This is a genomic window from Lentibacillus kapialis, assembly GCF_014646635.1.
GTDB lineage: Bacteria > Bacillota > Bacilli > Bacillales > Amphibacillaceae > Lentibacillus > Lentibacillus kapialis.
The window spans coordinates 1-46,894 of sequence record NZ_BMNQ01000022.1; the positions used below are offsets into that span (position 1 = coordinate 1).

General features: G+C 41.9%; 42 protein-coding genes, 8 tRNA genes, 1 rRNA gene and 1 pseudogene. 43 read left to right on the top strand and 9 right to left on the bottom strand.

Annotation, left to right across the window (positions count from 1 at the left end; all coding sequences use genetic code 11):
* Positions 1–8: 8 nt before the first annotated feature.
* The 3 genes from rrf to IEW67_RS09145 all read left to right on the top strand — a co-directional run bounded on the left by rrf (position 9) and on the right by IEW67_RS09145 (position 320).
* A 5S ribosomal RNA gene (gene rrf, locus IEW67_RS09135) occupies positions 9–124 on the top strand.
* A gap of 42 nt (positions 125–166) precedes the next feature.
* Positions 167–241: transfer RNA gene (locus IEW67_RS09140), tRNA-Asn, on the top strand.
* Between the two features lie 6 nt (positions 242–247).
* Positions 248–320 (top strand) — tRNA-Thr (locus IEW67_RS09145).
* 297 nt (positions 321–617) lie between these two features.
* On the opposite strand, the gene IEW67_RS09150 is transcribed toward IEW67_RS09145, so the two are convergent.
* Positions 618–2,702 carry a catalase gene (locus IEW67_RS09150; protein ID WP_188632769.1) on the bottom strand — a complete coding sequence of 695 codons (2,085 nt, stop codon included), beginning with the start codon at positions 2,700–2,702 and terminating at the stop codon, positions 618–620.
* A 269-nt stretch (positions 2,703–2,971) separates the two neighbouring features.
* Here IEW67_RS09150 and IEW67_RS09155 point away from each other — a divergent pair, with 269 nt between their 5' ends.
* Complete coding sequence (locus IEW67_RS09155; protein WP_188632770.1) at positions 2,972–3,142, top strand: hypothetical protein; 171 nt, start codon at positions 2,972–2,974, stop codon at positions 3,140–3,142.
* 18 nt (positions 3,143–3,160) lie between these two features.
* On the opposite strand, the gene IEW67_RS09160 is transcribed toward IEW67_RS09155, so the two are convergent.
* Positions 3,161–3,880, bottom strand: coding sequence for a YwaF family protein (locus IEW67_RS09160; protein ID WP_188632771.1), 720 nt, complete (start codon positions 3,878–3,880; stop codon positions 3,161–3,163).
* 210 nt (positions 3,881–4,090) lie between these two features.
* Between IEW67_RS09160 and IEW67_RS09165 the strand changes: the two genes are divergently transcribed.
* From IEW67_RS09165 to rocF, 11 genes are all read left to right on the top strand, one after another.
* Positions 4,091–4,165: transfer RNA gene (locus IEW67_RS09165), tRNA-Glu, on the top strand.
* A gap of 2 nt (positions 4,166–4,167) precedes the next feature.
* Positions 4,168–4,243: transfer RNA gene (locus IEW67_RS09170), tRNA-Val, on the top strand.
* Between the two features lie 165 nt (positions 4,244–4,408).
* Positions 4,409–4,484, top strand: a tRNA-Thr gene (locus IEW67_RS09175).
* 47 nt (positions 4,485–4,531) lie between these two features.
* Positions 4,532–4,616: transfer RNA gene (locus IEW67_RS09180), tRNA-Tyr, on the top strand.
* Between the two features lie 10 nt (positions 4,617–4,626).
* Positions 4,627–4,698 (top strand) — tRNA-Gln (locus IEW67_RS09185).
* Positions 4,699–4,801: 103 nt separating this feature from the next.
* A tRNA-Lys gene (locus IEW67_RS09190) sits at positions 4,802–4,874 on the top strand.
* Positions 4,875–5,055: 181 nt separating this feature from the next.
* On the top strand, positions 5,056–6,345 hold the full coding sequence (locus IEW67_RS09195) for a hydroxymethylglutaryl-CoA reductase, degradative (protein ID WP_188632772.1): 1,290 nt from the start codon (positions 5,056–5,058) through the stop codon (positions 6,343–6,345).
* Positions 6,342–7,307: a mevalonate kinase gene (gene mvk / locus IEW67_RS09200; protein WP_188632773.1), complete on the top strand. Its 966-nt coding sequence runs from the start codon at positions 6,342–6,344 to the stop codon at positions 7,305–7,307. Before IEW67_RS09195 ends, mvk begins: the two co-directional genes overlap by 4 nt.
* A gap of 98 nt (positions 7,308–7,405) precedes the next feature.
* Positions 7,406–8,383, top strand: a complete 978-nt coding sequence (gene mvaD / locus IEW67_RS09205; protein WP_188632774.1) for a diphosphomevalonate decarboxylase — start codon at positions 7,406–7,408, stop codon at positions 8,381–8,383.
* Positions 8,384–8,394: 11 nt separating this feature from the next.
* A complete protein-coding gene (locus tag IEW67_RS09210) occupies positions 8,395–9,507 on the top strand; it encodes a phosphomevalonate kinase (RefSeq protein ID WP_229671727.1) in 1,113 nt (370 codons plus the stop codon).
* Positions 9,508–9,590: 83 nt separating this feature from the next.
* Positions 9,591–10,493: an arginase gene (gene rocF / locus IEW67_RS09215; RefSeq protein ID WP_188632775.1), complete on the top strand. Its 903-nt coding sequence runs from the start codon at positions 9,591–9,593 to the stop codon at positions 10,491–10,493.
* Positions 10,494–10,605: 112 nt separating this feature from the next.
* Here rocF and IEW67_RS09220 read toward each other — a convergent pair whose 3' ends face one another.
* Entirely contained in the window at positions 10,606–10,746 is a 141-nt protein-coding gene (locus IEW67_RS09220) for an aspartyl-phosphate phosphatase Spo0E family protein (protein ID WP_188632776.1), read from the bottom strand.
* A 144-nt stretch (positions 10,747–10,890) separates the two neighbouring features.
* On the opposite strand from IEW67_RS09220, the gene sigW reads away from it, so the two are divergent.
* The 6 genes from sigW to IEW67_RS09250 all read left to right on the top strand — a co-directional run bounded on the left by sigW (position 10,891) and on the right by IEW67_RS09250 (position 17,927).
* Entirely contained in the window at positions 10,891–11,454 is a 564-nt protein-coding gene (gene sigW, locus IEW67_RS09225; protein ID WP_188632777.1) for an RNA polymerase sigma factor SigW, read from the top strand.
* Between the two features lie 14 nt (positions 11,455–11,468).
* Complete coding sequence (locus IEW67_RS09230; protein WP_188632778.1) at positions 11,469–12,125, top strand: zf-HC2 domain-containing protein; 657 nt, start codon at positions 11,469–11,471, stop codon at positions 12,123–12,125.
* Between the two features lie 373 nt (positions 12,126–12,498).
* Positions 12,499–13,320 carry a diadenylate cyclase CdaA gene (gene cdaA / locus IEW67_RS09235; RefSeq protein ID WP_188632779.1) on the top strand — a complete coding sequence of 274 codons (822 nt, stop codon included), beginning with the start codon at positions 12,499–12,501 and terminating at the stop codon, positions 13,318–13,320.
* Positions 13,313–14,542, top strand: a complete 1,230-nt coding sequence (locus IEW67_RS09240) for a CdaR family protein (RefSeq protein WP_188632780.1) — start codon at positions 13,313–13,315, stop codon at positions 14,540–14,542. The genes cdaA and IEW67_RS09240 overlap by 8 nt, the downstream gene beginning before the upstream one ends.
* Positions 14,543–14,596: 54 nt before the next feature.
* Positions 14,597–15,943: a phosphoglucosamine mutase gene (glmM, locus tag IEW67_RS09245; protein WP_188632781.1), complete on the top strand. Its 1,347-nt coding sequence runs from the start codon at positions 14,597–14,599 to the stop codon at positions 15,941–15,943.
* 193 nt (positions 15,944–16,136) lie between these two features.
* The gene (locus IEW67_RS09250; protein ID WP_188632782.1) at positions 16,137–17,927 is read left to right on the top strand and encodes a S9 family peptidase; all 1,791 of its coding nucleotides are present in this window, start codon (positions 16,137–16,139) and stop codon (positions 17,925–17,927) included.
* Between the two features lie 133 nt (positions 17,928–18,060).
* On the opposite strand, the gene IEW67_RS09255 is transcribed toward IEW67_RS09250, so the two are convergent.
* Positions 18,061–18,621 (bottom strand): tetratricopeptide repeat protein, encoded by a 561-nt coding sequence (locus IEW67_RS09255; protein ID WP_188632783.1) that lies wholly within the window; start codon positions 18,619–18,621, stop codon positions 18,061–18,063.
* Between the two features lie 455 nt (positions 18,622–19,076).
* Between IEW67_RS09255 and glmS the strand changes: the two genes are divergently transcribed.
* Positions 19,077–20,879, top strand: a complete 1,803-nt coding sequence (glmS, locus tag IEW67_RS09260) for a glutamine--fructose-6-phosphate transaminase (isomerizing) (protein WP_188632784.1) — start codon at positions 19,077–19,079, stop codon at positions 20,877–20,879.
* Positions 20,880–21,499: 620 nt separating this feature from the next.
* Positions 21,500–22,807: a DUF2254 domain-containing protein gene (locus IEW67_RS09265; RefSeq protein ID WP_188632785.1), complete on the top strand. Its 1,308-nt coding sequence runs from the start codon at positions 21,500–21,502 to the stop codon at positions 22,805–22,807.
* A 98-nt stretch (positions 22,808–22,905) separates the two neighbouring features.
* On the opposite strand, the gene IEW67_RS09270 is transcribed toward IEW67_RS09265, so the two are convergent.
* Positions 22,906–23,274: a thiol-disulfide oxidoreductase DCC family protein gene (locus tag IEW67_RS09270; protein ID WP_188632786.1), complete on the bottom strand. Its 369-nt coding sequence runs from the start codon at positions 23,272–23,274 to the stop codon at positions 22,906–22,908.
* Positions 23,275–23,544: 270 nt separating this feature from the next.
* Here IEW67_RS09270 and ltaS point away from each other — a divergent pair, with 270 nt between their 5' ends.
* Positions 23,545–25,506: a lipoteichoic acid synthase gene (gene ltaS / locus IEW67_RS09275; RefSeq protein ID WP_373288510.1), complete on the top strand. Its 1,962-nt coding sequence runs from the start codon at positions 23,545–23,547 to the stop codon at positions 25,504–25,506.
* Between the two features lie 417 nt (positions 25,507–25,923).
* Here the strand turns inward: ltaS and IEW67_RS09280 are convergent, their stop codons facing one another.
* A complete protein-coding gene (locus tag IEW67_RS09280; protein ID WP_188632787.1) occupies positions 25,924–27,951 on the bottom strand; it encodes an ABC transporter permease subunit in 2,028 nt (675 codons plus the stop codon).
* A 174-nt stretch (positions 27,952–28,125) separates the two neighbouring features.
* Between IEW67_RS09280 and IEW67_RS09285 the strand changes: the two genes are divergently transcribed.
* A complete protein-coding gene (locus IEW67_RS09285) occupies positions 28,126–28,767 on the top strand; it encodes an endonuclease III domain-containing protein (RefSeq protein ID WP_188632788.1) in 642 nt (213 codons plus the stop codon).
* Positions 28,768–28,775: 8 nt separating this feature from the next.
* Here the strand turns inward: IEW67_RS09285 and IEW67_RS09290 are convergent, their stop codons facing one another.
* Positions 28,776–29,126 (bottom strand): DnaJ family domain-containing protein, encoded by a 351-nt coding sequence (locus tag IEW67_RS09290; RefSeq protein ID WP_188632789.1) that lies wholly within the window; start codon positions 29,124–29,126, stop codon positions 28,776–28,778.
* Positions 29,127–29,260: 134 nt separating this feature from the next.
* On the opposite strand from IEW67_RS09290, the gene IEW67_RS09295 reads away from it, so the two are divergent.
* From IEW67_RS09295 to IEW67_RS09360, 14 genes are all read left to right on the top strand, one after another.
* Entirely contained in the window at positions 29,261–29,584 is a 324-nt protein-coding gene (locus IEW67_RS09295) for a PadR family transcriptional regulator (RefSeq protein WP_188632790.1), read from the top strand.
* Entirely contained in the window at positions 29,581–30,444 is an 864-nt protein-coding gene (locus tag IEW67_RS09300; RefSeq protein ID WP_188632791.1) for a permease prefix domain 1-containing protein, read from the top strand. The genes IEW67_RS09295 and IEW67_RS09300 overlap by 4 nt, the downstream gene beginning before the upstream one ends.
* Before the next feature lie 13 nt (positions 30,445–30,457).
* Entirely contained in the window at positions 30,458–31,486 is a 1,029-nt protein-coding gene (locus tag IEW67_RS09305) for a TolB family protein (protein ID WP_188632792.1), read from the top strand.
* Positions 31,487–31,499: 13 nt separating this feature from the next.
* Positions 31,500–31,784 carry a hypothetical protein gene (locus IEW67_RS09310; RefSeq protein ID WP_188632793.1) on the top strand — a complete coding sequence of 95 codons (285 nt, stop codon included), beginning with the start codon at positions 31,500–31,502 and terminating at the stop codon, positions 31,782–31,784.
* Positions 31,785–31,977: 193 nt separating this feature from the next.
* Positions 31,978–32,544 (top strand): NADPH-dependent FMN reductase, encoded by a 567-nt coding sequence (locus IEW67_RS09315; protein ID WP_188632794.1) that lies wholly within the window; start codon positions 31,978–31,980, stop codon positions 32,542–32,544.
* A 442-nt stretch (positions 32,545–32,986) separates the two neighbouring features.
* Positions 32,987–33,676: an RluA family pseudouridine synthase gene (locus IEW67_RS09320; protein ID WP_188632795.1), complete on the top strand. Its 690-nt coding sequence runs from the start codon at positions 32,987–32,989 to the stop codon at positions 33,674–33,676.
* A gap of 5 nt (positions 33,677–33,681) precedes the next feature.
* Entirely contained in the window at positions 33,682–34,089 is a 408-nt protein-coding gene (locus IEW67_RS09325; RefSeq protein ID WP_188632796.1) for a secondary thiamine-phosphate synthase enzyme YjbQ, read from the top strand.
* A gap of 16 nt (positions 34,090–34,105) precedes the next feature.
* Positions 34,106–34,576, top strand: a complete 471-nt coding sequence (locus tag IEW67_RS09330) for a UPF0158 family protein (protein WP_188632797.1) — start codon at positions 34,106–34,108, stop codon at positions 34,574–34,576.
* 219 nt (positions 34,577–34,795) lie between these two features.
* Positions 34,796–35,143, top strand: coding sequence for a bacillithiol system redox-active protein YtxJ (gene ytxJ / locus IEW67_RS09335; RefSeq protein ID WP_188632798.1), 348 nt, complete (start codon positions 34,796–34,798; stop codon positions 35,141–35,143).
* A gap of 245 nt (positions 35,144–35,388) precedes the next feature.
* A complete protein-coding gene (locus IEW67_RS09340; protein ID WP_188632799.1) occupies positions 35,389–35,919 on the top strand; it encodes a DUF2512 family protein in 531 nt (176 codons plus the stop codon).
* Between the two features lie 165 nt (positions 35,920–36,084).
* The gene (locus tag IEW67_RS09345) at positions 36,085–38,940 is read left to right on the top strand and encodes a UPF0182 family membrane protein (RefSeq protein ID WP_188632800.1); all 2,856 of its coding nucleotides are present in this window, start codon (positions 36,085–36,087) and stop codon (positions 38,938–38,940) included.
* Positions 38,941–39,180: 240 nt separating this feature from the next.
* On the top strand, positions 39,181–39,804 hold the full coding sequence (locus IEW67_RS09350; RefSeq protein ID WP_188632801.1) for a TetR/AcrR family transcriptional regulator: 624 nt from the start codon (positions 39,181–39,183) through the stop codon (positions 39,802–39,804).
* A gap of 15 nt (positions 39,805–39,819) precedes the next feature.
* Positions 39,820–40,716 (top strand): ABC transporter ATP-binding protein, encoded by an 897-nt coding sequence (locus tag IEW67_RS09355; protein ID WP_188632802.1) that lies wholly within the window; start codon positions 39,820–39,822, stop codon positions 40,714–40,716.
* Positions 40,716–42,320, top strand: a complete 1,605-nt coding sequence (locus tag IEW67_RS09360) for an ABC transporter permease (protein ID WP_188632803.1) — start codon at positions 40,716–40,718, stop codon at positions 42,318–42,320. Before IEW67_RS09355 ends, IEW67_RS09360 begins: the two co-directional genes overlap by 1 nt.
* A 178-nt stretch (positions 42,321–42,498) precedes the next feature.
* Here the strand turns inward: IEW67_RS09360 and IEW67_RS09365 are convergent.
* Together IEW67_RS09365 and IEW67_RS09370 are read right to left on the bottom strand one after the other, a co-directional pair.
* Positions 42,499–42,637: pseudogene (locus tag IEW67_RS09365) on the bottom strand (catalase); the annotation flags it as partial.
* Positions 42,638–42,698: 61 nt separating this feature from the next.
* A complete protein-coding gene (locus IEW67_RS09370) occupies positions 42,699–42,872 on the bottom strand; it encodes a hypothetical protein (protein ID WP_188632804.1) in 174 nt (57 codons plus the stop codon).
* Between the two features lie 217 nt (positions 42,873–43,089).
* Between IEW67_RS09370 and IEW67_RS09375 the strand changes: the two genes are divergently transcribed.
* From IEW67_RS09375 to IEW67_RS09390, 4 genes are all read left to right on the top strand, one after another.
* Positions 43,090–43,788, top strand: coding sequence for a Crp/Fnr family transcriptional regulator (locus tag IEW67_RS09375; RefSeq protein ID WP_188632805.1), 699 nt, complete (start codon positions 43,090–43,092; stop codon positions 43,786–43,788).
* 112 nt (positions 43,789–43,900) lie between these two features.
* Positions 43,901–44,626: an EcsC family protein gene (locus tag IEW67_RS09380; RefSeq protein ID WP_188632806.1), complete on the top strand. Its 726-nt coding sequence runs from the start codon at positions 43,901–43,903 to the stop codon at positions 44,624–44,626.
* A 539-nt stretch (positions 44,627–45,165) separates the two neighbouring features.
* Positions 45,166–45,819, top strand: coding sequence for an HAD family hydrolase (locus IEW67_RS09385; RefSeq protein ID WP_188632807.1), 654 nt, complete (start codon positions 45,166–45,168; stop codon positions 45,817–45,819).
* Positions 45,809–46,426 carry an NUDIX hydrolase gene (locus tag IEW67_RS09390; RefSeq protein WP_188632808.1) on the top strand — a complete coding sequence of 206 codons (618 nt, stop codon included), beginning with the start codon at positions 45,809–45,811 and terminating at the stop codon, positions 46,424–46,426. The genes IEW67_RS09385 and IEW67_RS09390 overlap by 11 nt, the downstream gene beginning before the upstream one ends.
* Positions 46,427–46,894 lie beyond the last annotated feature (468 nt).

The following is a 46,894-nucleotide window of genomic DNA, read 5'->3' on the forward strand; positions in this document are numbered from 1 at the left end:
TGCACAGGTCTGGCAGCAACAGCGGAGAGGACACACCTGTTCCCATGCCGAACACAGAAGTTAAGCTCTCCAGCGCCGATGGTAGTTGGGGTTTAACCCCTGCAAGAGTAGGACGCCGCCAGGCATTTTCTTGTATTTTTTGTTTTGAATATACTGTTCAGATTATTCCACAGTAGCTCAGCGGTAGAGCAATCGGCTGTTAACCGATCGGTCGTAGGTTCGAACCCTACCTGTGGAGCCATTTCATGCTTCCATAGCTCAGTCGGCAGAGCGCTTCCATGGTAAGGAAGAGGTCGCCGGTTCGAGTCCGGCTGGAAGCTTTTATTTGAAACGCTTGTCCTCCAATGAGTACAGGTGTTTTTTCCATAGGATCCTAATCCTTCTATAACTGGAAACCTATCACCTCTACAATGCCTGTAGCACCAGGGGAGTAAAAATAATAAACTGTTTAGAAAAACTCGGCATTCGCCTCGTCTTATAGCGAATGCCGAAGTTTATAAGGTCATCCATCATTTATACTTTCTGACGTTAATAAAAAGCCGCTCATTTTATAATGAACGGCTTTTACCGGCCAACAAAACGGAAACGACTCGTTTGTTCCCCTTGCTTGGCTTTCTCTAAGTCCTATCCCAAAAACGCTGTTGAGCAATTGCTGATAAAAAATCTTTTCCGAAATTCGGGTTGTTAGCGGCAAAAACGACACCGGCCAGATTATTCTGGTGGGACGTTGGGATGAAAAACTGCGCGGTTGTTGCTACACCAATTGGTTTGTAGTGTTTATAGGTCATATTGATGAACTCCATAATATCTTGCGCGAATTTAGCCTCATTGTCAGCCTTTCCACCGACTACATAAATTGAGTCATACAAAACTGGATAAGTCGTTTTGAATGTTTCATTGATTTCAATGGTTGTGCCATCAGAACTGCTGACTGTTCCAAGTTTTTCACTGATAATTTCCATAAATACGCCGTAGTGCTTGAGAGTGTCCAACGCATTTCTTACCTCGTCACCATTGAATCCATTGCCAATCAGGACGCCAACCTTTTGTGTGTAGGCATAATGTGGTGTATTGGCCTGACTAATTGCCGGAGAGCTTTTGGCAATTTGAACATTGGATCCTTTTGGATGCTCAACACCAATATTATCGGCAATAATACAGGACATCTCTCTGTCAACGTTGGCCCAAAATTCGACGTTTTGCTGTCTGATCGACTTGCTTTTGACATATCCAAGGTGATAATTAAATGTGTCTGTAAGATCTTGTTTTTCAACGGTTGATAAGCTGTTCCAAAATAGCCGGGCCTGTGAAAAGTAATCATAGAAGGATTGGCTTGGCCGTTCCCTGGTGACATGTCCTTCAACCTCTTTGGGGTAATGTGCATAACCACCTTCTTCAGGAGGGGTTTCAGCTGGCGTATTGTCAGCCAATGTATTGTTATGATAGTTTACTGAATCAACATCAATTCGATATTTTGAATAGCTATCCCGATAATTATAGTTCGTTTCTGAAATAGGCTTGTTAACTGGTATCTCATTAATATTTCCAGTACCGAGCCGGTGATAATCTGTATCTCTGTAAGCAAAAGATCTGCCTTGTAAAACAGGGTCACTTGTGAAGTCAATTCCCGGAACAACAGTTGCTGGATCGAATGATGACTGTTCTTCCTCGGCAAAGAAATTATCAACCAACCGGTTCAATGTCAATTTACCGATGATTTCAACAGGAATAACTTCCTCCGGCCAAAGCTTAGTATCGTCCAGAATATCAAAATCATATTTATGCTCATCCGCTTCAGCAATTAATTGCACACCTAGCTCATACTCGGGATAGGCGCCACATTCAATTGCTTCAATAATATCGCGGCGGTGGAAGTCCGGGTCGACGCCGCCGATAATATTGGCTTCATCAAGCAGTAATGAATGAACACCCAGTTTCGGTACCCATTTAAAACGGACAAAGGTCGATTGGCCGTGTTCATTGATAAACCGAAATGTATTAATTGGCCATCCCGCCATCATGCGCCAGCTTCTTGGGCGTCCTCGCATGGACATCAGCCACATGACCATATGTGCAGATTCAGGATTACTGATGACATAATCCCAAAAAGCATCGTGTGCGACGGTTGCTTGCGGTACATCTGTAATTGGGTTCGGTTTAACCGCATGCGTCACATCCATAAATTTCATGGCGTCTGCAAGTATGAAGACAGGGAATTGCAGCGCTAAATTATCATAGTTCCCCTCCTGTGTGTAAAACTTGGTTGCAAAACCACGTATATCGACTGCGGTATCCTTGGAACCTTTACTTCCAATGAAGTTTGAAAATCGGGTGAACACGGGTGTTTTACGGCCGGCCTCCTGCAGGAAGTGAGCTCTGGTGACATGTTTCATTGATTTATAGGTTTCAAAATCCCCATAAACACCAAAACCTCTGGCATGAACAACTTTTTCCGGTATTCGTTCACGGCTGAAGCTCGACTGCTTCCTGTAAAAGTGAAAGTCCTGAAATAATAAAGGGCCGCGCTTACCTGCCCGTAAGCTCCATCTGTCATTTGAAACTTTATATCCGGCATCATCCGTCATTTTCTCGCCTGGTCCGGTATTTTTTTCATAGTATTGTTTAAGCTGTTCCTCTTTACTGTCCTCGTGACCTTTTTTATATCCACGACCTCTTGAAGACTTGTTTTCATTTTCGTCCATGGTATCACCGATCCTTTTTGTGAAAAGTCTCTAAACCCCAATTACATCCATATTCATTTTTTTAAAATCTATTCATGTTATTTTACAGAAGATCGGTGGAGGTCTTGCAATTTATCCAATATTCTTCTACCATATAATTTCAAATCGCTTACAGAGCTATTCGAGAAACGTTGCTGGCGACGCATACACATGCAGATGATGACAAAACAATGAGCACCATCCAAAAGGAATGTTAGCTGTTATGATATGCTATAATAGGAGGAGGCTAAATGATGGGAGCTTTACCGGTACTTATCTTGATTGCTATTGTTGTAACAGTTATGGAGGTCTTCGTAGCCTTTTATTTGATTAAAAAACACGGTATGAAAATGTGGCAGACCTTGTATACCTCATTACCGGTGGTTGTGATTGTCTGGATTGCAGCATTTATCTATTCCTGAAAATGATGCTGCTGTCCATTATTTTCGTGTGATGAATCTGTATAACATATATTGCATCAGAAATATGATGAATGCCAGCACACATAGATTCACATAATACCAGACGCCGTTTCCCAATAAGTCAAGGGGCGTGCTGGCAATCGGCGGGTGGTTCAGGTATAAATAATTGGAGTCCAGCACCGGGTTGGCTAAAAGTCCGATGATGGCTGCATAGATTAATAAGGATCCGTAAGTTTTAAAAAATGATTGAAACGAAATACTCACATGATTGGAAATCACTAAAAAGATACTGGTCCAGGAAATCGTCAGATGGTGAATAAAGAATTTCAAAAAACGATAATGCGGAAAATCATAAGGTAGCTCAGGTGTCACCAATGCTAAAAACGACGGAATCAGTCCAATAAAAAATGTGATTCTGATTAAAGGTTTATTGTTACTCACAAGCGCAATAGCACCAGTGATACCGGCGATACCACAAAGGTGGAAAAACATATGTTCCTCAAGGCTCCAGATGCCGTTTAAAACTGTGTACACTTGGTAGCTCACTTCAGATAAAACCAGCAGACAGAAGAAACTCCATCGCAGGGTGTTATGGACGGGGGGATGATTCAGTATTTTGTGGGGAAATAGCAGGAGAGCACCAGCTCCCAAAAAGTAAACGAGTAGTCCCGTTAAATGACTTATTCCAAACGCTGTAAATGGCTCGCCATTTGTTTCTAAAAAGATGCCCGTCACCATTATCCCTCCGAATATATTTTTGACACGGTAGCCTATCATACAAACGAATGCGGCGAGCGGCCCGGTTAAGTAAAGGTTTCCCTCATTATAAAAGAAAAAATGAAATTGGCAATGAAAATTTCGTTTTTCTCTTTACAAACATACATAATCTTTATATAATAAGATTCGCTGGTTTACGACAATACATAGTTAAGTTTGACATTCTTTTGTGGCCCGTTGGTCAAGTGGTTAAGACACCGCCCTTTCACGGCGGTAACACGGGTTCGAATCCCGTACGGGTCACCACCGGAGGATTAGCTCAGCCGGGAGAGCACCTGCCTTACAAGCAGGGGGTCGCAGGTTCGATCCCTGCATCCTCCACCATTCATATTTGCCGGTCTAGCTCAATTGGCAGAGCAGGTCGCAAGCATCACTGAATTGACGGCTATGTGCAGACCTGCGAGGAGTGCGGCACCACTAAATTCACATGCAGCACGACGAGCAACAACAGGATATGCAGCTTTATATTTAGTCATTGATGATTTATTTGCCGGTCTAGCTCAATTGGCAGAGCAACTGACTTGTAATCAGTAGGTTGGGGGTTCAAGTCCTCTGGCCGGCACCATTTATTTTTTCTGTATAAAGTGTAGTAATGTTAGGTATAATAATTACGGAGGGGTAGCGAAGTGGCTAAACGCGGCGGACTGTAAATCCGCTCCCTCAGGGTTCGGGAGTTCGAATCTCTCCCCCTCCACCATAGTATTGATTGGGCTATAGCCAAGCGGTAAGGCATCGGGTTTTGATCCCGTGATTCGCTGGTTCGAATCCAGCTAGCCCAGCCTTTTTTATTTTGGCAAGAACTGCTGATAAACCCACACAACGACCATCCTAAGGTTTATTAAAGGGTCGTTTCAAAATGAATTTAGTTTTCATAACAGATATGAGCCATTAGCTCAGCTGGCAGAGCATCTGACTTTTAATCAGAGGGTCGGAGGTTCGAATCCTCCATGGCTCATCGGACTATATATGAATCACCAGCTTAATTACATAACACAAACTATAGCAGAAAAACAAGGTTGTTATGATATTAACAGCCTTGTTTATTTGCATTTTATGCTGTTTTTTTACATAATAGAAACAGTAAAATCATGACTAATGATATTCTTATATGATTGATTATAAAAGGATGAGACGGTATGGAAACTTCCAGAATTCCCGGCTTTTATAACATGACGGTTGAAGAGCGCAGGCACCTGCTGACCTCAATGGAGATATTTACGGATGAAGAAGCTGAATACCTGTTTTCAAAAGAACCATTGGCAACAGAGACAGCTGATAATATGATAGAAAATGTTATTGGCACTTTTCAGCTGCCGTTAGGATTGGGATTGAACTTTCTGATAAACGGGAAAGACTATTGTATCCCAATGGCCATTGAAGAACCTTCTGTTGTTGCTTCTGCAAGCCATATTGCTAAATTAGTCAGGAGTGCCGGCGGATTTACAACCAGTGCAACCGACCGTGTCATGACCGGACAAATCCAGGTTGTTGGCTGTCCGAATTTTAGTGAGGCTAAAGAGATTGTTTTAAAGCAGAAAGAAGCATTGCTTGAGGCTGCTAATAATGCCTATCCCAGCCTGCTGAACAGAGGAGGCGGAGCTGTAGACCTGGAAGTTAGAATTTTAAACGGGGAATCAAGGTCAAAATACAGTCAAATGCTCATTGTCCATTTTTACGCCAACACGTGTGATGCAATGGGAGCTAACATAATTAATACAATGGCTGAATCATTGGCTCCTGTTATCGAGGAGCTGACGAATGGAAAAGTGTATTTGCGAATCCTTTCCAATTACCCTGAGCGTTGCCTTGCAAAGGCACGATGCGTCATTCCGCCTGAAGCGTTGCAGACAGACGGGTTTTCAGGTGAGGAAGTGCGTGACGGCGTTATTCATGCATATGAATTTGCTGCTTCTGATCCATACCGTGCATGCACTCACAATAAAGGTATCATGAATGGAATTGATCCTGTCGTGATTGCAACCGGAAATGACTGGCGCGCAGTCGAGGCGGGAGCACACGCACACGCCGCGCGTCATGGCATGTATACATCCATGACGGTATGGTCAAAAGATGAGCATGGGAATCTGGTTGGAGAATTGGAACTACCGATGTCAGTCGGAACGGTAGGCGGCTCAATCAGAGTACATCCAATTGCGAAACTGGCACATAAAATCTTAAATGTCGATTCAGCACAGGAGCTTGCTCAAGTTATTGTGACTATTGGGCTTGCACAAAATCTTGGTGCATTGAAAGCACTGGCAACCGATGGCATACAGAAGGGGCACATGGCTTTGCATTCTCGTTCTGTTGCAATTGCAGCAGGAGCTACGGGGGAGATGATTGACATGATTTCGCAGCGGTTAATTGAAGAAAAGGAAATTCGTGTTGGAAAAGCTAAAGAATTGGTGGAAGAATATAAAAAATGAGTATAGAAAAAGCAACTACTTCAGTACAAACAGCTAGCGGTGTAGCTCATAGCAAGTTGATTTTAATCGGGGATCATGCAGTGGTACACGGACAGCCAGCAATATCGCTTCCATTTCCATTGGTGGGTGCAGAAGCCACTATCGATTATGTTCCGGGTTCGGTGAAGATTGACAGTACGCTTTATCATGGACCGATCGAATCCGCACCTGAATCGTTGAATGGAATTACTTCTTGTATTAGAGCAACACTGGAACATCTTGATATGCCATGCGAGGATCTGCTGGTTCAAATTAAATCTTCCATACCTCCCGGGAAAGGATTAGGCTCAAGCGCATCAGTGGCAGTAGCAGTCATCCGCTCCCTGTTTGCCTATGCCGGACAGGATTATGCAATGGAGGATATATTGAGACTGGCGGATATATCCGAAAAACACGCGCATGGCGAACCAAGTGGTATTGATACGCTGACAATCACATCTGAACTGCCGATATGGTATAAAAAAGAAGCTCCCACCGATCTGATTGAACCAAAAGGCGATTTTCATTTTATTGTGGCTGATTCAGGGAGAATGGGTGACACTCGTCAGGCGGTAGAATCAGTAAGTCATCTGATCAGGACAGCGCCAAAACGGATACAGTCTAAACTCGAACGAATGGGTGAACTGACGCACCGCGCCAGAACGGCATTGGAAACGGCAAGCAAACATCTTTTAGGACAAATGCTCAATGAAGCACAAAAAGAACTGGAAGCCCTCGGAGTCAGTGATGCTGGATTGAACAGACTGATTTATTTTGCCCGTCAAGAGGGTGCGTTGGGTGCTAAACTGACTGGCGCCGGCAATGGCGGCTGTGTCATTGCCCTCGCTCAGAATGAAGTTCATTCCAAACAATTGTGTGAAAAACTAAAACGATTTGGCGCACATGCTGTATGGTCATTTGCACTCAGAAAGAAAAAAGATTAAGTATATGGGGTAACCAGAAAGGCAAAATGGCCGCTTCGGCGGGACGGTCATTTTGCCTAATTTTCGAGGTAATTCTACAAGGCCAAAGGGGACATTACATGAAAGCTGCAGCTAAGGCCCATACCAACATTGCTCTTATTAAATATTGGGGAAAACGTGATGAACCCCTGATTCTGCCAATGAATAGCAGTTTGTCGCTGACATTGGATGGATTCTATACTGCAACATCTGTCGATTTCCGGAACGATTTAAGCACAGACCATTTTTATTTAAACGAACAATTTGTTACAGGAGCGGAAAAAAATCGTGTCACAGCATTTCTTGACCGCATACGGGCTGCAGCGGGAAAACCGGATGCTTTTGCTGAAATTCATTCTACCAACCATGTCCCGACCGCTGCTGGGTTTGCATCATCCGCATCCGGGTTTGCTGCTTTAGCTGCAGCGGCGGCAAAAGCTATTGGTTTATCTGCTGATGAACAGCAGCTTTCTATTTTGACGAGACAAGGCTCCGGGTCGGCGTGCAGATCGGTATATGGCGGGTTTGTTGAATGGGAAAAAGGGACATTGTCTGATGGCTCGGATTCGTATGCTGTTCCGGTAGCATCTGCGAATTATTGGGATATCAGGGTTGCTGCTGTTATTTTATCATCTGCTGAGAAAAAAATATTGAGCCGGGAAGGCATGAGGCGTACAGTGGATACATCTGCTTATTACCCGGCTTGGGTAGACAGCATTCCTAACGATCTTGCTGCCATAAAAGAAGGTATCGCGGCGAAGGATATTGAAAAAGTGGGCGAGATTGCTGAAGCCAACTGTCTCCGGATGCATGCGACCACATTGGCTGCAAATCCTCCTTTCAGTTACTGGCAGAGCACTACTGTTTCAATCATGCAAACTGTACAGGACTTGCGGGCGACTGGTGTCCCTGCATTTTTCACCATTGATGCCGGCCCGAATGTCAAGGTTCTCTATACGCCAGAACATGAGGAAAAAGTCCGGAATATGCTGCAAAATATAACCGGTGTCCATGATGTTAAAGTCAGTAAGCCGGGCGAAGGGGTATCCTACATTTAGGAGGGCTGAATATGTTGCCTGATTCATCGCTAACGGTGAAAGTTCCCGGCAAATTAATGGTTGCGGGAGAGTTTGCCGTCCTTGAAAAACATCAAAAGTTAGTTGTCATGGCGGTCAATCGTTTTGTTTATGCGACTCTAAAAGAAAGTAGCGAAAATCGCCTTACCCTCGAGACATTTGATTTGAATGAAATGGAATGGCAATATGAGGCAAATACTGTCCATATTAAAACAAGTGATAGGCGCGTGCGGTTTGTTGAAGATGCGATGGCAGTGGTCTATACCTATTTAAAAGAACACAATGTCACGCCTGCTCCATTCCATCTTTCGATCCGCAGCGAACTGGACGATGCATCAGGCACTAAGTATGGGCTGGGTTCGAGTGCGGCAGTTGTAACGTCCGTGGCAGCTGCTATATTATCAAAGTTTTTACCTGAAACACCGTCAGAAAAACTGATTTTCAAGCTTGCAGCCATTGCGCATGTTAAAACTCAAGGGAGCGGCTCCGGTGCTGATGTTGCCGCTTCGTCATACGGTGGTTTTTTGCAGTATGCCTCTTTCCAAGCTGACTGGCTTTTGGAGACTTATTATGAAACAGACAGCATTACCGGGCTTGTGAATAAGGACTGGCCCTATTTTCATGTACAACCAATCAAGCTTCCCAATGATTTGTACATGTGTATCGGGTGGACGGGCACACCTGCATCCACTCATGATTTGGTTCAAGGAATATCCAGTCTTAAGACAACTGATCACGTCTTATACGAGCAGTTTTTGGCTGATAGTGAAAAGGCAGTCAATACTTTTTTAGATGGGATCAACAGAGAAGACTCTTCCTCTGTATTAGACGGAACAAAGCAGAATAGAGCGGCATTGGCAGCTGTCGGCAGACATGCCAATATAGAGGTCGAAACACCGTTATTGAAAGTATTATGTGATTTGGCGGAAACGTATGGCGGAGCCGGTAAACCTTCAGGAGCAGGCGGTGGTGATTGCGGGATTGCCTTTATGCCATCCCGTCTAAAAGCTGAACAGCTTGCTGCATCTTGGAAACGAGCAGGAATTAAATCGTTGGATATTATGAACTCCGAGCTTGGAGCGGGCGTAATAGAAAAGCAAGATTGATGAATGCATATATATACATTTTTTTGTCAGGTTGAGTCATTGCTCACTTTTTGTCTAAAATGGTAAGCAGAGGAGGTTCAGCTATGCAAAAAAATGTATCGATTATCGGCGTACCAATGGATCTTGGACAAAGCCGTCGCGGTGTGGACATGGGCCCAAGCGCTATTCGCTACGCTGGTGTCACCGAAAGATTGGAAAACCTTAAATATAATATCATTGATTTAGGTGATGTGCCGGTTTCACGCCCGGATAGTAAAGATACCATACAGGAAGGCAATCTGCGTAACCTGCAGCAAGTATCGGAAAGTAACCAGACACTTGCGGGCATGGTTGATGGGGAAATCAGCCAAAATCGTTTCCCGTTGGTGCTGGGCGGTGATCATAGTATTGCGATCGGTACCCTGGCAGGCATAGCCAAACATTATGACAATCTCGGAGTCATCTGGTATGATGCCCACGGTGATTTGAATTCGGGCGATACATCGCCCTCGGGCAATATACACGGGATGCCTCTTGCAGCAAGTCTTGGCATCGGCCATGAAAAACTCACCAATATTTTGGGTTATGCGCCCAAAATAAAACCTGAAAATATTGTCATTGTCGGGGCGCGTTCACTTGATCCGGAAGAAAAAGACCTTATACAAGAAAAAGGAATGACCGTTTATTCTATGCACGAAATTGATCGTTTGGGCATGTCCCGGATAATGACAGAAACAATTGATGACTTAAAAGCCCGAACAGATGGGGTTCATTTGAGTCTTGATCTCGATGGGTTGGATCCGGAAGAAGCCCCCGGTGTTGGCACACCTGTTATTGGCGGTTTATCCTACCGCGAGAGCCATCTGGCCATGGAAATGCTGTCAGAAGCTGATATACTTACATCCGCGGAATTTGTAGAGGTGAATCCGATTCTTGATGATAAAAATAAAACCGCAACAATGGCTGTTGGACTGGTCGGTTCCCTTTTCGGCGAAAAACTGAAGTGATTTAAGGCTTAAAAAGGCATCCACGCCGGATGCCCTTTTCTAATAACGTCAGAAAGTATAGAGCCAAATTTATCGTGTTCAAATTTCGTTATTTTATTTCGATTTTAATGCATTATGATGCATTTTGGTATCGATTCAGCAAATTATCCAATTGTCTGCCGGATTCTATGGCAGCCAGGGATGTCAAGCTGAGTACAAGTATTTCTTGTCGGCATTCTTCGATTTTCTCTAACAATATTGAATAATCATCCACAAAAGCGCCCCCACTTTAGTATAATGATTAGTATACTATTACCCCTAAATATAAGACGATAAACCAATTTTATATGTTTTTGAAACCTTTAATGGTATTAATCCGTATGGTTAATGCCGCATGCTATAAGCGGAGGTACAGAAGATGGATATACTAATCGAAGAAAAGATAAAACAGGTCAAACAAGGGAATCAATCCGCTTTTGAAGATATCGTTTTCTTCTATCAAAATAAAATTTATCAACACTGTTACCGGATGCTAGGAAATAAGCATGAAGCAGAGGATATTGGACAGGAAACGTTTATTCGCGCCTATGTCAACATCCACTCATTTGACGATAAACGTAAATTTTCGACGTGGTTATACCGGATTGCGACCAATTTGACAATTGATCGGATCCGAAAACGAAAGCCGGATTACTTTCTTGACGCTGACATCAAAGGAACAGATGGATTGGATATGTACTCACAGCTTGCGACTGATAGCCGGCTGCCTGAGGAGGAAGTAGAGGGAATGGAACTGCAACGTTACATTAATCAGGAGATTTACGCTCTGCCTCCAAAGTATCGCAGCGTTATTATTCTAAGATATTTAGAGGAGTTTTCACTGCAGGAAATCAGTGACATATTGAATATCCCGCTTGGTACGGTGAAAACCAGAATCCATCGCGGTCGCGAAGCCTTACGGAAAAAGCTTCGTCATGTGTAAAGGAGTGTGATCGCATGAATTGCAGTAATGAAGCAGTGGGACTGATGCATAAATATTTAGATAATGATATGACTAGGGATGAGGAGAACAGACTGCGCGAGCATCTGGAGAATTGTGAAGCGTGTCAGAAGCATTTCCATGAACTGGAGCGTACGATCAAACTCGTTCACAATACTGAGCAAATCAAAGCACCTGTGGATTTTAAAGATAACGTGATGCAACGATTGCCGGCTGAAAAGAAACGTTTTAAGTATTTGCGCTGGTTTAAAGCGCATCCTGTTTTAACCGCGGCAGCAATCTTCTTTGTCTTTATGTTCGGCGGGATGTTTTCAACCTGGAATCAGGATAATGAATTGGTTGTTTCCAAACAGGAGAATCTTGAAATACACGGTGATACCGTTATCGTTCCGGAAGGTGTCACTGTAAAGGGAGATCTGATAGTCAAAAACGGCGATTTACGGATAGATGGAACGGTTGATGGCGATGTCAGGCTAATCAATGGTGAACTGATTGACGGTGATACGATTGAAGGTTCGGGACTAATGGCCTCCGCCGGCGAGGTGAACGGGGAACTGCAGCAGGTGGACCAGATGTTTGAATGGCTTTGGTTCAGTCTGAAGGACCTGGTGAAAAACATCTTTTCATTCGGGTACATCCAGCTGACCGGATAAAGGTATTGTTATCAATATAAACGCATCAAATAAACCCCGGGGAACAACCGGGTTTATTTATGTTTAAGTGCGTGTTCAAAAAGGAGGATAAAAAGGACCAAGAAGTTCGAGGCGGCGCAGTTTCGAGCAGCGGAATGTATGCCTTTAGATACATGAGCAGCGGAGAAACAAGCCAACGAAGAAATTCAAAGTGTCATGTTTACCGGACTTTTTGAACAACCTCTTTAAGTGTTTATTTCTAGATATTTTTCTATAAAGGGCTCGTTATACTAAATTTTAACGATATAATTAAAGGCGGACATGAATTATGATATAATGAGAAACGTTACGATGTAAGTTAGTAAGAGTACATATGCGAAAAGGAAGTGTGAACATGCTTGATGGGGGATTTGACCTTTTGGAATTGTTAAGAATCGGCGTGGATATAGCTCTCGTCTGGTATGTTTTATACAAAATCATTATGCTGATAAGGGGCACGAAAGCCATTCAGCTGTTAAAAGGTATTGTGGTTGTCCTGATTGTTTGGGGCATCAGCATTGCATTTGAACTCCATACGATTCAATACCTGACGAACCAAGTCTTAAAGTGGGGGTTTGTTGTCATTATTATCCTGTTCCAGCCTGAACTGAGAAGGGCGTTGGAGCAGATCGGACGGGGAAGCCTTTTCTCCAGAAGCTCAAAATCCGAAGAGGAAATACTGGAACATAGAATCGAAGCAATCGTCAAGTCCTGTCAGTATATGGCTAAACGCCGCATTGGTGCATTAATCACTATTGAGCGTGAAACAGGAATGGGTGATTATGCCGAGACAGGAACGCTTATTAATGGAAAACTGACCCATCAATTGCTGACCAATATTTTCACACCGAATACACCGCTTCATGATGGTGCTGTTATCATAAAGGAAGAAGAAATATTTGCAGCAGCCTGTTATCTCCCTTTATCTGAAAGCCCGTTTATTTCGAAGGAACTTGGCACACGGCATCGGGCAGCAATGGGAATAAGTGAAGTCACAGATGCGATAACTATTGTGGTATCTGAGGAAACCGGAAGCATCTCGGTCACGAAGAACGGTGAATTAAAACGGGATTTCGATCAGGAGGGACTGCGCAGCTATCTGCGTGAAAACTTATCTTTGCCCGTGAGAGCCTCTGAATCCAAGTCACGAAGTCAGAGGGGGAAAGACAATGGATAACTGGTTTAAAAGCCGATGGTTTGTTCGTGCTATTTCGTTAGCTTTTGCCATTGGGTTATATGTGTTTGTTCAGGTTGAAATTGATCAATATCAGAATGATTCGCGACTGTTGCCAAATTCAGGTGATGATGCCCAAACGGTTGAGGATGTTCCTGTTAATATCCGCATCGATGAAGAAAATTATGTTGTTAGTGGCGTTCCGGAAGCGGTAGCTGTCACACTTGAAGGAAGTACAGGAACATTGACGGCTACAGCTCAACAGGAGAACTTTGATATATATGTTGATCTGGAAAATTTGGAACCGGGCACACATACTGTTGACCTGGAGTACACAGGAATTCCTGAAGAGCTGAAAGTTTACATCGAGCCAAAAACTATCGAGGTAACGATTGAAGAACGGGTATCAGAACAATTTAATGTTGCGGTTGATGTTATAAACATGGATCAACTTCCGAAAGGCTATCAAGTTGGTGACTCCCGGACAGAACCTGATCAAGTTACGATAACCAGCTCAAAAGAAGTCATTGAACAGATTGCAATTGTGAAAGTGTTTGTCGATGTATCAGAAACGGCAGAGTCCATTGATAACAGAGAGGTGCCGGTTAATGTTTACGATGCCAGAGGAAACGAGTTGAATGTCCGGGTTGAACCTGAAAATGTTAATGCTTCAGTTGATATCAACAATCCGAGTAAAAACGTTCCTGTGAATGTAGAAACAACGGGAGAACTTTCAAACGGATATTCACTTTCCTCCATTTCTCCAAATGCAGACGAGGTAAAAGTGTTTGGGCCAAACGAGGTGTTGCAGAATATCGAACAAGTTTCGACCGAAGCTGTTGAGCTGTCAGATTTAACAGAATCAGGTACGATTGATGTCGAGCTTGATTTGCCCAATGGTGCAAGCGTACCTGATTCAGAATCAGTTGAAGTACAGGTAGAACTGGAGCAGACAAGAACTTTTGAAGCAGTTCCAATTGATGTGGGATACCTTGGAGATGGACAAGACATTTCTTTTACAGAACCTGGGGATCAGAAAATGAATGTAACTGTGACAGGAAATCAGGCAGAAGTCAGCGGCCTGACCGCAGCCGATTTTAACGTTTCGATTGATGCAGAAGGACTTGAGGCAGGGGAGCACGAAGTCCCAGTAATAATTGAAGGTCCGGATGGTATCGAAATGAACGGGGAATTTGAACAAGCTGTCATAGATATTTCGTCCTAGATGGAAATAACTTTTAGCAGCCGTTAAACGGATATCAAAGGAGAGTTTATCAAGATGGGAAAATATTTTGGAACAGATGGTGTCAGAGGAATAGCTAACACAGAGTTGACATCAGAACTAGCCTATAAATTGGGTCGATTTGGCGGCTATGCATTAACCCAAGGCACTGAAAAACCCAAAATTTTGGTGGGACGCGATACACGTGTCTCGGGAAACATGTTGGAAGGGGCTCTTGTCGCCGGGTTGCTTTCGATCGGTGCTGAGGTCATGCGGCTGGGTGTCATTTCAACGCCTGGTGTTGCCTATCTGACAAAAGCGACCAAGGCAGAAGCAGGTGTAATGATTTCTGCATCGCATAATCCTGTCGAGGATAATGGTATTAAATTTTTTGGTCCAAATGGTTTTAAACTGTCGGATGCTGAAGAAAATGAAATTGAGAAACTGATGGACGATGAAGATGACTTACCGCGTCCGATCGGACCGGATATTGGTGTGATGAACGACTATTTTGAAGGCGGCCAAAAATATCTTTCGTTCCTGAAAGATACGATTGATAACGACTTCGAAAATATCAAAATTGCTCTGGACTGTGCACATGGTTCAACATCGAGCCTTGCAACGCATTTGTTTGCTGATTTGGAAGCGGATATTGTGTCAATTGGTTCTTCGCCAGATGGTTTGAACATTAATGATGGCGTTGGATCAACACATCCGGAGACTTTACAGGAATTTGTTAAAGAAAAGGAAGCGGATCTGGGTCTAGCCTTTGACGGTGACGGCGATCGCCTGATAGCAGTCGATGAAAAAGGTAAAATTGTTGACGGGGATCAGATCATGTATATTTGCGGAAAACATATGAATCAAAAAGGTGTATTACGTCATAACACCGTTGTGTCAACGGTTATGAGTAATCTTGGATTCTATAAGGCGCTTGAGGAAAACGGTATGCGAAGTGATAAGACATCAGTCGGGGACCGTTATGTCATGGAAGAAATGCTCAAAGGTGGCTATAATCTTGGCGGTGAACAATCCGGCCATGTTATTTTCCTTGATTACAATACAACGGGTGATGGTATGTTGACAGCACTGCAACTGGTAAATGTCGTAAAAGAAAGCGGTAAGCCGTTGTCCGAACTTGCTGAAGAAATGGAAGTATATCCGCAAGTGTTGAAAAATGTCAAAGTAGTTGATAAACACACTGCTATCACGAACCCGAAAATTGAGGAAGCAATCGACCGTATGGAGAAGGAAATGGCCGGAGAAGGTCGTGTATTTGTACGGCCATCCGGAACCGAACCGCTTGTGCGGGTCATGGTGGAGTCACCAACAAAGGAAGAATGTGAAAAATACGCCGATCAGGTAGTAACAGTCATTGATGACTTGCTTGGCATGAGGGAATAAGATATGCGATAAAAGCTGCTCTCCGGTGAAGGGGAGCAGCTTTTTGGTGGGTCATCGACTTAGATTAGTCCGCATAATATCTTCTTTTGAACAAGCTTTTAACATTCATCCCTGTCTATTACGCATCATTTACGTTACAATTGTTTTGCAATTAAAATAATTCCAACATATAAAATGAGGGGGAATACAAAGCATGATTACTTTTCCGAAACCGACCGTGGAACAATTTTTTCGTACATATGTGATAACAGGTTTCGATGTCTGTCCGAATGAAGAGCGGTTGATTCTCAGTTGTAATCTGGACGGAAGCATGAATCTATGGGCGATGGATCTGCCTGACACCTATCCATATCTGTTTGCCCATCAGGATGAATCGTGTAGCTTTATTAAATGTGACCCGAAAGGCCGATATGTATTGGCCGGATTTGACCGGGACGGTGATGAGAATCACCAGATCTATGCCATTCCATATAATGGTGGGTTGGCAAAACCGCTGGTGACAGGCGACCCTGAAAATAAATACTTTTTCAGTGATCTGAGTAATGATGGTGAACGCATTTATTACATGACATCCGAAGAAAATCCGTCCTTCATGAATGCTCGTGTCCGCAACTTGGAAAATGGCGCGGATACATTGCTCAATATCGGCGAGGTTTCACCAACTGAGCTCGCGGCTGTTTCCGATGATGAATCGACCTTTGTTTACCTACGTGCATTTGCCAATACGTATGTTACCGGGTTTGTCAAAAAAGGGGAAGAAATGTTTGATCTGACACCTGATTCGAAAAAAGTCCATGTGATATTCGATCCTGTTTTTGTTGCCCCGAACACCATTTATTTTATAACGAATTTTGATAGCGAGTATAATTACGTGGCAAAATTTGATATGAATAATCGGGAGTTTTCCAAGGTGCTGTCAGTTGAACATGAAAGTGTTAAGCAGCTGAAATTCACTAAAGAAAAAAATACGTTATATCTTGTCACAGAAAATGGTGTGACTGATATACTCTATCGTTATGAAATGGAAACAGAGAAGTTGGTCAAATTGTCTGCACCTGTTGATGTGATTGATCAGCTGAAAGTTTCCAAATCGGGTAATGTCTATATCTTAGGGACAAACGCGACGACTCCGCATAATATTTTTTGCTCAAAATTTGGCGAGAACTGGAAACAGCTGACGAACAACCGGGTATTGGGGTTAAGCAGTGAAGATATGGTTGAACCTGAAGTGGTTTCGTATCAATCATTCGACGACATGAAAATTGAATCCTTATTGTTTAGAGCCAAGCCGGAGAACGATAATGGTTATACTATCTTTTGGCCGCATGGCGGACCACAAGCTGCCGAAAAAAAGTCCTTCCGGTCGATGTTCCAATGTTTTCTGAACAGAGGATACACGATTTTTGCCCCAAATTTTCGTGGAAGTACAGGTTATGGCTCCTCTTTTGTAAAAATGGTTGAACATGACTGGGGAGAAGGGCCTCGACTTGATTGTGCTGCCGGAATTGAATGGTTGTTTAACCATAACATAAGCCAACGTGATAAGTTGTTTCTCGTCGGCGGAAGCTATGGCGGCTACATGACTCTCCTCTTGCATGGGCGCCATTCCGAATATTTTAAAGCGTGTGTCGATATTTTTGGTCCGTCCGATCTGTTTACATTCGTTAAATCAGTTCCCCCGCATTGGAAGCCAATCATGGATCGCTGGCTTGGTGATCCTGAACGCGACAAGGAGCGTTTTAAAAAGGACTCACCCGTTACTTATCTTAGGAGTATGACAAAACCGATGCTTGTTATCCAGGGAGCAGAGGATCCGCGTGTTGTAAAAGAGGAATCTGATAATATTGTTGCCAAATTACAGGAAGAAGGCCGTGATGTCGAGTACCTTGTTCTCGAAAATGAAGGGCATGGCTTTTCGAAAAAGGAAAATGAAATCAGCGTTTATAAGCATATGCTGAACTTTTTGGAAAAACATCAGGGCTAGTCGATATCCGATCTGTTAGCCTGTCTTCTTACTCCAATAATCGAATTCAGGTCAGAAAAAGTGGCATCTGAAAATTGGTCCTCAGGATTGCCACTTTTTCCGTTTCTTTTTTCGATTATAGAGGTGAAGAGCGTTATTTATTTAATTTTTTCTCACATACCTCAATAGCTGTTTCAGTGGACGCAGTCAGTTCATTATTGCGCTTCCCTGATCGGAGGTCGAATGCTTTACGAAAGTAATCGAGTGCTTCATGATACTTCTCCTGGTCAAATAGATTTTTACCATAATGCTGATAGACAAAATCCTGGTATTCGGCGTATTCCGGCATATTATCGGCTTTATCCAGCAACTCCTCGAACATTTTATTAGAGGAAGCAAAGTCGTTATGCCATTGATAAGTATTGGCCAGACGGAGTTGATTGATGAACACATTTTGTTGTTCATCTAATTCACGGAAAATAGATATGGCCTGATTCAGGTTCCGTTTACTTTCTTCCAGTTCGCCAACAATGCGTAAAAACGTTCCCAATAGTCCGTGTAATCGCCCCTTTTCCTGTTTGTCCGGATTCTGATCGTTAAGCTGTTTTTGAATATACATCATGCCATAAAGCATGTCCATTTTGTTTAGCGGCACTTCCCGTAAATTCGGACCAAATTTAAATCTCATATCATGCGGGATATCGGAAATGTTCATAAAGATATACTCCTTACTTTTTGCCTATAGTATACTAGATTTATGTCCTTAGCAGCACACGTTGTGCTTTTAATAGGCATATACATAATCCACCACCCTTTTCAAAAAGTAATTGACCAATACATCCTGCTTCCGTTAGAATATAGAAAGCCTCGATTGCTTTAAGGGTGGATTCAAATATAGAAAGGAGAGCAGAAAAAACTTGATTAAGCGCCTGGACTATTTCTGATCGGCAATGGAAATAGTTGACGAGGAGGAGGTCATCGAACTTAATCGGCGGATACCTCCCGACTGCACATCTCAGTCGTGATGCTTTTTTTCGAAAACGGCAAGGCGACTTGCTGTACAAAAATCAAGGCAAGATGGAATTAACTATCACGAGAAAGGGGCAACAAGACGCCCCAATTATAGAACATAGGTCGTTTGTTGCCCCTTGTATCAAGGAGGAAACAGCGATGTGTGGAATTGTAGGATATATCGGATATAATGATTCAAAGGAAATTTTACTGAACGGCCTGGAAAAGCTGGAATACCGCGGTTATGATTCGGCAGGGATTGCAGAGCTGGATCACGACCATATCAACGTGTTTAAAGTAAAAGGACGGATTGCTGCACTGCGCCAGCGTGTCGACGATACAACTGTGTCAACACTGGGAATTGGTCATACACGTTGGGCGACACATGGCAAACCAAGTGCAGAAAATGCACATCCCCACCAAAGTGCGTCTGGCCGTTTTATGCTGGTTCATAATGGTGTTATTGAAAATTATCAGGAGCTGAAAAAAGAGTATCTTGACGGGATCGCTTTTGGCAGTGAAACAGATAGCGAAATCATTGTTCAGCTCATTGAAAAGAACGCTGAAAAATATCGGGACACAACAAAAGCATTTCGCCAAACGATAAGTCTCTTAAAAGGTTCGTATGCGATTGGTTTAATCGATAAACAAGACCGGGATACGATTTATGTGGCCAAAAATAAAAGCCCATTGCTCATTGGGCTGGGCGACGGATTTAATGTTGTCACCAGTGATGCCATGGCAACATTGAAAGAAACAGATCAGTATCTGGAAATTTTTGATCAAGAAATCGTACTTGTGAACCGCAACTTCGTGAACGTGCAAAAATTGGACGGTACTGCTGTTCATCGCAGCCCGTATACCGCGCAAATTGATTTGAGCGACACGGAAAAGGGCACATACCCGCACTTTATGCTTAAAGAAATCGATGAGCAGCCACTTGTCATGCGGCGCATTATCCAGTCCTACCAGGATGATTTCGATCGTCTGAAACTGGCCCCGGAGATACGCGGTGCTATGAAAAGGTGTGACCGTATTTATATTATTGCAGCGGGTACCAGCTATCATGCAGGACTTGCCGGTAAACAGTTCCTGGAGAACATGGCCGGAATACCAACGGAAGTCCATGTAGCAAGTGAATTCTCCTACAATATGCCACTTCTATCAGAACATCCTTTATTTGTGTTCATTTCACAGAGTGGCGAAACAGCCGACAGCCGTTCAGTATTAGTTAAAATCAAAGAAATGGGACATCCGGCATTGACGATTACAAATGTGGCCGGATCCACCCTTTCTCGTGAATCGGATTTTACGCTGCATCTGCATGCGGGACCGGAGATTGCTGTAGCTTCAACAAAAGCTTATACAGCACAAATCGCTGTTTTAGCAATTTTGGCAGTTGATACAGCACGGGCAAAAGAGATTAGACTGGATTTTGATCCATTGCAGGAACTTGCTATTGCGGCAAATGCGATAGAAGTGCTGACAGATCAGAAGGAAACGATTGAAGAACTTGTTCGGAGCAACCTTGCAACAACCCAAAATGCTTTCTTTATTGGCCGGGGCAGTGACTATTTTGTCTGTCTCGAAGGAGCACTGAAACTGAAAGAAATCTCCTACATTCAGGCGGAAGGGTTTGCCGGTGGCGAGTTGAAGCATGGCACGATTGCACTCATTGAAGAAGGCACGCCGGTTATTGCACTGGCAACGCAGGAAAACGTCAATTACGCTATCCGCAGTAACGTGCAGGAAGTTGTTGCACGCGGGGCCAATGATATGATTTTTAGTATGAGGGGACTTGAGCAGGATTCTGATGCGTTTGTCGTTCCGCAAGTGCATGAGCTGATTGCACCGCTTGTCAGTGTCGTGCCAATGCAGTTGCTTGCCTATTATGCGGCGCTGCACCGCGGTTGTGATGTCGATAAGCCGAGAAATCTGGCCAAAAGCGTTACGGTTGAGTAGGGTAAGGAAACTTACAATTTTTGTGGCTTTAAAACAAATTCCGATGTTTGTGTAATAAGATGCGAGGCACTCCTTTGGATATGGCTATTCACAGGGGTGCTTTACAATAAATGAAAAGATGTTAACTTCTTTACCGAAATAACATTGTATGTTAATGGTGTCCTAAATGAGTAGAAAAATATCACATTTAGGCTTGTAGTGCGTGTTCAAAAAGGAGGATAAAAAGGACCAAGAAGTTCGAGACGGCGCAGTTTCGAGCAGCGGAATGTATGCCTTTAGATACATGAGCACAAGTAATGCTACCCTGAAGGCGCTTCGCACGCAGGAAAAGTGTTTTTCTTTTCCAAGGAGCGGAGAAACAAGCCAACGAAGAAATTCGAAGTGTCATGTTTACCGGACTTTTTGAACAACCTCTTGTAAAGAAAAGGTTCTGAACTTTCATGCCCATGTTTTGTTCCCCGGGCTACAGTTTCCGTTTAGAGAAAGAACTGCTGAAACAGCGCCAGCAGTTCTTTCTTATTTCTACTTACTTATTTCGCCAGTGAATATCCGTGTTTTTCAAGTTTTATATTTCTGAAGCAGGGGTATATTATCCCTGTTGTATAGAAAAGAGGGTAAGAATGAAGAAAACGACATTTTGGACAACTGTTCGTGATAGCTTCTGGTTCCTACCCATTATATATGGGTTATGTTCATTAATCGCAGCAAGTATCATAACAGCTCTGGATGTTTGGTTAGTCCCTAAAATATCCGGCAGTATACCAAACATTTTATTGACAGGCCAAAGCATTGCTAAACAGCTATATGCTGCTTTAATAACAGCAATGTTGACAATGACAACGATAAGCTTTTCGACGATTATGGTAATGCTGACGACATATTCGTCTCAGTTTTCACCTCGAGCACTACAGGATTTTATGCAAAGTAAAATGACACAACATGTGTTGGGCGTGTATACATTTGGTTTTATTTTTGTCCTGATCAATTTATGGTTATTGACAGAAACAAACCAAAAAGATTTGTTAAGTCCTTTTTTTACTGTTGTTATTACGATTATTTCGCTGGGCTTTTTTATTTTATTTATCCATTTTTCCGCTCGGTGGGCCCAAGTGAATTTCCTCATTGGTGTAATCCGCAACAAAACGTCGGAATTAATTAAGAATACGTTTGCAGAAAGAGCTTATGGAAAACATCAGCATTGGGATCATTCGCAGATTGAAAATATTAGAGAAAAAGATAGGCAAGTTATTCAAGCCAGGCGTTCGGGTTATATTCAACAGGTCAATTATAATTATCTGATTGATTGGGCATCTGACAATAATATGGTGTTAGAAGCCTATTTCCAAGTTGGTGATTATGTTACTAAAGGAATGCCGGTTTTTCACTTTTGGTCTTTAGGTGACCGAAATAATCAATTGGCCGAACACGACTTATTTTTAGTGATCGGTGATGAACGGACTGACCTTCAGGATATTGGATTTTCGATTGAAAAATTGGTTGAGATTGCTGTGAAGGCTCTATCCCCGAGTATGAACGATCCGAACACAGCTATTAACTGTATACATCGCATTGGTGGTTTGCTTTCGGAATTAGCCGGTAATTATCAACCTGTTACGTATTTCTCCGATAACAATGGTGATTTGCGTTTAATTATGGAACAAAAGAAATATCGGGATTATTTATTTAAAAGTTTTTATCAAATTAAACATTACGGAAAAGATGACATTTCCGTTGTCTATAGCATTGTAGACACATTATATAAAGTTGCTGTCGTTAGTGAGGCGTCCATTCAGAAAGAAGTATGGGACTTCACTAAATACGTTCTGGAAGTTGTAGATATAGATAATCTTCCGTCATTGGATTATCAGCACCTTAGAGATATAACTGAAAAGTTTGCTCATTTTTGCGGGGAAGAATTGAGTTGGTAATACATGGGGGGATGGGGGCTTGAACGCCCTTCCCCGGTGTTGCAGACTGACGACCGGCCGATCGGCCAAATGTGATGATAGCCTTGCTTTTGTCCGAATTACTGATTATTGTATGGTATGCGTCCAAACCATTGATAACGGCGTTTGGACACAAACCGGTATGCCGGGTTTCCGATTCTTGCGGCAAACGGCAGATAGAGTAATAAAGCTAACGGAAGAGTGGGGGGCAATAAGACAAGAATCTTGCGTATCGTATTAAACCCTGTCAGCATTTGCTTGTCTTTTGTAAACATATAAATTTCATCATACATATTTTTGTAGCAATTAGCCTGCTCTCTTACCGATTCACGTACTTCCTGGACAGGGTGCCATAGAATCGCATTGTTCCAGTCCAGCTGCTTCAGCACTGCTTTCATTGTACGGCACAAAGGACATTCAGCGTCAAAAAACACAATATGTTTATCCATGCATCTCTTCTCCAATCGTTGTTGATGGTTTAATTGCCAGCACAAAAGGGAACTGATTCTCAGTGTAAATGAACATAGTTTACATGACCAATAATTTAGGGCTTAACAAAATGATCAAAAAGGTGTAAACTAGATACTTAAAGAAAAATAGTATGAAATGTTATTGTTCGGCATATTGCTGAATATATGGCTGTAAATCAATTTAATATTAAACCATATAATGAATATTAACTGAGAAGAAAATATTTGGAGTGAGATAACGTGAAAAAACTGGCAAACTTAAAATCTACTAAGATGGGTTTCTTTCTGCTTGCATTAGCTTTGTTTTGGGTGAAAACGTATATTATATATTTATCAGAATTTAATTTGGGGGTAAGCAATCTTCTTCAGCACTTTCTGCTGTTTTTCAATCCCTTAAGTTCTGGGTTGATTTTACTGGGGATCGCCTTGTTTTTTAAGGGGAAACGGTTCGGCGTTACACTCTTGGTAATTGATACCCTGTTGACCTTGTTTTTATATGCTAATGTCGTATTCTATCGTTTTTACGATGACTTTATTACAATACAGACATTGATGCAGACGGAAAATGCCGGCAGTATCGGCAAAAGTTTTCTGGGATTGGCTGAGTGGCATGATTTCTTTTATGCTCTGGATCTCATCGTGCTCGCTGTCCTGTTTTTCAAATGGAAAACTGACTGGTCACCGGCACGCTTTGGTTTCAAAAAGCCTGCTACTGTTATGGCCGCCGGTGTACTTGCGTTTACCATCAATTTAGGTTTGGCTGAGATAGACCGTCCGCAGCTTCTGGAGCGTGTTTTTGACAATAACTACATTGTCAAGTATCTCGGCTTGCCTAATTTTGCCGCGCATAATACCTTGCAGACCGTTGAAGTCAGTGCTAAACGTTCGATGGCTTCAAGTGAAGATATTGCGGAAGTAGATAGTTATACTGATAAAAAATACGCTGAACCAAACGCTGAGTATTTTGGGAAAGCAAAGGGCAAAAATATTATCAAAATTCATTTAGAGTCTTTTCAGTCATTTTTGATTGATTATAAGTTGCACGGGGAAGAAGTGACACCGTTCTTGAATTCACTTGTTCATGATGATAGCAAGAATTTCACGTACTTTGATAACTTCTTCCATCAGACTGAACAAGGCAAGACTGCTGATGCGGAGTTGTTGATGGATACTTCATTATACGGCTTACCACAGGGGTCGGCATTCGTAACGAAAGGCACGAACACGTATCAGGCACTGCCGGCCATTCTGGATCAAAGGCAGGACTATACAAGTGCTGTTTTCCATGGTGATGACGGTTCGTTCTGGAACAGAGACCAAATTTATAAGCATCTTGGTGTCGATAAGTTTTATGACTCCAAATATTACGATATGAAAAAGGATAAGGTTATCAACTATGGCTTGAAAGATAAACCATTCTTTAAACAGTCCATGCCAATGCTTGAGGATCTTGCCAAGAAGGAAGAACCGTTCTATGCACACATGCTTACCCTGACGCATCATTATCCGTTTGTATTGGATGAAGAAGATGAGTCAATCGAACCTGCCAACACAGGTGACGGCACTGTGGATCGCTATTTCCAAACAGCCCGGTATCTGGATGAGTCCTTGAAGCAGTTCTTTGAAGACCTAAAGGAAAAAGGGATGTATAAAGACTCAGTCATCATGATTTATGGTGATCACTATGGCATTTCAGAGAATCATAACAAGGCAATGAGTGACATTACAGGTGAGGAAATAACACCGCTGAAAAACGCTGATTTGCAGCGTGTACCATATTTGATTCGTGTACCGGGCATGGAAGGCCAGGGGACTAATCACAAATTTTCGGGTCAGGCAGATGTCATGCCGACACTGTTGCATCTATTGGGAATTAATGCCAAAGACTATATTCAGTTCGGTACCGATATGTTCTCGAAGGAGCATAAAGGCTTCGTGCCATTCCGTAATGGAAGCTTTATGACCAAGGATTACAGCTATGTGCAAGGACAGTTTTATGATAATGAAACAGGCGAAGTCATTGAGCAACCGACGGAAAAGATGAAGGAACGAAAGGAACAGGTTCATTACGAGCTGAGTCTGAATGATGAAGTCCTGAATGGTGATCTGCTTCGATTTCATGAACCTAATAAGAACTGGGAACCTGTTGATCCCAGTGAATATAAGTATGGACAATCAAATGATGAAAGTGACAGCGAAAACGACTCATAATATAGACCCCCGTTTCCCAAGGTTGTAATAATCGGGAATCGGGGGTCTTTTATCATAACGTCAGAAAGTATAAATGATGGGTGACCTTGTAAGAAAAGCTTCGGTATTCGCTATAAGTCGAGGCGAATGCCGAGTTTTTCTTAATTTTGGTTTTCGTTCAAGATGCAGTGCTATTGGATTGGCTCAAGTTCACACAATTTTCGCTCAATTTCACAATTTGTTCGCTTTTTTCTAGTAAAAATGACACCAAACTTGCTAATATGGTCATTCACGAAATTTAATAAAGGATTTTGGTTTGAAAACGAAAACAGCTCATCGGCGGGCTTTAGCTGACCATAGCTTACTGATCGGTAAGTATATCAATAACAGGGAAGCACGATGTTTTTTAGTATTTCGCACATCAGGTAAATATTGCGGTCAATTAGCACCAGACTTGTACACCCACTGGAAACTATTTCTGTCAGCTTCATATTTTGATGATGCCTTGTGAGATAGTCTATTCTTTTTTTGCTTCCTGAAGTGATAAACAATTCCTTCCTTGGTCTGCTGCACCTCTTTTACACCGTAGATGATGAATTGCATGGCAAAAATACTTAACATGAATCCTAATAAGACCCAACCTATAAGCCAGTAGTTACCCGATGATAGGGCATTAGTTGTTGATCCAAGCAGTCCTGACCATTCATATGATATCGATCGTGGGGGATCTTGTACAAGCCCGAAGGATATATTCGTTCCGCCAAAGAACAGATTGAAAATACCGAGATGCATGAAGATGATCAGCACCTGAATGAATTGCTGACCAAAAAGGACGGTCATGCGCGCACTGATATGCGGAAAAACGTGCCGTCGGAAAATATGCCATCTGCCACCGCCAAGCACTTGGGCACTTTTTATAAATTCATAGTTCAGCACCCGCTTTATTTCATTTCCCAGCAAAACAGAAGTTAGTGGGACCACAAGAATGGTTAAGATGATTATCTCCAGCACAATTCGTTCCGTCAGGGAATAAGCAAAGCCTGATTGGAGTTCAGTTAAAATTGGCCGGAGCAAGATATAGGCAACTAAACTCAGTGGCAGAAAATGAATGGAATCAACCGTCTTTTCTATCCATTTTTGACGTTTGGATCCAAATACGAATGCAAACATTACACCACCTAAAAGCCCGATAAATACCCTCAAAAGGGCAATCAGCAGTCCGAAAAATAATGTATATTTAGCACCAATAATCAACATATCAAGCATACTGAATCCTTGCCCGTCAGAACCGAGCAAAAATGGCTCCGGCGGCGAATGTGGCGGCGTGCTTTTAATTGTCGCGCCATCTTTTTCGTAAACAATTGAAGCTTGATCAATATGGTCATTCGTTGTCACGGAGTAAATCATGCTGGCACAGATCAATACAATAAAAAATAAACTGCCGACGGTAATTTTCCAGTTTTTTATATAGGCGTATAGTGTGCGTAAGATATTAGCTGCGTACTTCCAGGGACGCAGCTTTTTCCAATCAAAGTGGATAAAGGAATTATGTAAATTTCTAAAAAATGTCTTAGGGGTATATATACGCTGTGCTTTTAAAATAGTTTCCGCATTATATTCCTCGGCTCTATGCAGCCACAGGTCTGCCAACTGAAAAATTAAGAAAAATGGTGTGAAAATCAGAATTAACGACGCGGCAATTGTCATGGGTGAAAAGCTCTCTAAAATAAAAAAGCTGATGCCATGCACATTGAATATCCGTTCAATGATAAACTGACTAGAGAGCGCTGCCCAGATAAACACTTTTGTATGATGAAAAGTGGTCGGGATTATGTTGCGCAATATATGCATGACTAAAATGGCTGTCTTTCGGATGCCCTTACTCTTCAGGAAAATGACGTAATCCTTGGCGAATTCCTCTTCAATCATTAAGAGCAGAATTTTGAAAAGCGAGATCATCGGCAATATCGCCAGTGTGATAGTCGGCAAAGCGTATGCCTTGTCTTCCATATAGGATGCTACCCGGAATAATTCGATGTCATATGTCTTAAACAAGTAGATCATCAGCGTTTGTACCAGGGCGGCAACGACGATATCCGGAATTGATTCAAGAAAATCAAGGCATCGTTTAATCAACTGCAGAAATTTTTGCGGCAGAAAATTGGCAGCAAATGCAAACAGAAAAGCAAGAGAAAATCCGAGAAGCAGTGCGCCCAACAGAATTTGAAGTGAGTAGATAAACGGATCCCATAGTGTGTCGATCAGAGAATATTCACCTGATGACATCGGGACATCATAGACCCAGGATTCCGGCTGGATAAAGGTTATAAGAAATTCTCCAAGGTTTGTAAAATAGGCTGTCGGGTTAGACAAACCAGCTCCTATCATAAATTCAGGAAAAACACTGATACAAATGATCCCGAAAACACCCAGTAAGTAAAAAGCTGCTAATTTAACCAGCTTCATCGGTTATCCCCCAATATATTTATCTATTTGGAACTAGCCATATTCTAACACTAAGTTTTAGAAGATTGAATAATTGTATGCGTTATATCTATTAAAAGGTGTTTTTCACATAAGCTTACATATCGTTTGTTAGAATAAAGAGAGAATAAATTCATATAAAATGAGGCAGATATCATGACGATAAGTTATGAGCAACTATATAGTAGACTATTCGACTGCTATGGTCCGCAGAATTGGTGGCCGGCAGAAACGCCACTTGAAATGATGGTAGGGGCTATTTTAGTTCAAAATACGAACTGGAGGAACGCGGAGAAGGCTTTGCTGAACGTCGAACCGTACCTATTTCCTGAAAGCTTGGAGTCGCTGACAACCGATGAATTGGCACAAATGATTCGTCCCAGCGGTTTTTTTAATATTAAAGCGAAACGGATCAAAGCGTTTCTGGAATGGTTTAAAACATATCATTACGATGTTGAAAGGGTAAAAGAGTCTGATAAGCAGCAGCTGAGAAACGAATTGCTCGATATAAACGGGATCGGCAGGGAGACCGCTGATGCTATGCTGCTTTATGTGTTTGCTAAGCCGCTATTCGTAGTTGATAACTATGCCAGAAGAATCTTTTACCGGATTGGATTTGATATGCCCACAACGTACGATGGGTTTCAGAACCAGGTGGAGAACGCCATATCAGGGGATGTGCAGTTGTTTAATGAATTCCATGCGCTACTGGTGGAACACGCCAAGATCCACTGCAGAAAGACGCCGGTTTGTCAGGGTTGTCCATTAGTTGATGTGTGTGCTCGGCGGCTGGATTAATGGGGCAATTAGAATATATTGAATATCTTGTTCCGATAAAAAGGAAACTTTGGGTTTCGATGCAGCCTGCACTCCTTAACCAGGTCATCAAATTGTTTGCTTTTTTTGGCTTCATCCCTGTATTCCTTGCCAGTGGCATATGTCATTAAGTCATGGCCGGTCAAATCTTTGCCATTCTTTTTATCGTCCTCTTCAGGAACAAAACCCGCATTCTTTAAAATCTTATAGGCCTGGTTCAGCTCCGGTGACAAACCCGGCAGTTCATCCCGTACATTCAGTTTTTTTCCTTTTCCCGGTAAGTTGTCAAAATCGCCGTTCTCGATTGATTCCCTTATTTTCTCTTCCACGATGATATACATGAGAACCGCCCCTTTTCTGTTTTTATTATAGCAAAAAGTATCAATATGTCATATGGCTGATAGCCATGATTTACCCTTTTACCTTGTATAACGATGTATATCGTAATACAATAACTCAAAGAGGTGAAGTCGATATGGATCGTGAAATCATGAAGGGCAGTATTGATATTTTGCTGCTAAATTTACTAAATGGAAGCGATATGTATGGATATGAAATGGTTAGAGTACTGAAGGAACAGAGCGATCAGCTTTATAACATGGGGGAAGGAACGCTTTATCCAGCGTTAAAGCGAATGGAAAAAAAAGGATGGATCCACTCGTATTGGCATGAAATGGAAGGTGGACGAAGGAAGTATTATCGAATAACGGATGATGGAAAGGCCACACTGGAAAAGAAACGAGAGGAATGGAACAGCATCTATCATCTTATCACCAAAACATCGGGAGATCTATCATGACACGGATGGAACAACATGTTGAGAAAATATTGGAACAAACGCAGAGTAGCGGAAAAGAACGGGAAGAAATACGGGAGGAACTGCTCCATCATTTGAATGAAGCGAAACAGCAAAATATGAATAATGGTCTGACGGAAAAACAGGCAGAAAAGCAAGTGATGGCGGACTTCGGAAATGCGGGTGATATTGGTTATCAGATGCAGGAAGCGATGTATCCGTACCAGCGAGGACTGCTCTATGCGGTTGGGTTGGCAACCATTTTGTATGGTTTGATTTATTATGTGAATGCGGCGTTTTTTCAACATGATGCCATTCCAATTTGGCTTGCCGTACAATTTGTAACAGGATGTATGGTAATTCTGGCGGGGATCAATATTTCATTTGTCGGCCGCTATTTTTACATGCTGAATGTCGTTCTTCTGGTGAATGTTATCTGGAATGGTATTAATATCACTTTGATAAAGGGAGCTTCCCCATGGCAAACGATCCTTTTCAGCATTTATTTATTGATTTTGGTTCTTTTAGGTCTTATTGCGGTTGTTCAGAATTCTTATTATTCAAGCGGAAAGACTGTTACCAAACAACAAAGCCGGGGAGTGGTACTACTCGGCTATGGTGTCAACTTGCTGCTTGGTATCATCGTAGCAGGTGTCAGCTTGTTCTTTTTGTGGGCGTTTCTTTTCACGACAGGTAAACAATTATCTGCCCTGTTGACCATTGCGCCAATCTTCATTTGGCTAATCACTTATAAATTTCAAATGGGGTATATTGCCAAAAAACCGCTCATATCTATTTTGACAGGATTTGGCTTTTCGGTATTGGCAATCACTGTCCCTGTTCTCATTTTGGTTATGTTGTGAGGGGGGTTCATGTATGTCGCTAAAAATGAAGAATATTAGTTTTATCAGCGGGATGGTTCTGTTGTTCTGCATTCTGTGGATAACTGGCTCACTGGCTAAGGCACCCGAGGGGTTTACGGGGTATGGACAGGATATAGATATCTCACCGGATGACAGTGAACTTGTGTTTTCGCATTTTCGTTACGGTGATGCCACATTGTATACTGTCCCTGTCGGCGGTGGCAAGGCTAAAATTGTAGCTGAACCGGAAGAAGGGAAGTCGTATATTAACCCGGCATTCTCCCCGGATGGTGAACTCATTGCTTTTATTGAAAAATGGGAAACTGAAGAGCGCCGATACAGTCAATTGCGGATTTTTAACCGTGAAAGTCAAACGGTAAAGCAGCGGATCAATACAAACGGCTATGTAACGGAAGCGGCATTCTCCCCGGATGGGCGGTCGCTGTACTTCTTGAAAGCTGATGTGTTTAAGAATTATTCGTCGATCACCGGTAAGCGACCACATGAATTCGATATTTTCCGGATGGACCTGACATCCGGTGAGACGGAACAGCTTACGGACAAAAATGCATACACTATGTCCTCACTTGACGTAACACCTGATGGCAAAAAGCTTTTGTACCGAACGAACGAGGGATCAGATGACCGACTTGTATTACGGTCTATCGATAACAGTCATGTCAAAATGATTGTCCCTATGGGTGATTTTGCCTCCAATTCACTTATTATGTCATCGCCGGCACTGTCGCCTGATGGGGAGAAAATAGTTTTCACAGGTGTTGCCGCGAAAGACGAAAATGGTACGTTCATCTATGAAGCTTTTAAAATGGACCTGGAAACCGAGCAGGCTGAGCAACTGACAACCTTTCATGAACATGTAGCAAACTCGATCTTTTTTCATAACGAGGACAAATTGGTTGTAACAGTGGATAAAAACTTTACCGGAGCCGACGCGGATAACAGCTATTGGCAAATCAGTGCCGATGGAGAGGAACACAAGCGTGTTCCGATTGATATACCTGAGGACAATGAAACAGAATAAGAGGGGGTTAATAGTGAAGAGTAAAGGATACTCCTGGCTAAGTGAGCTGTCTTTCGGGATTCCAATTTTGCTGATTGCATTATTGTTTATTTTCCCGAATACGAGCCTGGATCCACTGATCATAGCTATCGCATATGCACAATTTTTGGGCATCCCATTAGCAGTTATTTTGAGTATCATTGTTCTATTTAAAAAAAATGAAAGAAAAATACTTGCGATGTTTGGATTGCTTCTTTCAATTATTTTAATTAGCGTGATTAGTTTTTTCGTATATTTGGGGATGAACTTTACACCATAATTCAAATTGCCAAGGTGCATAATATCCGAGTACCCTGTCCAGTGTCTATATGGCAGGGTCTTTATTATTGATAACGTTCACTAAGTTCAATCAGCTGTATTATTTGAACTTTTTGTGTAAAATAGATTAAAGGAATATGAAAATATGATGATTTCGTTCACATATTTGCAGACGTTTCGAGGGGGCATTTATTTTGAAAATAGTGGGTATAGCCGGGTCTGTTGTCGGATCGAAAACACGGGTTGCCGTTCAACAAATTTTAAATCATATAAAAAACGAACATCAGGAAATTGAAACGGAATTGATTGATTTAGGCGAATATGAACTTGTTTTCAGTGATGGCAGGGATTACCGTGATTACAGCGGTGATACGAAAACAGCATTGGAAAAAGTCATGTCAGCAGATGCTTATATTATTGGAACACCAATCTTCCAGGCATCCATCCCGGGAGCATTGAAAAATCTGTTTGATTTGCTTCCAAACGAGGCGTTCCGGGATAAAGTTGTCGGCATTGTTGCAACGGCCGGTTCTTCCAAGCATTATTTAGTCCCGGAACATCAGCTGAAGCCAGTACTTTCGTATATGAAAGCTGTTATTATACCGAAGTATGTGTTTGTAGAAGAAAAAAGTTATTACCAGAGGAAAATTGTGAATGATGATGCGATATTCAGACTGAACCAACTTGCAAATAACCTTGTCCACGGGATTAACGTGTTCAGCGAAATTCAAAAGGAGAAAGATTCAGCATTTCCGTTTTGATGAGAATAAAGTTATGCAGGAGAAAAGCGTCATTGCATAGCTTTATAAAAACCACATTAATTATGAGATGTGTAATAGGAATAGGCTCATCTCTTTTTTTGTAACGTCAGAAAGTATAAATTATGGATGACCTTATAAGAAAAGCTTCGACATTCGCTATAAGACGAGGGGAATGCCGAGTTTTTCTAAGCAGTTAAAGAAAGTATAAATTATTTCTTACTGCATAAATGCAACTAAGGCTTTTGCCATTAAAGCTTGGCGATAAGCTAAGTCTTCTACACAACTAAATGCTAGTGTTTACAATTCTGATTGAATCAGAGGCGATACTTGTGTAACAGGCTGGGAGTATGTCCGGGTCATCTGTGACGAGTCAATCAACCTGAGGATACGGGTGCAGATATGTTATGCTGTAACTAGAAATGGTGAAGGAGACGTGTAGCGGGTGAACATTCCTATCCTATATGAAGACAATCATCTCCTTGTGGTTGAAAAACCTGTCAACATACCTGTGCAGGAAGATAACACAAGAGATAAAGATTTACTGACAATGCTGAAAGAGGATATTAAAATCCGGTATCAGAAGCCCGGAAATGTCTATTTAGCACTTGTTCACCGGCTTGATCGCCCGGTAGGAGGTGTGATGGTTTTTGCCAAAACATCAAAAGCAGCATCACGCTTATCGGATGTGATACGCAGGAATGCATTGGAAAAGCGTTACCTGGCTGTTGTCCGGGGGAACCCATCCAATAGCCACGGTGTTCTGAAAGATTTTTTGTTGAAGGATCGCCGCGAAAATAAAGTTCATGTGGTGTCATCAAAGACCACAGGAGCGAAAAAAGCGGTTCTGGACTTTGAAGTGATTGGTACAAACACGGGCCTGGGTTTACTAGCGATCAATCTTCATACAGGAAGATCCCACCAGATTCGTATTCAGTTGGCGAATATCGGTTGTCCGATATTTGGCGACCAGAAATATGGCTACAAGGTGAATAAGCCAGGTCAGCAAATTGCACTATGGTCGCGTTCCTTGGCGTTTGAGCATCCGACAAAGAAAGAAATCACAAAATGTGAGACTTTACCGTCTGATGCATACCCGTGGCATCTTTGGCCGAAATTTTGCAATAGGAGCTGATGATTGTGGGAAAAACGTTGCATACATTCACGATACTAACCAACGATAAGCAGTCATTCACGAATTTAGATGGATATTTGGATGAGGTTCTCTCTGACAGTGGCGTCAAAGATGGTGTTATCGTTGTTTTTTGTCCGCATACAACTGGTGCGATTACGATCAATGAAAATGCTGATCCGGACGTTAAAACTGATTTGAAACGCGGCCTTGACGAAGCTTTTCCGAACAAACCGGAATATATTCATATGGAAGGCAATTCTGATGGACATATGAAGTCGTCAGTTGTCGGAGCCAGTGAAACGCTGATTATTACTGACGGCCGGCCGATATTGGGTACCTGGCAGAGTGTTTATTTCTGTGAGTTTGACGGGCCAAGAACGAGAACGGTTCATGTGAAAGTATTGGACGGTTAATAAAGGATGGTGACTAATGAGTAGTAAAGTAAACATATCAGAACTTGCGGAAGAAATGGGGATGCAAATGGATGGGCACCTCCAATTAGTCAACAAAGAAACTGGTGAGATTGTTCACATCATGGAGAGCTTTATCAGGATGGCAGAAGATGAAAAGCCATATGGCCATTTACCAGATTGGCAGCAGGAGGAGATGGAACTGGCAATTGATTTTGTGGAATATGATATGGAGAAATACGTACTGACCCCGTCACAATTTGACATTAACGAATACGGGATGATGGAGGACTTCTGCTTTTCCATCAAAGATCCCGGTAAACAGGATAAGTTGTTGCATACTATACGCGGAAAAGGAGCTTTCAGACGGTTTAAAGATATGGTTATCGACCTTGATCTGGCGGAAGATTGGTACGATTATCGGGATAAACGCTACAGACAAACAGCCATTGAATTTTGCGAAGATTACGGGCTGGAATATGTTGAGTGAAAAGGAAGTTATGGATGAGCCGCAAAAAAATAAAGAAATTGGTGCTTCGACATGGAGCTGCACTTCTGGAATAAAAGGGATATATCAGTCCTGTGGATCTTTTAGTGAGGATGGATCGTCTGCGCTTTTCCAAAACCGGTCATTCGTCCATTGAGGAAAAGGATGCTAAACTTTTTGTGGCTGAACGTATTCAGAATAAAAAATAAGGGGAGATTATAAATGACAGAATTAAAAGAATTGCAGTCAAAAGAGGAATTGAAGCAAGCGTGGGAACGCTCAATGGAAAAACCTGTTCTGTTTTTTAAGCATAGTACGACTTGCCCGATCAGCGCTGGTGCCTTTAAGGAATATCAGGCGTTTTTCGAATCAGCAGGTGATAATGTGGGTATTTATGTGATTAAAGTACTTGAAAGCAGGAGCATATCTAATCAAATAACCGAAGAAACAGGTGTTAAACATGAATCACCGCAAATTTTTCTGATTCGGAACAAGGAAGTGCTCTGGCATACCTCGCATTCACACATTACGAAAGATACCATAAATGAGGCCCTGCAACAAAGGGTGTAAATAAAACTGCTGCATTTCTCTTGCAGCAGTTTGTTTTTTGTAACGTCAGAAAGTATAAATTATGGATGACCTTATAAAAGCTTCGGCATTCGCTATAAGACGAGGCAAATGCCGAGTTTTTCTAAATTGGTCTGATGAAGACAATCAATTTACATATAAACCCGAGCGCGGGAATATTGATCCGGGAAAGGAAATATCACCCCGTAGAGCGACGCCCTTCCTTTTGCTGCCAGGAATCCCGCTTCATGTATAAAACCATTCTTTTCAGTCAGACTATGACTACTACCAGCACTGGAAAGGATGAATATGAGGATATGGTTTATTTAAAAACATTGGGCATTAAAGCTATTGCTATCGGTATCACGGTATTTTCATTATTTGGGATTTTTTACAATGCTGATGTAATGAATTTATTTTGGATCAGTATATTTGCGACAGGTTTTTCTTTTCTGATCGGTGACCTGTTTGTGCTGCGCAGATTTGGCAATATTACCGCTTCGATTGTGGATTTCCCGCTTATGTTTCTCACACTTTGGATCCTAGGATCACTCTTAATAGAAGCAGGCTTGCCTATTGTCACAACTGCGGTTATGGCGGCATTTTTCATTACGTGCTGTGAACCCTTCATTCATACGTATATGACTGAGAGTCTTGAAGAGGAAGAATTTGAGGAAAAAGAAAAATCTCCGTCATCCGCCCGGTTGCAGACTGAATTTGCAGAAGAATTCGATTCGGAAGCACTGACAGATGATACAGACAGTGAGCGTGATACGTAACAATTATTCGTGAAGTTTTTGAAACCTCTCCCCCTTTACAATCGTACAGAAGAGTAATAATCATTTTCATTTCTTATATAAGTCATGTATCATGGTAAATGAAGTTTTATAAATCATCAGTACGGTGACATGCGATATATTAGGTGTTTTTAGGGGGATAAGAAATTGGATGTTTTTGATGGAGGTTCAAACGGTTCCAATCGTCGGAATATAACGTGGAAAAAGAAATATAATTGGATTGGATACTTGATACTTGCAATTATTCTGATAGTAATCGCGGGCTTATTCGCGCTTCAGCTGGTAACGGATTATATTTGGATGGAATCGCTTAATTTCTCAAATGTGTTTACAACTATATTAACAAGTAAAGTGTTATTGAGTGCTGGCGGTTTTGTCCTGTTTGCAGTCAGTACATTTTTTACAATTTATTGGATTCATCGGTCGTACCTAAAGTACTTTGATTCAAGTCAGTTACCGCCGATTATGAGAAAGAGAAAAGTTATAATGATGATCATATTCGGTATTTCGGCGATTGTAGGTCTGTTCGGAAGCAGTATCGTGCAAGGTGTTGGATGGGAGCAGGCTCTGAAGTTTCTTAACTATGCGTCATTCGGACAGGCGGATCCTTATTTTGGTCTGGATATCTCTTTCTACATATATGTTCTGCCTGTACTAAACTTAATTATTTTTGTCCTCATGGGTCTAAGTATCTTTTTCCTCCTGGTGGAAGCCGGGGCTTATTCCGTCTTTCATATGTACCGGGTAAGCCGGTCCGCCCAATTGCACCTGGGGATGACACTCGGATTTATCGGATTGCTTTTGGCAGGTTATCATGTCCTGCAGCCGTTTGGCACACTCTCGACAACCCACGTTAATTTGTTTCAGCAAAGTGTTGTGAATGGCTTAAGCTATACTGATGATGTCATCAATATTCCAAAAGCGTACATTCTGGCTGCTGCAGCAGTCATCATGACCGTTTGGATGATTATTAAATTGGTTAAGGGCAATATTCAGACAATGCTTACGCCAATTGCCATTTACATCGGACTGGTAGTCGTGGGGCAGGGAGCCTCCTTAGCCGTGCAGAATTTTGTGGTTTCCCCGAATGAATTTGCTATGGAAAAACCTTACTTGGAAGACAATTTGAATTTTACAAAGGCCGCCTATAATTTAGATAGCATGAACGTACAGGAACATCCCGGAAATAATTCACTGGATGCGGAAATGGTGGAGCGGAATTCAGGGACGATTGATAATGTCCGCATGAATGATGTGCGGCCGTTGCTTGATGTCTATAATCAGGTTCAGACTTTCCGGACGTATTATGAATTCAATGATGTTGATATTGATCGTTATCAGATTGATGGTGATTATGAGCAAGTATTCCTGGGGGCAAGGGAACTGAATACGGCTGATTTGCCAGACCAGGCCAAAACATGGGTAAACCAAAATTTGCGGTACACTCACGGTTACGGGGTTGCGATGAGTCATGTCAACAAGGTGACACCTCAGGGTCAGCCCAAATATATGCTTAAGGACATTCCACCTGAAGGGGTTATGGATGTGAGCCAGCCGCAAGTCTATTTTGGTGAGGAAAATTCACCCAATGTGATCACCAATAGCGCGGTGGAAGAGTTTGACTATCCGTCAGGGGATGAAAATGTCAATATAGAGTATGAAGCTAATAAAGGGGTTCCGCTAGGGGGCATTAACCGTCTGTTGTTTGCGATGACTGAAGGCAATTTCAGAATGCTTGTGTCTGATCAAGTAACAGATGACAGTCAGTTGCTGGCAACGCGGAATATTATGGACCGGGTTAATCGAATCGCACCGTTTTTCAAGTATGATCAAGATCCTTATTTAGTTGTGCGGGATGACGGCAGTATGGTCTGGATGATCGATGCCTATCTGAGCGATGATAATTATCCGTACTCCGAAGCCTTCCAGGGTAAAAAGAATTATATTCGGAACTCTGTAAAGGTAACCGTCGATGCCTATTCAGGCGAAGTGAATTTCTATGCTGCTGACCCGAAAGATCCGTTATTGCAGACGTTCCAAAATATATTCCCAGATTTGATCACCGAAGAGGTTCCTGACGACATACGTGCCCATTTCCGGTACCCGACGGATTTGTTTAAGATTCAGGCTAAGAAGTATGGCACCTATCACATGTCCGATCTGGAAGTCTTTTACAATCGCGAGGATACATGGCAGTTTCCAACTGAACGCTATTTCAGTGAAGATATTAAAATGGAACCATATTATACAACGATGAAACTACCTGGTAAGGAAGAGGAAGAATTTATTCAAATGGTCCCTTATACACCGAAAAATAGGCAGAATATGATTGCCTGGATGGGTGTGCGAAACGACGGGGAAAATTATGGTGATATGTTTGTCTACCAATTTCCTAAACAGCGGAACATATATGGACCGCAGCAAATCGAGAACCGGATTAATCAGGATAGTGAGATTTCCCAGGAACTAAACTTGTGGTCCCAGGGCGGATCAGAAGTGATAAGAGGTAACTTGCTTGCGATACCGATTGAAGATACCATTATTTATGTTGAGCCAATTTACATCGAGTCCAATAATGAGACATCACTCCCGGAAGTGAAACGGGTTGTTGTAGCCTATGGCGACCATATTGTGATGGAGGCAAACTTTGACAAAGCCCTCCAAGAGATACTAAATACGGTTGATCCTGACAGTCAAGGCGACGGTCAAAAGGAAGATGAAGATAGTCAGGAAGGTGAACCGGAAAAACAGCAGGATTCACAAGCCCCGATAATGGAAGCAGAGGAGCAATTGCAAGAGTTTTCCGATCTGTTTGAGTCCTATCAGAAAGCCTTGTCTGAAGGCAATTGGCAAGAAGCGGCCGATATCATGAGTGAATTGGAAAACAAATTGGATGAGATCCAGTCATCTGATGGATCTGATAATGCTGATGGTCCTGATAACCCTGATGGCGCCCAGCCGTCTGATGGGAATACCGGCTCATCGGACAGTCAAAACGAATAAATCACAATATGAAAAATCGGGATGCGCAGATATGCGGATCCCGATTTTTCGTTTATAGCGTTAGGCTGAAAACGCTGAATGAATTGGCATAATACTTTTTAGCCGACAAAGAAGCTGGTATTCGCTGTCAATAATAAACTGTGTTGACCACATCGGTCTAAAATGCTATGATGTAATTGACCGGATTGGTCTAAAAGGAGCGATATCTGAATAGTTGTATTACAAAAGGGGTGAGAAGTAATGACTGAAAAATTTCAAGGTCTTGATAAACATAAGCGGCAGCGGATTTTGGATGCGGCTTTTATGGAGTTTGCAGACAATGGTTATGAACGTGCTTCCACTAACCAAATTGTCAAAAATGCCGCTATCGGAAAAGGAATGCTGTTTTATTACTTTCAAAGCAAAAAAGATTTGTATCATTATCTGGTTGACGATGCTCTGCAAATAATACGCAATCAATATTTTAATTTAATCGATATGGAAGAAACGGACTTTATTGAACGGATGAGGCAGGCTACCCAAGTCAAAATGACATGTCTTGCTGAGAACCCCGACGTATTTAATTTTCTTGGAACGTTTTTTCTTGAAAGCAACCCGGACCTGCCGTCTTATTTGGCAGAGCATTATGAACAGCTGTTGAGGGAAGGCAATGCGGTCATGTATGAAAACATCGATAAGACCTATTTCCGAAACGATGTCGATGTTGATAAAGTTTTCAAACTGATTCATTGGGCGATGGATGGCTATCAGAATGAAATCATCACCCGATTGAAAGGCCAAAAATTATCATCGGTCGATTTTACGCCATATTGGGAAGAGTTTTATGCGTATCTTGATATACTGAAAAAAAGCTTTTACAAGTAAGGAGGGCAAAAACACATGACACTTTTAAAAACGGAAAATCTCACCAAAAAATTTGGCAGCTTCAAGGCAGTGGATGAAATTAACATTGACGTTAAGAAAGGGGAAGTTTACGGTTTTATCGGTCCCAATGGGGCGGGTAAGTCAACAACCATCCGCGTTTTGCTTGGTATGCTAAAAGCCACAGGCGGGCATGCATCTATCTTTGGCAAAGATGTTTGGCGGGATGCGGTGGATATCCATAAACGAATTGCCTATGTTCCGGGTGATGTGAATTTGTGGCCCAATCTGACCGGCGGCGAGGTTATTGACCTGTTCATGAAACTTCACGGCGGTGCCATGAACAAACAAAAGCGCAAGGAGTTGATTCAAAAGTTCAACTTTGACCCTTCTAAAAAATGCCGGACCTATTCGAAAGGAAACCGACAAAAAGTTTCGCTCATTGCCGCATTTGCTTCTGATGCGGATTTGTATATTCTGGATGAACCGACATCCGGTCTTGACCCTTTGATGGAACGTACCTTCCAGGAGTGTGTCATGAAAGCTAGCAGTGAAGGGAAAAGTATCTTACTCTCGAGTCACATATTATCGGAAGTGGAGAGGCTTTGTGATCGTGTAGGCATTATCCGGGATGGTCACATGATTGAGTCGGGTACATTGGATGAATTGCGCCATTTAACACGTACCAATCTGAAAGTGGAAACCAAACAGAATGTTAATGATCTAGAGGATATGGAAGGTGTTCATAATGTTGCACGACATGAAAAGATGCTGTCTTTACAGGTCGATACTGAGAGTTTGGATAAGGTTATACGGCATGTCAGCCAGTTTGGAGTCCTGAAACTTGAGAGTGCTCCGCCGACACTGGAAGACTTATTTATGCGTCATTATGAGGGAGCAGGAGGTGAATCCTGATGAATCAGCAGTCATTTGCTAATACAAGGAGATTGACTGTTTTTATGCTGCGGCTTGATCGGTGGCGTATTTTAATTTGGCTTGCTGCGTTAGCCTTTTTCACTCTCGTCGTTCCAATTGCCTTTTCGGATCTGTATCCGGATCAGCAGGACCGTAATACGATGGCTCAAACAATGGAAAATCCCGCGATGACAGCCATGGTAGGACCGGGAGCTTTAGAAGATTATACTTTGGGGGCAATGACGGCACATCAGATGCTGCTCTTGACTGCAGTCATTGCGGGGTTAATGAATATTCTCCTGATGAACCGACATACGCGATCCGATGAAGAAGATGGCCGGCAGGAACTTATTCGCTCGCTGCCTGTTGGAAAGCTTTCTAATTTAAATGCGTCTTTTAATGTCTTGAGTTTGGTGAATCTGTTGTTGGCAATCATAACCGGCCTTGGTTTGTATGCTTTAGGCTTCGAAAGCATGGGGCTGTCAGGATCCTTATTATATGGCTTGATACTAGGTGTAACCGGTATGTTCTTTGCCGGGGTGACCGCACTGATGGCACAAATAACGGAAAATGCCCGTACTGCCTTCGGGTTTTCTATGGCACTGTTATTAATTGCCTATTTGATACGAGCAATAGGGGATGTCAGCAATGAAGCATTATCCTGGGCTTCCCCGTTAGGTTGGGTTTCGGGTGCCGAGGTGTACGGTGGCAATAACTGGTGGACATTGCTGTTACTGGCTGGCAGTACGATTATATTAATGGTCCTGGCGTTTTACTTGAACGCTATCCGGGACCTTGATGCCGGATTTTTACCATCAAGACCCGGACAAAAACATGCGTCACGACGTTTGCTCAGCCCATTCGGTTTGGCCTTCAGGCTGCAGCGTACCGGGATTATTTCATGGGCTATCGCCATGTTCCTTGTCGGTGTTTCTTACGGGTCGGTCATGGGTGATCTCGAATCATTTTTCAAAAGTAACGAAGCTGTAAGACAGGTATTTGGACGGGAGGAAGACGCTTCATTTACCATGCAATTTGTATCTGTGCTGATGTTTGTGATGGCCTTGATTGCCACGTTGCCGGCTGTAATGGCTGTGCTAAAATTATACGGAGAGGAAAAAAGGGGGCGGCTTGATCAGTTGCTGGGAAGAGCAGTATCACGTAAACGTATGTTAACGGGATACTTGATAATCGCCGTTATGAACGGTGCAGTGATGCTGTCACTGGCCGTATCGGGACTTTGGCTGGCAGGCGCAAGTGTGACGGAAGAGCCATTTGAATTTGGAAAGATTTTTGGTGCTGGCCTCGCTTATTATCCGGCTACACTTGTGATGATTGGCTTGGGAGTGTTTCTCATCGGATTTGCCCCTAAATTAAGCAGTCTTGTCTGGCTGTATCTGTTTTATTCGTTTGTTGTTCTGTATTTTGGTAATCTTTTTCAATTTTCGGATTGGGTCAGCAAGCTGTCACCATTTGGGTATATTCCGGAGCTGCCTGTGGAAGAAATGAAATGGCTGCCTATTTTGCTTTTGACGATTATGGCGATTGGACTCATGATTGCAGGCGTATTTGGCTATCGTAAGCGTGACATTCAGGGAGAGTAATATAAAGCCCTCATCCATTGCTGAATGGGGGCTATTTCAGTTAATAGGGGTCGGTAGTCTTTTCCTCTTTAACGGCTTTACCCGGTGCCTTCTCTGCATGTCTGTTGCCGAATGGATTTTTGCTTTTCATGGTGTCATGCATAAAAAAGATTTTGATATTGTTGTCGACCAAATCCTAGTTGCCATCTTCCGTGTAAAACTTAACCGCAAAGCCGTGGATCCCTGAATGTTTCCGGTGAATGCGTGCCATGGACGACTGTGGAAAATCGGACAAACACAGGCGTCTGTTTATCCTTTTTCTGAAAAAACTTTGCCCGATACTTACCTCCCTCATATTTTGTGTAGTTACCTTATACATTTTATCCAATGTTAATTGAATTAATCCGCTTCACGGCTGTTATTTTTAACCGAATGTGACATCCAATTTCTCATGGAGAATCCCTTTTTAATGCATTGTGTATGATTAAACGTCTCATTTCCAATGGTTAATCTATGCAAATGTTCCATTCGGACTTCAGCGACACTCTTAGCATAATAATTGTTTAACAGCATAATGAACGCCTCCCTGAGTGATAAACCAATAATAGCTTGATTTTTATCCAAAGTCGCCGGTATTGTGACTGAATTACTTATATCAAAAGGTAAGTCTGCTGGACTTAGGTAGTTAAGACGCAAGGCGGATATATAATCAGTCTATTCGAATGCGAGTTATGCCGGAGTTGCGTTATAATAAGAACAAAGACGTTATCAATACTAAGGGGGCCGTGAGATGAGCACCGGGAGTTTGAAAAACAATGACAAAGCCAAAAAACTGTGCATATCATTAGTACCGATTTTTAACCATCTCAATCATGAGGAACAAGTGGAAGTTGCCAGCACAAGCATGAGTCAGTCATATGACAAAAAGGATCTCATTTTTCAAGCGGGAAACCCTTCCGAATATTTATACATCGTCCATAAGGGCAAAGTGAGAAATTATAATCTGTCGGAATCCGGAAAAGAACAATTGATCCGAATCCTGGAACCGGGTGATTTTATGGGAGAATTAGCTGTTTTCACAGATGAGTGGCTCACCAGTTTTGCCGAGGCCATTGAGCCAACGGAAATATGCGCCATTCATCAATCAAATTTGCAACAGCTGCTGCAGGAAAAACCGGCCATCGCTTTCAAAATTCTTGCAGAAAGCAGCAAACGGCTTAAAGACGCAGAAAAAACAATTGAGCGATTAAGTTCCCAGGATGTTGAGAAACGGCTGTCATCCTATTTGCTTGAGGAGGCTGAAAAGGGAACATCCTCACAAATTACGCTGCCAATGAGCAAAAAAGATCTGGCATCGTATCTTGGCACGACACAGGAAACCTTGAGCCGGCGTCTGGCCGGATTTGCAGATAAAGGTTTGGTGAGACAGACCGGTCAAAGGAAAATCAACATTACAGACTGGGAAGCACTGAGAAATATAGCGGAGTGACGTCATCATATCATCATTCGTTTTCACCATTGCGTACTGCGCAGTTAAAGCCATACCTGTATCTTTTTTCCATAAAAAACGTATATATAAGAGTGAAGAGGATGGTATTTAAATGAAGACTTATGAACAAGAGGTTTATGAAGAACTGAAAATATGGCGGCGAAATCTGTTAAAAAAGTCGGGTTTTATCACGCAATTATCGAAGAAGACCCAGATGAAAATAAATGGTCTGATCCCGGAGAGAGCTCACCGGATTATAACGGAAAGCATAAAAAATATGGTAAAAGCAACCCTTATAGGCTCAAATATCACAACAAATAAACAGCAATCAGCAGGTCTCAGTCTTATAGAAAAAGACCAGCTGCTGAAGGAAAAACTTACATCTTACCGCAAGACAGCTGTCATAGAAGGGGCCGGCACAGGAGCAGGTGGTTTTTTCCTGGGCCTTGCTGATTTTCCCATGCTCTTATCGATTAAGATGAAATTTCTATTTGAGGCTGCAGCGATATATGGCTTCGATACACGTCAATATGAGGAGAGGCTGTTTATTCTCCATGTTTTTCAACTCGCCTTTTCCAGCGAGACCAAACGGAAGGAAACTTTTTATATACTTGAAAATTGGGAATCAGAACAGGAGAAGCTCGCTGACATGGATTGGCGGGTGTTTCAGCAGGAGTATCGGGATTATATGGATCTGGTTAAATTGCTGCAACTAGTACCGGGCTTTGGTGCAATTGTTGGGGCTTACGCGAATCATAATCTGCTTGATACGTTAGGTGAAACGACCATGAACGCTTACCGGCTGCGTTTGTTGATGACACAGCCATTGGATTATTAGAGAATTCCTAAATGCTGGAAAACGCGGTGTTCGGCTTGTTTTATGGTGAATACCGACGTTTTCCCTATAAGCTCATCAATCATTATACCTTCTGACGTTAGACAGAAGGTATAGTGTCTGTTGTAAGTAGTTCACTTGCACAGTGGAGAAAAAATATAAACACAATACATTCAGCGTACTAAATAATATAGCATTTAGTGCGCTATTTTTACTGTCACAACAAGCTTTTCACGGAAAAAAATATTTATATTATTCGTACTAGCACCATAAATAACAAAGTGACAATAAAATGTTTTATGTTAAAATGAAGCTAAAAATTGTAATGAAATATTCTTAATTTGACCATTTTGGGATTCAAACTTTGTGCAACAATCGGGCCAGATTGTTGCATAAGGACAGGAATGCAGCAGGTTCGTCTTAATCAAACTGAATGTTCTTACACTTAAGACGGAAGATATATTCTTTTTCTGAATTCACACCATTTTATCCTAATTATTTGATAATATTGGAAGAGATGAATGCAAAGGGGGATGAGTTTTATGAAAGCTATCGTTTTTGATTTTGATGGAACTTTAGCAAATACTTTGCCAATTTGTTATTATGCATTTCAGAATGTCTTTAGGGAATTTGATAATAAAGATCTTTCTTCTGAAGAGATAAAAGCAATGTTTGGTCCTTCAGAAACTGGTATTATTAGAGAAAATCTTACTAATGTAAATAAAGAACAAGCAATTGAATTGTACTATAAAAAATATTTAGAGAGTCATTCTAATTTAGTTAATCCTAATAAGGATATTGATGAAATGATTAGGCATTTGAAAGACAATGATATTAAAATAGGGATTGTTACTGGGAAAGCAAGAAGGAGTCTAGATATTTCCTTGAAAGCCCTTCAAATGTCTAAACTTTTTGATGTGATCATAACAGGTGATGATGTTGTTAATCCAAAGCCACATCCAGAAGGAATAATCAAAGCGCTTTCTTTATTAGGTGTGCAAAATAATGAAGCTATGTTTATTGGAGATAGTGATGCAGATATACAAGCGGGAAATCAAGCAAATGTACATACGGTGGGAGTACAGTGGTTGCCCGATTATCAGACCCTAGAATTTAATACAGAACCTAATTCTTCTTTTGACAGTGTGAAGCAACTTGTTGATTTTGTAAATAATGGTGTTCAAAATGAGTTATAAATGGTTAGAATGGGCAAAGAGGATACAATCATTATCACAAGCAGGATTGGCTTTTTCAAAAGACGCTTATGATATCGAAAGATATGAAGAGTTACGAGATTTAAGTGCCGAGATTATGGAAGACTACACTGAATTAGAAATGGAAAAAGTGAAGAACCTATTCACTAATGAAACAGGTTATCAAACACCCAAAATGGATGTTCGTGGAGTAATCTTTCAAGATAACAAAATCTTACTTGTCAAAGAAAAAATTGATGATAGGTGGTCTTTACCTGGTGGTTTTTGTGAAATTGGTTTGTCTCCTGCTGAAAATATCGTAAAAGAGATAAAAGAAGAATCGGGGTTTAACGTCATTCCCACCAAAGTATTGGCTGTATTGGATAAAAATAAACACCCGCACCCACCTGATCCTTATCACTACTATAAGATATTTATCCAGTGTGAGGTAATTGGTGGACAAGCAGAGGCTGGTATAGAGACAAAGGGAGTAAACTTTCATAGTGAAAATAATTTGCCTCGACTATCCGTAAGCAGGAATACGGAATCCCAAGTTAAATTGCTATTTGAATTTTTAAGGAACCCTAACAAAGATACAATTTTCGATTAGCTTTTTCAGGCTAAATCAGATATAACTTTCTTCAATAATCGGGCGCTGATAACCGAATAAATATGTGCGTAATCGGGCCATTTAATGGAATAAACCATTATGGTACGAGGGAGTGATAATATGTCTGCTAAAACAAAAGAATATTTTAAAGCAGGTATAATGGTTCTGATTCTTATACCCTGAATTATTCATAGAAACACATTCTGCAACTAATGAAGGTCAAAATTAAAATTCAGGAGCTTTTTTATCAATCCTCTTTGTAAATTTCCTTTTCATTTTGATAAGAACCCTATAAAATACAGTTTATTCCATATTTGGAGCTGAAAAAGGACATACGTATCTCGTTGAAGGAAACGCATTTTTAAATTTTTCTTGAGCCTGCCTAAAATCGGCTAACACAGCATTGGAAGCTGCTGGATTCGGCTTAGTGTACTGTAAAAGGCATCCTTATATAGCGAACTACTGGAC

What these genes read in the sequence shown, in the direction of transcription:
- IEW67_RS09340 (WP_188632799.1), top strand. Translation starts at nt 35,389, where the DNA reads ATGTATAAAACCATTCTTTTCAGTCAGACTATGACTACTACCAGCACT.
- IEW67_RS09350 (WP_188632801.1), top strand. Translation starts at nt 39,181, where the DNA reads ATGACTGAAAAATTTCAAGGTCTTGATAAACATAAGCGGCAGCGGATT.
- IEW67_RS09160 (WP_188632771.1), bottom strand. Translation starts at nt 3,880, where the DNA reads ATGGTGACGGGCATCTTTTTAGAAACAAATGGCGAGCCATTTACAGCG.
- IEW67_RS09150 (WP_188632769.1), bottom strand. Translation starts at nt 2,702, where the DNA reads ATGGACGAAAATGAAAACAAGTCTTCAAGAGGTCGTGGATATAAAAAA.
- IEW67_RS09370 (WP_188632804.1), bottom strand. Translation starts at nt 42,872, where the DNA reads ATGCTGTTAAACAATTATTATGCTAAGAGTGTCGCTGAAGTCCGAATG.
- IEW67_RS09195 (WP_188632772.1), top strand. Translation starts at nt 5,056, where the DNA reads ATGGAAACTTCCAGAATTCCCGGCTTTTATAACATGACGGTTGAAGAG.
- IEW67_RS09280 (WP_188632787.1), bottom strand. Translation starts at nt 27,951, where the DNA reads ATGAAGCTGGTTAAATTAGCAGCTTTTTACTTACTGGGTGTTTTCGGG.
- IEW67_RS09265 (WP_188632785.1), top strand. Translation starts at nt 21,500, where the DNA reads ATGAAGAAAACGACATTTTGGACAACTGTTCGTGATAGCTTCTGGTTC.
- IEW67_RS09355 (WP_188632802.1), top strand. Translation starts at nt 39,820, where the DNA reads ATGACACTTTTAAAAACGGAAAATCTCACCAAAAAATTTGGCAGCTTC.
- IEW67_RS09250 (WP_188632782.1), top strand. Translation starts at nt 16,137, where the DNA reads ATGATTACTTTTCCGAAACCGACCGTGGAACAATTTTTTCGTACATAT.
- IEW67_RS09380 (WP_188632806.1), top strand. Translation starts at nt 43,901, where the DNA reads ATGAAGACTTATGAACAAGAGGTTTATGAAGAACTGAAAATATGGCGG.
- IEW67_RS09270 (WP_188632786.1), bottom strand. Translation starts at nt 23,274, where the DNA reads ATGGATAAACATATTGTGTTTTTTGACGCTGAATGTCCTTTGTGCCGT.
- sigW (WP_188632777.1), top strand. Translation starts at nt 10,891, where the DNA reads ATGGATATACTAATCGAAGAAAAGATAAAACAGGTCAAACAAGGGAAT.
- IEW67_RS09385 (WP_188632807.1), top strand. Translation starts at nt 45,166, where the DNA reads ATGAAAGCTATCGTTTTTGATTTTGATGGAACTTTAGCAAATACTTTG.
- IEW67_RS09330 (WP_188632797.1), top strand. Translation starts at nt 34,106, where the DNA reads ATGAGTAGTAAAGTAAACATATCAGAACTTGCGGAAGAAATGGGGATG.
- IEW67_RS09255 (WP_188632783.1), bottom strand. Translation starts at nt 18,621, where the DNA reads ATGAACATTTCCGATATCCCGCATGATATGAGATTTAAATTTGGTCCG.
- glmS (WP_188632784.1), top strand. Translation starts at nt 19,077, where the DNA reads ATGTGTGGAATTGTAGGATATATCGGATATAATGATTCAAAGGAAATT.
- IEW67_RS09390 (WP_188632808.1), top strand. Translation starts at nt 45,809, where the DNA reads ATGAGTTATAAATGGTTAGAATGGGCAAAGAGGATACAATCATTATCA.
- ytxJ (WP_188632798.1), top strand. Translation starts at nt 34,796, where the DNA reads ATGACAGAATTAAAAGAATTGCAGTCAAAAGAGGAATTGAAGCAAGCG.
- IEW67_RS09155 (WP_188632770.1), top strand. Translation starts at nt 2,972, where the DNA reads ATGATGGGAGCTTTACCGGTACTTATCTTGATTGCTATTGTTGTAACA.
- IEW67_RS09285 (WP_188632788.1), top strand. Translation starts at nt 28,126, where the DNA reads ATGACGATAAGTTATGAGCAACTATATAGTAGACTATTCGACTGCTAT.
- cdaA (WP_188632779.1), top strand. Translation starts at nt 12,499, where the DNA reads ATGCTTGATGGGGGATTTGACCTTTTGGAATTGTTAAGAATCGGCGTG.
- IEW67_RS09300 (WP_188632791.1), top strand. Translation starts at nt 29,581, where the DNA reads ATGACACGGATGGAACAACATGTTGAGAAAATATTGGAACAAACGCAG.
- mvk (WP_188632773.1), top strand. Translation starts at nt 6,342, where the DNA reads ATGAGTATAGAAAAAGCAACTACTTCAGTACAAACAGCTAGCGGTGTA.
- IEW67_RS09210 (WP_229671727.1), top strand. Translation starts at nt 8,395, where the DNA reads ATGTTGCCTGATTCATCGCTAACGGTGAAAGTTCCCGGCAAATTAATG.
- glmM (WP_188632781.1), top strand. Translation starts at nt 14,597, where the DNA reads ATGGGAAAATATTTTGGAACAGATGGTGTCAGAGGAATAGCTAACACA.
- IEW67_RS09295 (WP_188632790.1), top strand. Translation starts at nt 29,261, where the DNA reads ATGGATCGTGAAATCATGAAGGGCAGTATTGATATTTTGCTGCTAAAT.
- IEW67_RS09240 (WP_188632780.1), top strand. Translation starts at nt 13,313, where the DNA reads ATGGATAACTGGTTTAAAAGCCGATGGTTTGTTCGTGCTATTTCGTTA.
- IEW67_RS09230 (WP_188632778.1), top strand. Translation starts at nt 11,469, where the DNA reads ATGAATTGCAGTAATGAAGCAGTGGGACTGATGCATAAATATTTAGAT.
- IEW67_RS09360 (WP_188632803.1), top strand. Translation starts at nt 40,716, where the DNA reads ATGAATCAGCAGTCATTTGCTAATACAAGGAGATTGACTGTTTTTATG.
- rocF (WP_188632775.1), top strand. Translation starts at nt 9,591, where the DNA reads ATGCAAAAAAATGTATCGATTATCGGCGTACCAATGGATCTTGGACAA.
- IEW67_RS09375 (WP_188632805.1), top strand. Translation starts at nt 43,090, where the DNA reads ATGAGCACCGGGAGTTTGAAAAACAATGACAAAGCCAAAAAACTGTGC.
- mvaD (WP_188632774.1), top strand. Translation starts at nt 7,406, where the DNA reads ATGAAAGCTGCAGCTAAGGCCCATACCAACATTGCTCTTATTAAATAT.
- IEW67_RS09290 (WP_188632789.1), bottom strand. Translation starts at nt 29,126, where the DNA reads ATGTATATCATCGTGGAAGAGAAAATAAGGGAATCAATCGAGAACGGC.
- IEW67_RS09305 (WP_188632792.1), top strand. Translation starts at nt 30,458, where the DNA reads ATGTCGCTAAAAATGAAGAATATTAGTTTTATCAGCGGGATGGTTCTG.